This is a genomic window from Streptomyces sp. NBC_01717, from assembly GCF_036248255.1.
Classification (GTDB): domain Bacteria; phylum Actinomycetota; class Actinomycetes; order Streptomycetales; family Streptomycetaceae; genus Streptomyces.
On sequence record NZ_CP109178.1, the window covers coordinates 170,740 to 228,410 of the forward strand.

38 protein-coding genes and 8 pseudogenes (2 of these 46 only partly in view) are annotated in these 57,671 nt (G+C 68.4%); 19 read left to right on the forward strand and 27 right to left on the reverse strand.

What is annotated here, in order from left to right; all coding sequences use genetic code 11:
* Positions 1-304, forward strand: partial view of a SpoIIE family protein phosphatase gene (locus OHB49_RS00815; protein WP_329157043.1) — the 3' portion only. Its footprint begins 1,772 nt before the window's first position; only the last 304 of its 2,076 coding nucleotides appear in the window; the start codon falls outside the window, past its left edge; it ends in the stop codon at positions 302-304.
* Between the two features lie 918 nt (positions 305-1,222).
* On the opposite strand, the pseudogene OHB49_RS00820 reads toward OHB49_RS00815, so the two are convergent.
* From OHB49_RS00820 to OHB49_RS00835, 5 genes and pseudogenes are all read right to left on the reverse strand, one after another.
* Positions 1,223-1,661 (reverse strand): annotated as a pseudogene (locus tag OHB49_RS00820) (arsenic resistance protein); the annotation flags it as partial.
* A 267-nt stretch (positions 1,662-1,928) separates the two neighbouring features.
* Positions 1,929-2,354, reverse strand: coding sequence for a hypothetical protein (locus OHB49_RS00825; RefSeq protein WP_329157045.1), 426 nt, complete (start codon positions 2,352-2,354; stop codon positions 1,929-1,931).
* Between the two features lie 557 nt (positions 2,355-2,911).
* A pseudogene (locus tag OHB49_RS45680) lies at positions 2,912-3,183 on the reverse strand (IS1380 family transposase); the annotation flags it as partial.
* 71 nt (positions 3,184-3,254) lie between these two features.
* On the reverse strand, positions 3,255-3,689 hold the full coding sequence (locus OHB49_RS00830; protein ID WP_329157047.1) for an ATP-binding protein: 435 nt from the start codon (positions 3,687-3,689) through the stop codon (positions 3,255-3,257).
* A 562-nt stretch (positions 3,690-4,251) separates the two neighbouring features.
* Positions 4,252-4,722, reverse strand: coding sequence for a MarR family winged helix-turn-helix transcriptional regulator (locus OHB49_RS00835; RefSeq protein ID WP_329157050.1), 471 nt, complete (start codon positions 4,720-4,722; stop codon positions 4,252-4,254).
* A 982-nt stretch (positions 4,723-5,704) separates the two neighbouring features.
* Here OHB49_RS00835 and OHB49_RS00840 point away from each other — a divergent pair.
* The 3 genes from OHB49_RS00840 to OHB49_RS00850 all read left to right on the forward strand — a co-directional run bounded on the left by OHB49_RS00840 (position 5,705) and on the right by OHB49_RS00850 (position 10,860).
* On the forward strand, positions 5,705-6,175 hold the full coding sequence (locus OHB49_RS00840) for a VOC family protein (RefSeq protein ID WP_329157052.1): 471 nt from the start codon (positions 5,705-5,707) through the stop codon (positions 6,173-6,175).
* 288 nt (positions 6,176-6,463) lie between these two features.
* Positions 6,464-7,894, forward strand: a complete 1,431-nt coding sequence (locus OHB49_RS00845; RefSeq protein WP_329157055.1) for a dihydrolipoyl dehydrogenase family protein — start codon at positions 6,464-6,466, stop codon at positions 7,892-7,894.
* A 638-nt stretch (positions 7,895-8,532) separates the two neighbouring features.
* On the forward strand, positions 8,533-10,860 hold the full coding sequence (locus OHB49_RS00850; RefSeq protein WP_329157056.1) for an ATP-binding SpoIIE family protein phosphatase: 2,328 nt from the start codon (positions 8,533-8,535) through the stop codon (positions 10,858-10,860).
* Positions 10,861-11,219: 359 nt separating this feature from the next.
* Here the strand turns inward: OHB49_RS00850 and OHB49_RS00855 are convergent, their stop codons facing one another.
* From OHB49_RS00855 to OHB49_RS00880, 6 genes are all read right to left on the reverse strand, one after another.
* On the reverse strand, positions 11,220-15,368 hold the full coding sequence (locus OHB49_RS00855; RefSeq protein WP_329157058.1) for a carboxypeptidase regulatory-like domain-containing protein: 4,149 nt from the start codon (positions 15,366-15,368) through the stop codon (positions 11,220-11,222).
* A 306-nt stretch (positions 15,369-15,674) separates the two neighbouring features.
* Positions 15,675-18,569 carry a helix-turn-helix transcriptional regulator gene (locus OHB49_RS00860; protein WP_329157060.1) on the reverse strand — a complete coding sequence of 965 codons (2,895 nt, stop codon included), beginning with the start codon at positions 18,567-18,569 and terminating at the stop codon, positions 15,675-15,677.
* Positions 18,570-18,733: 164 nt separating this feature from the next.
* Positions 18,734-19,723: a hypothetical protein gene (locus OHB49_RS00865; protein WP_329157062.1), complete on the reverse strand. Its 990-nt coding sequence runs from the start codon at positions 19,721-19,723 to the stop codon at positions 18,734-18,736.
* Positions 19,724-20,400: 677 nt separating this feature from the next.
* Positions 20,401-21,153, reverse strand: coding sequence for a type 1 glutamine amidotransferase (locus OHB49_RS00870; protein ID WP_329157064.1), 753 nt, complete (start codon positions 21,151-21,153; stop codon positions 20,401-20,403).
* Positions 21,154-21,541: 388 nt separating this feature from the next.
* Positions 21,542-22,273: a hypothetical protein gene (locus tag OHB49_RS00875; RefSeq protein WP_329157066.1), complete on the reverse strand. Its 732-nt coding sequence runs from the start codon at positions 22,271-22,273 to the stop codon at positions 21,542-21,544.
* A gap of 145 nt (positions 22,274-22,418) precedes the next feature.
* Positions 22,419-23,417, reverse strand: coding sequence for a winged helix-turn-helix domain-containing protein (locus tag OHB49_RS00880; protein ID WP_329157067.1), 999 nt, complete (start codon positions 23,415-23,417; stop codon positions 22,419-22,421).
* Between the two features lie 153 nt (positions 23,418-23,570).
* On the opposite strand from OHB49_RS00880, the gene OHB49_RS00885 reads away from it, so the two are divergent.
* Entirely contained in the window at positions 23,571-23,888 is a 318-nt protein-coding gene (locus tag OHB49_RS00885; RefSeq protein WP_329157068.1) for a hypothetical protein, read from the forward strand.
* 44 nt (positions 23,889-23,932) lie between these two features.
* Here the strand turns inward: OHB49_RS00885 and msrB are convergent, their stop codons facing one another.
* From msrB to OHB49_RS00915, 6 genes and pseudogenes are all read right to left on the reverse strand, one after another.
* Positions 23,933-24,340, reverse strand: coding sequence for a peptide-methionine (R)-S-oxide reductase MsrB (gene msrB / locus OHB49_RS00890; protein ID WP_329157069.1), 408 nt, complete (start codon positions 24,338-24,340; stop codon positions 23,933-23,935).
* A 97-nt stretch (positions 24,341-24,437) separates the two neighbouring features.
* On the reverse strand, positions 24,438-25,415 hold the full coding sequence (locus tag OHB49_RS00895; protein WP_329157071.1) for an alpha/beta hydrolase: 978 nt from the start codon (positions 25,413-25,415) through the stop codon (positions 24,438-24,440).
* A gap of 284 nt (positions 25,416-25,699) precedes the next feature.
* Positions 25,700-25,828, reverse strand: a pseudogene (locus tag OHB49_RS00900) (Bax inhibitor-1/YccA family membrane protein); the annotation flags it as partial.
* Positions 25,829-25,859: 31 nt separating this feature from the next.
* Positions 25,860-25,913: pseudogene (locus OHB49_RS00905) on the reverse strand (hypothetical protein); the annotation flags it as partial.
* A gap of 847 nt (positions 25,914-26,760) precedes the next feature.
* Positions 26,761-27,270, reverse strand: a complete 510-nt coding sequence (gene msrA, locus OHB49_RS00910) for a peptide-methionine (S)-S-oxide reductase MsrA (protein WP_443079628.1) — start codon at positions 27,268-27,270, stop codon at positions 26,761-26,763.
* Between the two features lie 677 nt (positions 27,271-27,947).
* Positions 27,948-29,144 (reverse strand): epoxide hydrolase family protein, encoded by a 1,197-nt coding sequence (locus tag OHB49_RS00915; protein WP_329157072.1) that lies wholly within the window; start codon positions 29,142-29,144, stop codon positions 27,948-27,950.
* Positions 29,145-30,192: 1,048 nt separating this feature from the next.
* On the opposite strand from OHB49_RS00915, the gene OHB49_RS00920 reads away from it, so the two are divergent.
* On the forward strand, positions 30,193-30,660 hold the full coding sequence (locus OHB49_RS00920) for an SsgA family sporulation/cell division regulator (RefSeq protein ID WP_329157074.1): 468 nt from the start codon (positions 30,193-30,195) through the stop codon (positions 30,658-30,660).
* 590 nt (positions 30,661-31,250) lie between these two features.
* On the opposite strand, the gene OHB49_RS00925 is transcribed toward OHB49_RS00920, so the two are convergent.
* Positions 31,251-32,582 (reverse strand): aminotransferase class I/II-fold pyridoxal phosphate-dependent enzyme, encoded by a 1,332-nt coding sequence (locus tag OHB49_RS00925; RefSeq protein WP_329157076.1) that lies wholly within the window; start codon positions 32,580-32,582, stop codon positions 31,251-31,253.
* Between the two features lie 37 nt (positions 32,583-32,619).
* On the opposite strand from OHB49_RS00925, the gene OHB49_RS00930 reads away from it, so the two are divergent.
* Together OHB49_RS00930 and OHB49_RS00935 are read left to right on the forward strand one after the other, a co-directional pair.
* Positions 32,620-33,291, forward strand: a complete 672-nt coding sequence (locus tag OHB49_RS00930; RefSeq protein WP_329166295.1) for a pyridoxamine 5'-phosphate oxidase family protein — start codon at positions 32,620-32,622, stop codon at positions 33,289-33,291.
* Positions 33,292-33,484: 193 nt separating this feature from the next.
* Complete coding sequence (locus tag OHB49_RS00935; RefSeq protein ID WP_329157077.1) at positions 33,485-36,286, forward strand: helix-turn-helix transcriptional regulator; 2,802 nt, start codon at positions 33,485-33,487, stop codon at positions 36,284-36,286.
* A gap of 559 nt (positions 36,287-36,845) precedes the next feature.
* Here the strand turns inward: OHB49_RS00935 and OHB49_RS00940 are convergent.
* From OHB49_RS00940 to OHB49_RS00960, 5 genes and pseudogenes are all read right to left on the reverse strand, one after another.
* Positions 36,846-37,038 (reverse strand): annotated as a pseudogene (locus OHB49_RS00940) (IS5/IS1182 family transposase); the annotation flags it as partial.
* A 68-nt stretch (positions 37,039-37,106) separates the two neighbouring features.
* Positions 37,107-37,757 (reverse strand): FMN-dependent NADH-azoreductase, encoded by a 651-nt coding sequence (locus tag OHB49_RS00945; RefSeq protein ID WP_329157078.1) that lies wholly within the window; start codon positions 37,755-37,757, stop codon positions 37,107-37,109.
* Between the two features lie 88 nt (positions 37,758-37,845).
* Entirely contained in the window at positions 37,846-38,208 is a 363-nt protein-coding gene (locus OHB49_RS00950; RefSeq protein ID WP_329157079.1) for a hypothetical protein, read from the reverse strand.
* Positions 38,159-39,157: an FAD-binding oxidoreductase gene (locus OHB49_RS00955; RefSeq protein ID WP_329157081.1), complete on the reverse strand. Its 999-nt coding sequence runs from the start codon at positions 39,155-39,157 to the stop codon at positions 38,159-38,161. Before OHB49_RS00955 ends, OHB49_RS00950 begins: the two co-directional genes overlap by 50 nt.
* Positions 39,154-40,053 (reverse strand): LLM class flavin-dependent oxidoreductase, encoded by a 900-nt coding sequence (locus tag OHB49_RS00960; RefSeq protein WP_329157083.1) that lies wholly within the window; start codon positions 40,051-40,053, stop codon positions 39,154-39,156. The genes OHB49_RS00955 and OHB49_RS00960 overlap by 4 nt, the downstream gene beginning before the upstream one ends.
* Before the next feature lie 64 nt (positions 40,054-40,117).
* Here OHB49_RS00960 and OHB49_RS00965 point away from each other — a divergent pair, with 64 nt between their 5' ends.
* The 3 genes and pseudogenes from OHB49_RS00965 (at position 40,118) to OHB49_RS00975 (ending at position 41,946) form a co-directional block, all read left to right on the forward strand.
* The gene (locus OHB49_RS00965; protein ID WP_329157085.1) at positions 40,118-40,468 is read left to right on the forward strand and encodes a winged helix-turn-helix transcriptional regulator; all 351 of its coding nucleotides are present in this window, start codon (positions 40,118-40,120) and stop codon (positions 40,466-40,468) included.
* 214 nt (positions 40,469-40,682) lie between these two features.
* Positions 40,683-41,303, forward strand: a pseudogene (locus tag OHB49_RS00970) (transposase); the annotation flags it as partial.
* A gap of 49 nt (positions 41,304-41,352) precedes the next feature.
* Positions 41,353-41,946, forward strand: coding sequence for a YybH family protein (locus tag OHB49_RS00975; protein ID WP_329157087.1), 594 nt, complete (start codon positions 41,353-41,355; stop codon positions 41,944-41,946).
* A 244-nt stretch (positions 41,947-42,190) separates the two neighbouring features.
* Here OHB49_RS00975 and OHB49_RS00980 read toward each other — a convergent pair whose 3' ends face one another.
* From OHB49_RS00980 to OHB49_RS00990, 3 genes and pseudogenes are all read right to left on the reverse strand, one after another.
* Positions 42,191-42,520: a hypothetical protein gene (locus tag OHB49_RS00980; protein WP_329157089.1), complete on the reverse strand. Its 330-nt coding sequence runs from the start codon at positions 42,518-42,520 to the stop codon at positions 42,191-42,193.
* Between the two features lie 38 nt (positions 42,521-42,558).
* Positions 42,559-42,772, reverse strand: a pseudogene (locus OHB49_RS00985) (IS701 family transposase); the annotation flags it as partial.
* 72 nt (positions 42,773-42,844) lie between these two features.
* Positions 42,845-43,776 (reverse strand): IS5 family transposase gene (locus OHB49_RS00990; RefSeq protein ID WP_443079468.1). Its coding sequence is split into 2 segments (ribosomal slippage): positions 42,845-43,371 and positions 43,371-43,776, totalling 933 coding nucleotides; the frame shifts between segments, so codons are not numbered across the junction.
* 181 nt (positions 43,777-43,957) lie between these two features.
* Here OHB49_RS00990 and OHB49_RS00995 point away from each other — a divergent pair.
* From OHB49_RS00995 to OHB49_RS01010, 5 genes and pseudogenes are all read left to right on the forward strand, one after another.
* Positions 43,958-44,833 (forward strand): annotated as a pseudogene (locus OHB49_RS00995) (IS701 family transposase); the annotation flags it as partial.
* Positions 44,834-44,957: 124 nt separating this feature from the next.
* On the forward strand, positions 44,958-45,167 hold the full coding sequence (locus tag OHB49_RS45685; RefSeq protein WP_443079629.1) for a transposase: 210 nt from the start codon (positions 44,958-44,960) through the stop codon (positions 45,165-45,167).
* A 283-nt stretch (positions 45,168-45,450) separates the two neighbouring features.
* On the forward strand, positions 45,451-45,960 hold the full coding sequence (locus OHB49_RS01000; RefSeq protein ID WP_329166297.1) for a helix-turn-helix domain-containing protein: 510 nt from the start codon (positions 45,451-45,453) through the stop codon (positions 45,958-45,960).
* A complete protein-coding gene (locus OHB49_RS01005) occupies positions 45,846-46,484 on the forward strand; it encodes an IS630 family transposase (RefSeq protein ID WP_329166298.1) in 639 nt (212 codons plus the stop codon). The genes OHB49_RS01000 and OHB49_RS01005 overlap by 115 nt, the downstream gene beginning before the upstream one ends.
* Positions 46,485-47,082: 598 nt before the next feature.
* Entirely contained in the window at positions 47,083-53,958 is a 6,876-nt protein-coding gene (locus OHB49_RS01010; protein ID WP_329157091.1) for a glycoside hydrolase domain-containing protein, read from the forward strand.
* 539 nt (positions 53,959-54,497) lie between these two features.
* On the opposite strand, the gene OHB49_RS01015 is transcribed toward OHB49_RS01010, so the two are convergent.
* A complete protein-coding gene (locus OHB49_RS01015) occupies positions 54,498-55,403 on the reverse strand; it encodes an AraC family transcriptional regulator (RefSeq protein ID WP_329157093.1) in 906 nt (301 codons plus the stop codon).
* 143 nt (positions 55,404-55,546) lie between these two features.
* On the opposite strand from OHB49_RS01015, the gene OHB49_RS01020 reads away from it, so the two are divergent.
* From OHB49_RS01020 to OHB49_RS01030, 3 genes are all read left to right on the forward strand, one after another.
* A complete protein-coding gene (locus tag OHB49_RS01020) occupies positions 55,547-55,864 on the forward strand; it encodes a putative quinol monooxygenase (protein WP_329157094.1) in 318 nt (105 codons plus the stop codon).
* Positions 55,865-55,967: 103 nt separating this feature from the next.
* Positions 55,968-56,936 (forward strand): alpha/beta hydrolase, encoded by a 969-nt coding sequence (locus OHB49_RS01025; RefSeq protein ID WP_329157095.1) that lies wholly within the window; start codon positions 55,968-55,970, stop codon positions 56,934-56,936.
* 51 nt (positions 56,937-56,987) lie between these two features.
* Positions 56,988-57,671: the 5' portion of an SDR family NAD(P)-dependent oxidoreductase gene (locus tag OHB49_RS01030; protein WP_329157096.1), read on the forward strand. It continues 78 nt past the right edge of the window; 684 of the gene's 762 nt are visible here — the first part of the coding sequence; it begins with the start codon at positions 56,988-56,990; its stop codon lies beyond the right edge, outside the window.

The window sequence follows — 57,671 nt, forward strand, 5'->3', positions numbered from 1 at the left end:
TGCAGGCGGGCCCCCCGAACTGCTCGACCTGCCATCTGGTGCACCCCTCGGGGTCGGCGGCGTTTCCTTCGAAACGACCACCGTGCCCTTGCACCCCGGCGATCAACTGGTCCTCTACACCGACGGCTTGGTCGAAACACGTCGCGACACCATCGACGAACGCCTCGACCTCCTCCTCCGCGTACTCGACGGCCACGACCTCTCCCTGGAAGAAACCTGCGACCGGCTCCTGGAAACACTGTGTGATCCGGACGACCACGACGACGTGTCCGTACTCATCGCCCGACCCAGACCGCGGCCCTGACGCACTGCGGGCGTCGGCCAGCCGGGGACAGCACTTGGCGTGCTCCAGCGCTCACTTGACGGCGCGTACCGAACCGTTGCTCGGGTCGGCACTGTCGCCTCCCAGATCAACTTCCTTTCCCGCCATGACTGTTCCGCCGGTTCTCCTGCCCCCACCGTGCAAGCTGAACGGCCGTACCGGTATCGCAATCCGTCGTAGAACCGCGAGAAGAACACACTTCTGGCACGGGGGCGGTCTCACGGATGATGGTCGTATGCCGTCTTGGCCGCGCAGGACTGCAAGAAGAACCTTCCCCCACTTCGCGATATGTCGCGCCGCCTACCAGTGCCTGACCCAGCGCGACGTCAAGCGGACAACAGATGGTCGTCCTGGCTCGCGCGCTGGGCCATGCCTACTTCTGCGATGAGGGACGGTGCGCCCATGTGTTGAGGGTGGAGTTCATGGGTGTCGAGTTCGCCGACTTCTCCATCGGCTGACGGTCCGCCGCCAGGAAACCACCGCCACGAGTCTCTGCGCGGGCTCCAGCCTGACCAGGATGCCGGTCTGCGGGGTGGTGCAGTCAGTAGAGGCTCGTAGCGTTCGGCTTCTTTGCGTTCTTTCCAGTCCCACACGACGCGGCCTGGCTCGGTCTGTTGAGGAGCCGGGGGCTGAGGTGGGCGGAGGTTCGGCGCTCTCGGCGAGGCGTGGCAGCTGAGGCCGGTCGCCTTGGCAGGCCAGGAGTTGCCGGTCAGCGACATCAGTGAGAGTGACGAAGCATGCTGCGGCGCGGAGGAAGTGTGTGCCCATGCCGGTATGGGGTGAGTGGCGCAGCCGTCGGCGTAGCGGGCGGGGTCGTGGAAAGCGACGGTTGCGGCGTCCTCGTCGAAGTCCTCGGTGCGAACGGTGGTGAGCTGATGGAACAAGCCACCTGTGAGCAAGGCGGCGGCGAGACAGACGGGGGACGTAGACGAGGCCGATGAGGACCGGGAGCTCGATGAGCGGCCTACGAGGCCGGAGAGGGCTTGGCCGGAGGTGACGCCGAAGGCGGGTGGCGACTACGGCGGCGAGTTCGAACTTGTTGCCGGCCGCAGTGAAGGCCAGAGTCGCGGTGCGGTCGTAGGCGAGTCCGATGGCCTTGCCCAGAGCGAAGGTTCCAGCCCACATGAGGGCGAAATAAACGCGCAGGGGCAGCGCGATCCGTGCAACATCCCGCAGGTGATGATCTTGCACTGCGGTGCAAAGAGGGTGACGATCGTGAACAGCAGCCCGTACAGGGTCCCGGGCCGATTTCAGGAAGGAACTTCTCCTCGTACATGGTGCGGTTCATCTTGTGCTCGCCAGTGCGTCGGGGGAGGAACCCAGCCAGCAGTGGCATGCCGTCCAGCTCATCGGCGCCTCACCGTGCAGCACCTGTGGATGCCCAGCACATGTTGATGGCGGAAATCTGCTCGATACGCTCTGGCATGAGTGTCGTGGCGCGTGAGCGTTGGTTGCCGATCCAGGCCCGAAGGAGCGCGGTCACCTGGGCCGGGTCGGGTCGAGCCGCGTGGCGAAAACGCCGAGGCGGTGCGCTGGACCTCGTTCACCCGATGCAGCTGGCTCATCTCCCGCCGCAGCTGGGCCGGCTCGTCCAGCTCGTCGGTGGTCAGCCGGGGGTCATGCCGCTCGCCCGCATCGACCTCGGCCTGCCGGATCCAACCCCGAGCAGTCGGGATGCGGCCCCAGCTCGACGGCCAGTTGCTTGCTCACGGGCTTCGGTTCGGTCGTGCGGTATATACGCACTCATGGTCGGCGTTGCTGTGCAGCAGCCCCGCAGCGGGTCGGCGGGCGCGATGACCGCAATGCCCGAGCGCTTCAGATCCTTGACGACGCCGTTCCAGCTGGAGGAGTCCGCGAAGGAGCCGTGCACCAGCACCACCGGCGGCTTGGCGCCCGGGCGGTGAGACTCGATCTCGGTCGCCTCGGTGGCGCCGGCGGGCGTGGTGACCATCAGGGCCAGCGCTGCCGCACCTGCGGCGATCCCGAGGGCGGCGTATGTCCGGAAAGAGCGGCTCTTGAGCTTGCGGTTCATCGGTGATCTCCCTGTCGGATACATCAGTGACGGCTCCGGGATGCGGACTGTCCGGCGCCACATCAAAACCCTAGAGCGAAATTACCTCGTGCACAAGTTACACGTGAGTGATTCACTCGTGGGATAGGCGATGAATCATGGATGCGATGCGCCTGACCAGCACTGCAACGAGAGCGGGAGCACTTCCTGTTACCTGCCCCACTAAATCAACAGAAAAGGGACATCGGAGCTGTCTTGCTCGCGGACGAACAGCTGCGCTTCACCCTCTACGCCGCCTCCCGCGCAGTGACCAGCATGTACCGGCCACCGCGGCCAATGGCCTCATCACACGCCGTCGTCGACCAACGACGAGCAGGTTGTCGAGGTGCCCCTCCCCGAGGAGGGCGCCGCGAGGCGCGAACGCATCCTCGGGATGCCCCGCCATCGGCGAGGCCGTAGAGCTCACAACCGAGGAGCTCGCCACCGCCCGCGGCCTCCTGCGCCGACTCACCATCGCCGCCCGGGCCAAGGCCACCACCCGCGCCCGGGACGAGACCCAACGAGGGTATCGATCGGGCGGAGACCGTCGGATCGGACCACCACCCCGAACACAGCCAGCTCAGCCCGCAGCATCGCGATATCAGCCAGGCAGTCCCCCGCCCAGGGCCACGGCGAGCGCGAGGCAGGATCTCCCCCCGGAGCGTGCAGCTCCCGGCGGTTGCGCCACGATGTGTGGGCCTGCGAAAACGCCGTGTCCAACCCAGTTCTGTCGGGCCATCTCCACAGCACCGGCCTGCGAGACCACCCTGCGACCATCACCCTCGACGCGGACATATGGGTACGACCCGATACTCCGTTACACCTGCAGAGTGCAGCTTTCTGACGACGAACGGGACCATGGATAAGCCCCACCGCCCCAGGTCAGAGATAATCCCCGGTGTTCAACTGGTCCGCGAGGCTTGCGATGATGAACAGTCCTCGGCCTGTCTCGTCGATGGTGCGGGCATGTTTCACCTGCGGAGCGCTGGTCGCGTTGTCGCTGACCTCGCAGGTCAGCATTTGCTCGAAGATCAGGCGTAGTTGCAGGGGCGGAGTGCCGTAGCGGACCGCGTTGCCGACGAGCTCGCTGACGATGAGCTCGGTGGTGAACGCCGTCTCCTCGTCCACCCCCCAGGCCTCCAGCTGGTGACGGGCCGCCGCGCGGGCGATCGGTGCGGCCTCGGGGCCCGCAGGCAGCGAGAGGGTCAGTACCCGGTCTTGAGGCAGCACCTTCGTGCGGGCGAGCAGCATCAGTGCCTCGCCGGTCCGGTTGCCGTCCGGGGGCGCGTGTGCGATGTCGTCGCACAGGTCCGGCAAAGGCGCTGTGCCGGCTCGGTCCAGGAGCGGGCGCAGTCCCCCTGTGCGGGACGGTTCGCGCGATAATCCACTCGCGCATGTACTGATGGGCGTTGTCGCAGAGCGCAGCGCGTGGACACGCGGCAGATGCCACCGCGACGTCATCCTCTTCAACCACACCGAGCTCGAGAGCAGGATGTACCTGGCCGAACCTCAGAGCATCCACCTGTAGTACCCATCGCGCCAGAGCACAGGCCGGGCGGGGTGCAGGAGGCGGAGGCATGGGAAAGCTGAGACTGAGTGATGCGGTTTGCTATCACGGCGGGGTTCGGGGCAGCGTCACCACGGTCTTGGAAACTGCCCTTGAGCTGAGCAAACGTGCCCAGCGCCCAGTGAGACACATAGCCCGGCTACTCCAGTGGCAGCTACGCCGAACCTCACGATCCCGGCTGATGCCGGAGCGCGAAGCGCAGGTGGCGGATGCGGCGGATGCGGCGGATGCGGCGGATGCTCGAGCATGCACGGGGCGGCGATCTGTCCGGGAAACCGTTCCCAGCGGATCAGCGACGGAGCAGCAGCCGAGTCAGGCTTCGGAGAGGTTGGCTGTCAGACGCTCGAGGAAAGACTTGGCATCCGCGATCTCCTGAGGGCTCATGCAGACAGCCTCCCCCATGGCGGCGGGGACGGCGCGAGCGCGCTCGCGGAGCTCAGTCCCCTGCTCGGTGAGGGTGATCTGCACCGAGCGCTCGTCGCTCGCCTGGCGCTCGCGCCGGATGAACCCGTGAGCCTGCAGGCGCTTGAGCAGCGGGGTCAACGTGCCGTAGTCGAGCTGCAAAAGCGTGCCCAGGGTCTTGATAGGGAGGGCGCCGTGCTCCCACAGCACCAGCATCACCAGGTACTGGGGATAGGTCAGGTTGAGCTCCTCCAGCAGCGGGCGGTAGCGACTGGTCACCGCGCGCTGAGCTGCGTAGAGGGCGAAGCACATCTGGTCCTCGAGGAGCAGGCTGACCTCGGCGGCGTCACCCTGTCCGGCACCCGTCTCGATCTTGCTCATCACAACTCCTCCTCCGCGCAAACCTTTCACGCGTAGTTACTATACCCCAAAACTTACATGCTCAACATTAGATTGCGCACACTTAATAGGACCGCCCGGCGGCGACACCCCGGACACACCACACCGCCATCACATACACCCGACAGCCACCCGCGCGACGCCGCCGCTGGCACATCAGGTCCGCACCCGCATACTCGATCGCCGGAGCAATCCAACCGGGGCTTTGCGCGCAGAGGAAAGCCGCGCCCATCCGCCGCTCCGCGGCGACCCTCAGGGTGCCCATCGCCCCTCGGGGCCACCCCCAGCACCCCATCGGCCCCACGGTCGGCCGACCCCAAGGAGCAGCCAGGGATCACCGAGAGTGACAGTGAGCAGTCCTTGGCCCCCACCGTATGGACCAGCTCGACCGAAGACGCCGTCGCCACAACAGGCGGGCTCGACACACCGATCAGCAATGCGGGCGAGACAGTACGCCCCCCGTCGAAACCGTGGACCGCGCAAGAAGCGGGCTCCCTGGAGCGCTACCGCGAGCCCGGCCCGGGCCGTCCAAAGCGTCACCCGTGCGCTGCTCCGCGACACGTTCCGGCCACCCGTGAAGCCCCGGACGCCGCGTCAGCGTCGCCGGGCTCAAGCCACAAGGATGACGGCCTCGCAGAAGCTTCCGCATAGGCCCCACACGCACCGGCTCCGTGCGGCGACTGCCCGTGGCGCACCGGGCCTGCGCAGCAAGAGCCTCACCCAAGCCCCGGGATCGGTCCGGGGCCGCCACACGGCCCCGGAGGCCGGGGCCCAGCCCCGTCACTTGTTCCCTTTGCCACACTTTCAGTGCCCAAGTTTTACTTGCGCACGAGTTAAGTGCCGGATAGGTTTCTTGGCAGGTTGAGTCGCAGGATGAGCCACCCCATCGCCATCCCACCACCTGTTGAACCGGTGACGCACAGATGCGTGAAATTCACCGACGCCAAGAAGCAAGGACATCCCCATGGAACTGAAACTCGAAATGATCGTGCTGCCCGTCTCCGACGTCGATCGGGCCAAGGCCTTCTATGAGGCGGTGGGATTCCGCCTGGACGTCGACTACACGCCCAGTGACGACTTCCGGGTGGTCCACTTCACGCCGCCCGGCTCCGAGAGCTCGATCATCTTCGGAGAGGGAATGACCCCCAGTGCCCCCGGCTCGCTCCAGGGCCTGTACCTCATCGTCACCGACATCGAAGAGGCCCACGCCGAGCTCACCGGCCGCGGTATCGAGGTGACGGAGGTGTTCCACGACGCCGGAGGGCTGTTCCACGGCCACGGCGCCGGAGGTGTCGTCCACCAGCGCGCAGGCCAGGAGCGCCTGGCCGGCGCGCACCCCGATCGCGCCTCTTACGGCTCCTACCTCACCTTCAGCGACCCGGACGGCAACGGCTGGGTGCTCCAGGAAGTGACGCAGCGCGCTCCCGGCCGCTGACACCACATCAACCACCCAACGGTGCAACGGTCATGGCCAACCCAGACCGCGGCTACCCCCTTCAGCCCCTGGCCACAGCACCCGCAGAGCCAGACATCCGGCCCCCGGCACCGACCCGCCAGGCGCAAAGGCGCGCCCGGCACCAGCGGTCCGGATACCACGCAACCGCATCAACCGAGCACCGCCCTGCGGATCTCCCCGGTGAAAGCAGGGGAACAGCGTGCGGCCAGGTACCGGGCCGCCGGAATATCCGACCGAGTTGCAGAAGCAGTGATGAACGGAGCAGCAATGAACGAGACCACCCGCACCTACGATGTGATCGTCATCGGCGCAGGCCCGGTCGGTGAGAACGTGGCCGAACGCGCCCGCGCCGCCGGCCTGAGCACCGTGATCGTAGAGCGTGAACTGATCGGCGGGGAGTGCTCGTTCTGGGCCTGCGACCCCAGCAAGGCGCTGCTGCGCCCGGTGGTGGCGCGCGCCGACGCGCGCCGAGTGCCCGGGCTGAGTCAGGCGGTCGCCGGGCCGCTGGACGTCGAGGCGGTCCTCGCGCACCGCGACAAGATGTCCTCGTACTGGAAGGACGAGGACCAGGTCGACTGGCTGAACTCGGTCTCCGTCGATCTGATCCGCGGCCACGGCCGCCTCACCGGCCCCCGCAGGGTGAGTGTGCAGACTCCCGACGGTGAGACCGTCGCCCTCACGGCTCGGCACGCCGTTGCCGTCTCCACCGGAACCAGCGCGGCCCTGCCCCCCATCCCCGGCCTGGACACCGTCCGCCCCTGGACCAGCCGTGAGGCGACCAGTGCCTACAAGGTCCCCGGACGTCTGGCCGTGGTCGGCGGCGGTGTGGTGGCCGTCGAGATGGCCACCGCCTGGCAGGCGCTCGGCTCTCAGGTGACCATGCTGGTTCTCGAGGACGCGTTGCTGCAGCGGATGGAGCCGTTCGCCGGAGAGCTGGTGACCGACGGCCTGCGGGAAGCCGGCGTCGACATCCGGTTCGGGACCTCCGTGACCTCCCTGGCGCGCGAGGACGGCGATGTCCAGATCACCCTGGCCGACGGCGGGCATCTGGCGGCGGACGAGATCCTGCTTGCCACCGGCCGCGCTCCGAACACCTGGGACCTGGGGCTGGAGACGATAGGTCTCACGCCGGGCGACTGGCTGAAGGTGGACGACACCTTCCAAGTGACCGACGTCGCCGACGGCTGGTTCTACGCCGTCGGCGACGTCAACCACCGCGCCCTGATGACCCACCAGGGCAAGTACCAGGCCCGGATCGCGGGCGCGGTCATCGGCGCCCGCGCCAAGGGCGAGCCCATCGACGACGCCCCCTGGGGCGCGCATGTCGCCACTGCCGACCACGCGGCCGTCCCCCAGGTCGTCTTCACCACCCCCGAGGTCGCCTCCGTCGGCCTGACCAGCCGCGAGGCCGAGCAGAGCGGGCGCCGCATCGAGGTCGTCGACTACGACCTCGCCCACGTCGCCGGCGCCCACCAGTACGGCGAGGACTACCGCGGCCGGGCCCGCATGCTCATCGACACCGACCGCAACACCGTCGTGGGCGTCACCTTCGCCGGCCCCGGCGTCGGGGAACTGGTGCACTCGGCCACCATCGCGGTCGCCGGCGAGGTACCCCTCGACCGGCTCTGGCACGCCGTCCCCGCCTTCCCCACCCTCGGCGAAATCTGGCTGCGGCTGCTGGAGACCCACCGACGCTGAAGGCAGCCACTGCGGGACACCCGGGCCTGACCGTTGGCGTAGCTTTCCGGCGGTTCGCCGCACGGCCGTTGTTTCCCCCAACGCCGGCGAGCCCAGCCGGAAAGCCCTCCGGCAGATATCGCCCGCCTGCGCTTGAGCGCGGGTGCGCCACAACTGGCCCGGGTTGAGGACCACTTGATCACGATCGAAGATCACAAAACTATTGCCACTCCATGGCACCGGCGCACAGGACAGGTAGGTGTGGCAGTTCAGCGACGCAGGCGCCCGCCGGGCAGTGGGCCTGGAGGAGTGGCGGGTGTTCGTCAATCTGCGTCGCAGCCAGCGGCTCGCGCCGATGCGCCCGAGACCGTCTACGCGTGGTTCAGCGTCGGAAGCGCGACGGTCTACCGCTACGTGCGGAAGGCGATGGAGATCTGGCCGCGCTCGCACCGAGCCCGGCAGAGGCACTGCGCCCCCTCTCCCCCAAGCCAGCACGGCTGCTGTCCCCGCCACGACCGCACGATGGTGGGGACCAGCCGTGACGAAGAGCTGTGGACGGCTCTGGTGGGAAGGGGGCTGAGCCAATCGGTGTAGCTGCCGGATGAGCGGGCCTGTCGTCGGCACGGGGTGGGCAGGGATGGCGGCGGAGGTGTTTCCGAATGCCCAGCGGTGACGTGCTCGTACTCATCGATGACGGTGGCCGGGTGGTCGAGTGGGGACGTCCGGCTGAGGAGCTGTTCGGGTGGTCCGCCGAGGAGGCCGTCGGCAGGTCCGTGGCCACGCTCATGAGTGAGGCCGCCGCTGACGGTGAACGGCAGCGGGAAGGGTTCTCGGAGACGGCCTCGGTGCTGGTCAAGCCGGTGCTGCGAGGTACTTCCGTGATGTGGCATGTGCTCTCGGCAGGGGACGCCATGTCGGGGCAGGATGTGGCGATCTTGAAGGCCGTGTTCACCCATTCCCCGGTGGTACTGCACGTCCTCGACAATCAGCTGTGTGTGGTCCGCACGAGCACCGCTACCGGCGGGCTGCATGACGCACCGGTGGGACACCTGCTGGGCAAGCATTTCACCGAGGCGTATGAACTCGAAGACCCCGAGGCAGAAGCGGCCGTGGCGCAGGGAGTCCTGGAGAGCGGAGAACCGGTGATGAACCGGCTCGCCCGGCGCATCAAGGCACCGGACCGACCGACGCGCCGTATTCACTCCCTCTCCTACTTCCGCCTGGAGGACTCCCACGACGATGTGGTCGGACTGGTGACATCCGCGGTTGACGTCACCGAGCGGGAGAACACACAGAATCGCCTGGCGCTCCTGGACACAGTCCGCACACGAGTGGGGCACCGACTGAACGTGGGCAGTGTCTGTCAGGAGCTGGTGGAGGCGGTGGTGCCTGCCTTCGCCGGCATCGCCGACGTCGAAGTGATCGAAGACGTCATCCGCGGAGACGAGCCCCCGCCGGTGCCCGTCGACCGGGACGTTCCACTGCGCCGAGCTGCCTTCGAAGGCCGAATCGCGGGTCACCCGGTCGGAGTCGTGCGCCGTCTGCCGGTCGGCACCCCCTTCTCGGACGTCCTGTCCGACCTTCGGCCGCGCCTGGTATCGATCGATGAGGACAGCTCGTGGCCGGCCGCCGACCCGGCCCGAGCCGAAGTCATCAGGCGATCCGGTGCACACTCCCTGATCGTGGCGCCGCTGGCGTTGCGCGGCCATGCTCTGGGCGTGGTCAGCTTCTACCGCCACCAGCAACAAGACCCCTTTGAAGAGGGAGACGTCGCGGTGGCGTCCGCAGTGTGTGCCCATGCTTCGCTCTGCATCGACAACGCCCGTCAGTTCATGCGTGAATGGATTATCGCGCGAACCGTTCAGCGTCGGCTTCTTCCTCAACCACCGGCCGCACATGCCACCGTGGAGATCTCCCACCTCCACCTTCCCGCTGCGGAGGGCGGCGGCGCATGGTTCGACGCGATCGCGCTCCCCGGCGCACGGACCGCGCTGATCGTCGGCGACGTGGCAGGGCGAGGCATCGCCGCGGCCATCACGATGGGACTCCTGCGGACGGCCGTCCGTACACTCGCCGCCCTGGACATGCAGCCCGACGAACTGCTGGCCCGCCTCAGCGACACCGCAGCCAGTCTCGCTGCCGCGCGCGCAATGCTGCCTCCCACGGATCCCCTGAGCCGAGAGCCCCTCGCCGCCGGCTGCGTCATCGCGATCTACGACCCGGTCGAACTCACCTGCACCATCGCCCGCGCCGGCCTCCCGGAGCCGGTCGTGGTATTCCCCGACGGCACCTCGGCCGGTCTGTCCGTCCCTCCAGGTCCCCCACTCGCCGAAACAGGCAACGCCCCATTCCCCGCGACGACCGTCAGCCTCCGCGAAGGAAGCACTCTGGCGATGGGCACGGCCGCGCTCGCGGACCAGGTCCTGGCGCCGTCCGGTCCACTGCGCCCGCTCCTGGACGCCGTCGGCACAAGGCCCCTGCCGGACCTGTGCGACGACATCGCACACACACTCGCAGACGGCAACCGGACCGGCGAGGCACTGATGCTGCTCGCCCGCACGAAGGCGCTGCCCAAAGACCGGGTACTGACCCTCTCGCTGCCTGCGGGCCCCGAGGCCGCACCGATCGCCCGCGCGGCGGCCCGCCACCAGCTGGAGGCCTGGGGGGTGGACGAGGAGACGGCGTACACCACCGAACTCATCGTCAGCGAACTCGTCGGCAACGCGGTCCGCTACGGCACTCCGCCCCTGCAACTACGCCTGATCTTCGAGCAAATGCTGACCTGCGAGGTCAGCGACACCGCGACCAGCGCTCCGCAGGTGAAACATGCCCGCACCATCGACGAGACCGGCCGAGGACTGTTCATCATCGCAAGCCTCGCGGACCAGTGGGGCACCCACTACCGATCCCAGGGAAAGACCGTCTGGGCCGAGCAACCGACAGGCGTGTCAACGGAGCGCCGAAACGGTGCCGGACGTCCACGGTGAAGACGTCAGGCGGGGCCTGCCGCGCGACAAGTTGTATCGAGAACCCGTATCTCAACCGATCTTGGAACAACGGATCCCAACGAGGGTTCTGGTCGGGTGATCTTCCAGCTGTACGCGCCTGAAAGCAGGGCCTCTCGGTAACTCGGGTGATGGTCACACGGATGAGCCGGCTCTGGCAGGGCGACGGGCCGCCGACCAGCACTGAATGCCCCGGCACCACCCGGAAGCCGGCGGCGCGCTCGCCAAGGTTCGATGCGCGTGCCGGATGCCCCCGCCGGAGGTCTCCAGCGGGGGCATCCCGTGTGTGCGTCGGCGTTTCGGTACGCAGTGGTCGGCGTATCGCAACGCCGGGACGTCGGTCAGCTCCTCGGCAGGGCGAAGTCTGCCTTCGTCAGGCTGCCGCGCTTCACACTCACCTTCTTACTGCGCTTGCCGTAACCGTCATCAGTGACGGTGACGGTGATCTTGCGCGAGGTGAGCTTCAGCCACACGTCGTACACGCCACGGCTGTCGGCCGTGACCGTGATGAGATGCTTGCCCGCATGTGACAGGGCAACCGTCGCTCCTGGGAGGATCTTGCCGGTTGCCGCGTCGGTGACCTTGCCGGAGATCTCCCCCCAGGAGGCAGGGGCGGTCGCCTTCAGAGTGACCGGGACGGGTTGGTACACGTACGGCGTGTCGGTGATCATGGACAGGGTGGCCGCGTAGTCGCCCGGTGCCGTGAGGGCCTTGGCGTCAGCAAAGACCCGGACCCGAGTGGAGTGACCGGGCTTCAGTGTCACGGTCGTCTTGTTCTGCGACAGCCAGCTGACGTCGTCGCCGCCGCACTGGTCGAACCCGGTCAGCATCGCTGCGCCGGTGGTGGTGGATATCCCGAACGCATCAGCCGTCCCGCCGATCTGGGAAAGCCCGCAGCCGGTACCACGCCCGGCATCGGCGACCGCTTCGGGCGCGCTGGGCAGGTCGGTCCAGACATTGGCCACCGGGTCGTACTGCATGGCGCGGTGGGTCGTCGCCGCCACGCCGAACGGAGGGTAGTCCACGCCCCCGACGACCTGGAGCTGACCGTTGGCGGAGCTGTACGTCCCGTAGAGCTGGGTGTGCGGCATGTCGGTGGTTCGCGCCCAGGTGTCGCTCTTCGGGCGGTAGATGTACGTGTTCGCCATGGGAGTGGCGAGCCCGTTGGACTCGTTCAGGCCGCCCGCGCACACGATGCCGCCGTCGATCCCGCCGCATCCGCCGGCGTTCACGGCGACCGGATAGTCGGCGATCCGGCTCCAGGCGTTACGAGCCGGGTCGTAGCGGTAAACGGTCGAACTCGAGGACCCGTCGGCCGCGACTCCTCCTATCACGTACAGCTTGCCGTCAAGTACCGCGACGGCGGCACCAGCCAGTACCTGCGGGAGATCCGCCACCCGTGACCAGCTGTCGCTGTTCGGGTGGTACGCGTAGGTGGTGGAGGTCCACCCGATGGTCCCGCTCGCGTCGTAGCCGAAACCGCCGGCCACGTACAGTGTGCCGTTCACGAACGCGCCGGTGGCGGAGTTCCGCGGCTGCGGCAAGTCAGCGATCCGCGACCAGGACTGGGCAGCCGGATCGTATGCGTAACCGTGCCCGAGTGCGTGTCCTCCCAACATCTTGTCCATTCCGCCGACTGAGTACGTCCTGCCCTGGTACGTACCGACGATGCTGCCCCTGACCGGCTCGGGGTGGTCGGGCAGCGTTTGCCACGACCCGTCTGCCGCGGCCGGCTTCGTGGCGGCTTCAGACGTGGTGGCGTTCTGCTCGGCCACCGTGAGCTTGAGCGGCGCGTTGCCGGTGTTGGTGAGCGTGATGTCCTGGCTCACCTTGCCGCCCAGCGCGGTGTTCAGCGACATCTTTCCGGGCGCGACCTTCAACCGTCCGGCCTGCAGCGCGGGGTGGTAGGTGTGCACCGTGTCGGAGGCGGTGACGGTCGCCTTGGCCGTCACGTACCGCGGAGCGGTCGTGGTGAGCGTGTTCTGCCCAGCCTTCGAGCTGTACAGCCAGTAGAAGCCGTCAGGCAGGGTGGGGTCGTTCGGGGTGGCGGTGCTGACCGCGGTGGCATACATGTCCACGGCGCGGGCGGAAGTGTCCTTGACGGTGGCGCCGTTGAACGGCTGATGGGTGTTGGCGTCGCTGATGCTGCCCTGGATCAGCCCGCCGCCGAGTGTCCGGCACTGGCCGACCGACACACCGGACATCTCGAACATCGACTGGCCGTCGCCGCTGAAGTGGAAGCGGACCTGGACATTGCGGTGGCCCAGGGCCTTGGTGAGCGGGACCTCGACGTGTCCGAAGAAATTGTCCTCGCCCTGGTATACCCGCATCCAGGTTGCGCCGCCGTCGGTGGTGACGGACACGTCCGCCTCGGACCCCGCCGGCAGCAAGGACAGTGCATTGAACCGCAGGTCGGCATTCTTCTGCCCGGTCAGGTCGAACGGCGGCGAGATCAGAGCCGTGTCCTGCGCCTTGCCGCCGGTGCCGTAGGGGTTGGCGACGGCGAAGCCCGCGTCGCCGATGAGGTTCCACGACCCGTCGAACTGCCAGCCGAGTGCGGAGGGGTCCTTGTTGGTGACGGTCCAACCGTACTTCGGCTCCGTGGTCCAGCCCTCGAAGTCGGCTTGTGCGGGGTACGCGAATCCGGGCGCGGTGCACTGCTCGAGGTCCGCGGCTACGGAGATGTTGTGCTGTACTTCGCCCGTACCGATCTTGATCGTGGAGTCGGACGACCTGTATCCGGGATAGACCGGCGTGAGGTGCATCGTGTAGTCGGCCTGTTCGGGCAGGTCCACCGAGTAGGCGCCCGTCTTCGGGTCGGTGTACACCGCCCCGTGCGGGTAGCCGTCAATGGTGATCTTGGCGTAGAGCGGCCAGCCGTGCCCGGACCCGTCGGTCACCTTGCCTGTCACCTTGTGGTTCGGTGTCTTCGTCAGCGCCATGTCCGCGGTGGCGGTGTGGTCGGCGGTCACGGCGATGCCGCTACGGGTGCCGGTCCCGTAACCGAAGAGCGACGCCGACACGTCGTAGGTGCCGGCTGGGACGGTGACACGGTAGGCGCCTGTGCTGTCCGTCTTGGCGTGAGACAGGAACTGGTCGGCCTTGTCCGTCAGCGTGACGGTCGCCCCTGCGAGCGGCGTACCGGTCGTCCGGTCCGTCACCCGGCCGTGTACGACCCCGGACGGAGCCGGGACGAGGGCGGAGACGCCGTCCGGTGCGCCGAGTCCGGTGGGCCCGTCCCAGCCGGGACCGGCCTCGCACAGCACGTCGCCGCAGGCGCCGTTGACGCCCTCGGTGATGTCGAAGAGACCCTTGCTCTGGTGAGCGTAGGGGTAGGTCACCGGGTACGTGTCCGCGGCCGGGGTTCCCGCCAGTGCGTACATCGCGGCGATCAGCGGCGAGGACAGGCTCGTACCGCCCACCTGGAGCCAGCCGTCGTTGAGCGAGTTGTACACCGCCAGACCGCTTTGCGGGTCGGCGACCGCAGAGATGTCTGCGGTGGCTCTGCGCGGACAGTTCGTCGCAGATCCGCTCTGGTAGTCCGGCTGCGGCTCGAACGTGGAGCAGCCACTGCCGGCGCCGGACCAGGCGCTTTCCGTCCAGCCGCGCGTGGTGCCGGGGGCACGGGTCAGCAGCGTACCGCCGGTGGCGACGACGTTCGGGTTGGAGGACGGCCAGATGACCTCGTTGCCGGTGTCGCCGGAAGATGCGGTGACCACCACACCGGGATGGTCGTAGTCGGCCCCGCTCAGGTCGGACGCCTTGGCGTCCGCCAGACCGTAGGAGTTGGACACGAACTTGGCGCCGAGCTTCACCGCGGTTTTGACAGCGGCACCCAGGTCGGCCACGCTCGCGCTGTCCGCCTGGACCAGCAGGATGTGGCAGGCGGGGCAGGCCGATGAGACCGCGTCGACGTCGAGAGCGGTCTCCAGCGACCAACCAATGTTGTCCGGCGGGTAGTTGACGCCGCCTCGCTGGTCGGCCTTGCGGAAACACCCGTTCTCCGTGGTGCAGGCGGGCAGTCCGAACTGTTCGCGGTACTTGCTGAGATCGGCCTCCGCGTCGGCGTAGCCATAGGCGTCCACGATCGCGACGGTCTGGCCCTGGCCGGTGGCCGGCAGGTGGTAGGCGGACTGGATGTCCGTGGGAGTCAGGGCGGTGGACGGCGGCCCGGCCGCTCTGACCACGACGCGCTGGTCGGATGTCGTGCGCACCAGCGCCTGGCAGCTCGCGGTGTGCTTCTTCGGCGTCGGGGTGTTGCAGTCTGCGGGCGCGTAGTGGTGAACCAGGCCGGCGATTTTCGCCGGCGAGGGCTTATTGTCCTGCCGCGCCGCAGCAGCGTCCTTTTCTGCCTGCCGTGCCACCTGTGCCGGGACGGCGGCGGTGGGTTTCTTGGCCCCAGCTGCCGGATCGGCTGCGATGGCGGGAGCCTGCGCCGCGGCGAACAGGCTTAGGCAGGCGGCTATGAGGAATGAAACAGGAGCGCGCAAGCGCCCACGTCTTATCATGAACAGACAATCCTTCAGTCGGGGTGGGGCGGAGTCAGAGCGGTTCGTAGCCGGAGGGCTCATCGAGGTCGGCACCCTCTGCGTCTGCGCCCTCCGGTTCGTCGCGATCGTCGTGAAGCTCGCGCTCACACGAACTCATGTCTTTGCCGTCACTCATGAACAACCCTCAGTTGCTGTGTCCCGGACAAATGCAAGTCCGGCTGCGAGTATGAGTTCGGCAAGCGGGTGTGAGCGATTGGCCAAATGGGCTAAAGAATGCGTGGGCGTGCAGGAACAAGTCCGCGCCGATCAGACGCTCCCCGCCTGCGTCACGTGCACGGCCAGCGCTGTTCTGGACGTCACCCCGTATTTGCGCATGGCCGACTTCAACTGCGCCGTGACGGTGCTGGGTGACCTCGACAGCTCGGCGGCTATCTGTCGGTTCGTCAGGCCCTGCAGCATGAGCCGTACCACTTCCAGCTCCCGTGGCGACAGCTGGTTCCCGTATCCGCGCCGTCCGCCGCGTCTGCCGCCCCGCGCGGCAAGCGTGCAGCGCTCGACGCCCTCCTGCGCCCGTGCCGCTGCGTACGGCCTCGGCAGCTGCGACCACGCCTGGGCCGCGTTGCCCCAGGCCCGCGCTGCTGCGTCGAACTCTCCCCGGCCCTCGGCGAGCGCCGCCCGGCACTCCTGGAGTCCCGCATGTGCAGCGGGTGTGCACCGCCCACTCAGCCCGTCGTCGAACGCGATCACGAGGCGCTCGGCCTCCGCATGCCGCCCGGCCGCCGTCAGCGCAGCCACTCGCACGGGTGCGACGTCTGTCGCCCAGAACCAGATGCTCTTGCGCATGACCAGACGGATGGGGTCCTCGGTCAGGGCGAGTGCCTCCTCGGTGTCACCCGCGGCAAGCCTGAGCCGTGCCTGCGCCGCGGCGGGCTCCAGCCACAGGCCGATGGCACCGCGACGTTGGCCCTCCTCCCGCACCGTCCGCAGAAGACCTTCGACCTCCTCATCCGCGCCCGCCGTCGCCAGTTTCACCTGAGCCACCACCAGCAGGGCCTGCAGCCGGCACAAAGGCTCTTCGGCCACGTCCGACCACTGTCCGGCCCGCTCGGCAAGTCCCTGCCACGTGCCGGTCAGGTAGTCGAGGTGGAGGAGCGTCACCCCTGCCAGGTCCGCGAGCAACTGGTACGCGTGCCGCCCCGCGACGTCGACGGCGCTCGTCAGCCGCCGCCGGGCCTCCGAGTACCGTCCCCACCGGATCGCCGCATCGCCGATGTTCAGTTCGGCGCGGCCGCGCTGAAGCGCCAGCTGCGGTGTCGACTCGTCGTCGCCCAGTTCGTCGGCGAGCACCCAGCCCGACTCCTCACCGAGTTCGAGCAGTGCGGTCGTCCGGTTGACCAGCAAGGACAGCCGCTCATGCGGGGAGAGCGCCGCACCGGCAGTGAACTGCCGAGCCCGCTCCAACCAGCCCAGATGGGTCTTGACCGGCCATGTTCCGCTCAGCACCGGATATCCGAGCGCGGTCATCGCCCAGGCGCCGGCGTACGTCCCGTCGACGAGGTCGGGTATCGCCGGCTCCAACTCGGCTGCCGCAGCCGCGTACTCACCGAGTTGGATGAGGATCTGAGCGAGCTGACCGCGCACTTCGGCGCGGTCGCGCGCGCTGAGCCGGTCCGTTTCGAGGACGGCGCGCAACGTGGCCAGGACGTCCGCACGCCGGGTGTAGCCGGTGAACGCCTGGAACGGCATCTTCCGCACCAATGGGGCGACCGCTTCCGCGGGCAGCCCCGGTTCGTCGATCAATTCGTGCAGAAAAGCGAGGGCGGTGACGTGGTCACCGGACGCGAGGGCGATGTCCGCTGCCTGCTCGGCATACTCGCACCACCGCGCGATCTCGCCGGCCTGCCGGAAGTGATGGGCGAGCCGGCCGACGGGCCGGGGCCTGGCGGTCTCCAGCAGCGCGGCGGCGCGGCTGTGGGCGGCGCGCCGTTCGGACGCCGCAGCCCGGTCGTACACCGTCCGGGCGGCGAGCGTATGCCGGAAAGCGATACGGCCCGAACCGGATCCGTCCTCGACCAGCAGGCCACTGCGTACCGCCGCGGAGACAGCTGATTCGACCACGGTGGCGGCGGACCCCCCGGCCGGCGCGATGGCGGAATCTGCCGGACGGCCCGTCCTGCCCTCGAGGTCCGCATCCTGGCCGCTCCCCACCCCGGTCAGCCCACTGACCGTCCCCAGCGTTGTCTCGTCCGCCGGGTCGCTCAGGACCGCAGCCGCCAGCAGCACCCGCCGGGCGTCGGCCCCGAGCCGGGCCACCCGCTCGGTGACCGCGTCCCGGATCGTCGGCGGCACGGCGATCTCGTCGAGGGTGCGCCGCATCCATTCGCCGTCCCGCCGGACCAGGTCGGCCCGGTCCCGCAGCAGCCGGACGCACTCCTCCAGCGCGAGCGGCACGCCCTCGGTACGGTCGTGCAGGAATGTGGCGAACTCGGTGGAGACGTGTTCGTCGTCCAGCATCGACGACACGAGCTCCGCGGTGTCCGACACCGCGAGTCCGGTCAGGCCGACACGTGCGTGACTGATCCCCGCACCCGTCGGTACCCGGGAGGACAGCCGCAGCAGCAGGGAGTCGGCGGCCACCTCCTCGGGACGGCAAGTCATCACCAAAGTGAGCGGGAACGGCTGCCGGGAGGCCAGGAACAGCAGGAACTCCAGCGTCGCCTCGTCCGCCCAGTGCACGTCCTCGACGACCAGGACGTCGATTCCGAGACGGTCCAGGAGTTCGGTGAAGGCCCGGATCAGCCGGTGCCGGGCGGCGCCGGCATCGGCCAGTGGCTCTGGCGCGGAGGGCAGGCCGTCCGCCCATTCCGGGAACAGCGGCCGCAGCGTACCGGCCAGCGCCGACAGTCCGAGGTCCGCCACATCGGCGCCACTCGGTGCGGCCTGCCGGGCGGCGTCAACGATCGGGCCGAGGGTCAGTGCCTCGCGGAACGGCGGGCACACCGCCACCAGCGTGCGCGGACCTCCGGTGACGACCGCTGCCAAGGCCTCCTGCACCAAGCGGCTCTTACCGATGCCCGCCTCGCCCTCCACCAGCACAAGTGCGGGCAGTCGCCGCAACGCGTCCGTCACACGCCTCAGTTCCGCGTCGCGCCCGACAAAACGGGGGCGGCGGCATACGGGGGCTGTCGCCGGTGTGGTCACGGATCTCAAGTAACGCTTCCAAGGGGTCGGCAGGTGGCTGGTCAGCAGCTCGACGGGCTGTCCCGGTGTGCGGGGCTCCTGGCGTGCAGCTGGTCCACAGAAGTCGTTCCGGGCCGGGCCGCCGACTGCGGCCCCGCCCGGCAGGGTTGTTACGTCAGGTGACGTCAGCGCAGGCCGAAGGCCCGGGTGATTGTCTGCGAGACGCTGTTGCCGGCACTGGCCTTGGCGGTGACCCGGAGCGTGACGAAGCGCGCGGACTTCGGCGCGTGCAGGGCCGTCCGCCATCCGTCACCCCTGTGGCTCAGCTCGGCCCCCTGCCAGGTCGCCCCGCCGTCGTATGAGACCTCGAGCGAGGGCTTGCCGATGGCAGCTGTCGTGCCGGACAAGTGGGAGGCGGTCACCGTCAGCTGGGCCTGCCGGTCCGCCCGGCCGACCTTGTCGGTGTCCACGGCGTAGTCGAGCCCACCGGTGTCGAGCACTGCGACCTTGACGCCCTTGCCGGTGTTCCCCTGGGCCCAGACCTGCTGCGCGCCGATCTGGGCGGTCGAGTCGGCCAGGTCGGCCTTCACCTTGCCGTCGAGCCAGACCTTGGCGATACCACCCGCGAAGGCCGGGTTCGCCGATCGGGCCGCCGCCGCGCCGGAACAGTCGGTGAGCGCGGACCAGAACCTCGGCGCCTGCTCGCGGCTCTCCGCGACCGCCGCGCCCTGGATGCTGTCCAGCCGGCGGGCGACGGTCGAGCCGGCCACCTTCGGCCGGGTACGCAACGTGGCGGCGGCGTCGGTGTAGCGGACGATGAGCGGCAAAGCGGCGGTGTTCGCGTCGTCGTAGCCGTCAGCGATCAGCTGCGTCATGTTGAACAGCTGCTTGTCGAGCTTGCCCGCGCTGACGTAGGGCAGGGCGGCGTCGGGGTAGACATACGTCGAGCCGTCGATGACTGAGCGGTGGAAACCGATGGTGGTTCCATTCGGGCTTTCGAAGGACCGGACGGTGGTGCCGTCGGCGGCGGTGCCGATCGTGACCTTGTCACCGGTGATCAGGGTGACGCTATGCGTGCCGCCGCTTCCTGCCGGCTGGTCAACGGCGCCGACGAACGGCATGGGCCCGGTGTCCGCCGGTACCGCGGCGGTGGCCGGGATGACCCCTATCGTCACAGCGGCGACCACGGCAAACGCGATCGGCCCTGGCCGGGAAATGGGAACGCTGCGCAAGGAGACCCCTCGGGTGAGGTGAAACGCAAGAGCACATACGTTGCCCGGTGCCCTTTGCCACCACCTGGGGGTGCATGCGTCGATCACGCACCCGGGCCCAGGGTTGCATCGGTCATGTGACTGCATGGCCAACTCGTGGCCGCTCAGGTACCCGTGCGCCGTCGACTCCTGCTGACTGTGCGATCACCCTCACCTGCGAACGCTACGATCTCGACCTGATTCGGCCTGGACCGAAGGACGACCTTTTAGGAAGGATCACCCCAGACTGTCAGGGTCCGCTGAGGGCCTCGCGTATTCCGGACAGGCGCCTGACCGTCCATGTCACGCGGGGATTCGCAACTCCTTGTACCCAGCGTGGCCTTCACGCGAAGGACGGGAACCCACCGCCGAGTGGAGGCGTTTGCGCGAGTCTGCGAGCGGCACCGGCGCGGTCGGCGGACGACTCCCCGCAACCGCCGCCCCGACGAAGGACTCAGGCAGTCCTGGGGCGGCCGGGTACGGGCAGCACCCACCTGGAAGACACCTCCTCCTCGGATCCCACGATCTGATCTTCAAGAGATGCCCACAGGCGCGGGCCAACCCTGCAGCGAGCACTACGCCCAGGACCTCACAGCGACGGTCTAGAGGTTGGCGCGTTCCACGAAGAGGTTCCGCAGGTGGGTCAGGCTCCGCTCGGCCAGCGGGCGTAGGGCCGGGGCGGCAGCACGGGCGTCAGCTGACAGCCGGGCCACGGCGTCGGGGCCGAGGGTGTCCCTGGCCTCGGTGGCGAAGGACGTTTCGGTGAGCCAGTCGTCCAGAAGGCTGGGAGTGACCTCCAGGTGGAACTGGAGGCCCCAGGCAGCCGGCCCGGCCCGGAATGCCTGGCACCGGGTGGTGTCGGTGCGGGCCAGGACGCGAGTGCCGGGAGCGGGCACGATGCGGTCGCCGTGCCAGTGGAGCACAGCGGGGGCATCGGCCAGCGGGCCAACGACCGGATCGTCACGGTCCACCCCGTACAGCGGGGACCAGCCGATCTCACGCGGGTGGCCGAGCTCGGCACCTGTCCGCACAGCCAGGCCCTGGGCACGGGCGAGGAGCTGGGCTCCCAGGCACACGCCCAGTGTCGGGGTCCCGGACCGCAGCGCGTCGGCCAGGAGCCCCCGCTCCAACTTCAGGGCCGGATGACCTGCCAGGTCATCAGCGTTCATGGGACCACCCATCACGACCAGGCCCGCCAGGTCGGATACACGCGGCAGATCGCTCGCTGAGACGTCCCGCCTGTCGACCAGGTTCCGGATGTCGATGTCGAGACCGCTGCCGTCCAATGCGTCCAGGATCAGTCCGGGCTTTTCGACCTCGATGTGCTGCAGGACGAGGACAGTGCGCGCGGGCATGGTGGCGATCTCCTCGCAGGAACGGGGAATCGGGGATGAACCCATCCTAAATGTGGCAGGTCACCCGGACCGGAACAGACGCAGCCAGTGCACATCGCACGCCATGCCTCGACTCTCCACCGCCCATCTCAGGGACTCGGGACGGCGGCACCAGGGGCAGTCGAACTGGAGACCGCCTGGCGTAAAACCGTGCAGACGAGCAGGTCCGCCCCTGCTGCGGCGCGCACGACGAGGCCCTGGCATGGGCGCCAGGCATGCTCGCCGAACACCTGGAGGCGTCAGGTGAGTTCGCGCAAATCGAACACTTCGCGTGAGTGGCGCGGGGACCACGTACGTTCGCCGGGCCAGGTGAACGCCGGTCGATGTTCGCAGAGGTTGAATCTCGAGCTCAGTGCTTGAGGCTTGACATCAGGTCACGCATGTCGCTGATCATGGCCGGCTGGTACGGGGACAGGTCAGGGATGTCCGGCCCATCACCGACCACGTCCTTTTCGTCGTCGGCGCTCTGGTATTGCGTGGAGGCGGAGAGATTCAGCGAGAGGACTGCTCCGCCCTCCAGCACCCGCAACTCCAAATTGCCAGCATCCCGGGTCACCAGATACACCTTGTCGCCCAGGTCCGGAACCGTCTTCACCAATTCTTCAGGAACAACGCCAAGGTCAGTCACCCGTCGCTGCGCCTCGAATTCGTCGCCGGGGTCGGTCTTCTTGTGCAGTGCCACCGTGATTCCGACGGTGTAGTCGATGGACCAGCCGTTCCCGGGCCGTTCCGCCTTGGTCCGGGACCGAAGGGATATCAGGCACTGGGTCTGGTCGAGGGCGGCATGCCTCAACAGTCCTGAATCGACCATGGCGGTGGGCTCTCTCGGTGCGATCGCCGCGCCGATCGACTTCAGCTGCAGAGATGGGCAAGGGTCTTGGTCCAGCTGGTACCCGCGCATGTCCGGCTCCCGATCGCCCCATCCATACAGAGACAGGGCTGCCGCCCAGAGCGCCGACGCGATGACCGCCCCTCCCAGCGCCCACAGCCACGGCCTTCGCAGCCGACGTCCTCCAACGGGCTCCCGGTCGGGGTCGCCCATCACCTCACGGGTTTCAACCGCACCGAACTCCCCCGCCATCTCCAGCTCAGAAATCATCCTGCTCCCCCTCGGTCACGCCAGCCGCCTTCGGCATGATGATCGACCCACCCCTGCAGAGCCGGGAAGGCGAAGCGCGGACAGGGTGAACCCATGTGGTCACAGCACCAGCCACCGACGCGGCTCCTCAGCCTCCCTCCGAGGCGTTGAGGAGTACCAGGCCGAGCGGGGTGAGGCTGTGAAGCATGGAGTTTCGGTGGCGGAGGGAGCGGATCAGCCCGGCTTCGCGAAGAACGGTTGCGTGTTCGCTTGCGCTCGCCGGTGCGATACCTGCGCGAGCGGCCAGTTCCTTGGTGGAACAGCCCTGGTATTCCGCGATGGTGGCGAGCACCACAGTGCGCGTGCGGCCCAGAAGCATCGACGTACCGGAGGAGCCCACTTGGCCAGACGCGGAAGCAAGGGCGGTGAGCTCACGGGGGCGCTGGTCCGGACAGGCGGGGTAGCTCACGGAGACGGGCCGGCCGTCGGTGACGATGGCACGCGTGCAGAACATCGACGGGATGAGCAGGAAGCCTTCCCCGTCCAGGTAAAGGTCCCGGTCGGCTCCGCCAACCATGCGCACTTCCAGAACCGGCGAGTTCCACTGCATCCATTGCGGGTTGGCCTGGGTCAGCAGCTGCTCGACACCGCCGGTGAGCCATTGCTGCACGCGCAGAGTCCGGTCGACCGCCAGGAGTTCGGTGATCTGGGCCCAGTACGGAGCAAGCAGACATGTGTGGAGATCGCTGAGCCCCGTGCAGAGCTCGGCAAGCAAAGATGCATCATCCGCAAGACGGCGAGCCCACCCGGGCAGCGAGGGATGACGATCTGCTGTCTCCAGCAGACTCGTCCTTACACGTTCGCGAGGTGTGCTGCGTACCTGCTCCAAAAGATCTTCAATAGCGCCCACTTTGGCAGGGCTGAGGAAGCCAGGCGAATATCCCACAGCAGGCATGAGAGCCAGGGCCACACGAGCCTGGGCAGACAGCTGTGCGCGAGCACGGTGCCGCCAGACATCGAGACGAGCCGGCTGGCCGCGGCTCTGCAGGGCTCGCGCGGCAAGTTCCAGCTCGTGCAGTGGCATCGGCGCCTCGGCCACACGTGTCCGGGCCAGATCCTGAACCGTGAAATGTATGCGGTAGACCATGACAGCCTGGGGTGATCCTTCCGGAATGTCGTTCTTCAGATCAGGCCGAACCAGGTCGAGATCGTAGCGATCAAGGGCGACGCTGGGCCCACCAGCCAGCCGACATGCTAAATGGCGCAAACAGATGCATGCGGCGGCACGGTGTGACGAAGAATGGGCGCGATGGCCCTGGGCCCCGCGATCGCGGTGCTGAGCGACCGGAAGACCACCGGCGCACCGCCTCTGCCCGGCGGCATCCACGAGATCTGGCTGGACTGCAAGGTCAAGGCGGCCCTTGCGGACAGCACAGCCCAGATCGGCGCGCCGCATGTCTGGGACGAGGGCGCCATTGGTACCGGTGGCACCGGTGTCCAGGCAGCCGAACTCTGCCACGCGCGACAACTGTCGCTGCACAAAGATCTCGACCGTTACGACCTGCTCGTAGTCAGGCAGGAGCCGCAGCGTGTGCGGGCAAGGGGCTTACCGATGTGACCCACCCCATTCCGGGCTCGTCGGTCGGAAGGCGCCAGGCCATGTCAGCCCTCGTCGGGCCTCAGACGCAGTGAGATGCTGTTGATGCAGTAGCGCTGATCGGTCGGGGTGGGAAAGCCCTCACCCTCGAATACGTGCCCGAGATGCGATCCGCAGCGGGCGCAGCGGACCTCGGTTTGTACCTCGCCGTACGACCGGTCTTCGGCCAGTTCGACTGCGGCTGCGTCCTTCGGGTCGAAGAAGGAGGGCCAGCCACAGCCGGAGTCGAACTTTGCTTCTGAGGTGAAGAGTTCGGCACCACAGGCACGGCAGGAGTAGACGCCTCTCGTCTTGATGTCGGTGTACTCGCCTGTGAATGGCATCTCCGTGGCAGCGCGGCGCAGGACCTGGTATTCGGCAGGGAGCAGCTCGGCGCGCCACCGCTCGTCCGGCTTTTCAATTTCGTACGACATGAAGCTCAACCTCACAACAGATGTTAACGGGGAAGGGTGGGGGGAACGGTCCAGGCCCGGCCATCGGGACGGTCGCACATCGCTCCCGTGCCCGCGGTCAGACGTCCGTGCCAAAAGCTTGCCTGAGCGTGGCGATGACCTGGGCAGTTGCTGCGCGGGCTGCGTGCGCGGACGCCAGTGCGTTGAGCATGACGAAGTCGTGTGTGGTCCCGCCGTACCGGGTCGCGGTGACCGACACTCCCGCAGCGCGGAGCTTCGCCGCGTACGCCTCACCTTCGTCCCGCAGGACGTCGGCCTCCGCGGTGATGACGAGCGCCGGGGGCAGGCCGGAGAGCTGCTCCTCGGTTGCCCGCAGCGGACTGGCGGTGATCTCGGCGCGTTGCGTCTCGTCGGTCGTGTACTGGTCCCAGAACCGTTGCATGGCGTCGCGGCGCAGGGGGTGGGTCTCGACGGACTGGTGATGGGAGCGGGTATCGAAGCTCGCGTTGGTGATGGGGTAGAACAGCACCTGCTGGATGAATGAGACGTCCCCGCGTTCCTTGGCCAGCAGTGTCAGGGCCGCGGCTATGTTGCCGCCTGCTGAGTCGCCGACGACGGCCAGCCGTTCGGGGTCGATGCCGTGTTCGGCGCCCTGGCTCGTCAGCCATCGGGCCACCGCGTAGCACTCCTCCAGCGCGAAGGGGTAGCCCGCTACGGGGGCCGGTGTGTATTCGGGGAAGACCAGTGCGGTTCGCGCGCCCAGTGCTAGCTCACGCACCAGCCGCCCGTGTGTGTCGGCATTGCCGAAGGCCCAGCCAGGGCCGTGGATGTACAAGGTGGCGGGCAGTGTGCCGGTGACTCCCTTGGGGCGCAGGATGCGCACCGCGACGCTGCCCTTCGGTCCGCCGGAGAGCGCGACCCAGCGGTCGTCCATCTCCGGCTTGTCGTGCGCTGCGGACTGCGCTTTCTCCAGCGCGGTGCGGCCCTGCACGGGTGCTGGATCGAACGGGAACGGTGGTGGCGCGGTCGCCTCGGCGAGTTCGCGAGCGGCCGGCTCCAGAACCGGTTCCCTCTGGGGTGGGACGTAGTCAGGCATCATAATTCCTTGGCTGGTGAGGGTACCGCGCGCAGGGCACGGAGATCACCGCAGGTAAACGCCCGTTGATTGTCAAGGGCTGGCCGAAACCGTGTAGCGCGGGGCTGCGTGCAATTCAACTTTCCCAAGAGCGTCTGTGCATCGATCATGTGACTGTGGGCGCGTTCGCGCGTGTGTGACAGCCGACGTGGCGGAGAGCCTTCAGAACGCCCGCCGGCCAGGCGATCATCGCCCTGGAGTCCTGTCGGGATCGGCGCTCACCGTGAATGATCGACAACGGCCTCTCAGGTGCGCTCGTCGCCGCCGTTCAGGAGCAGGAGCAGTTGCAGCGCCTCGAGGTAGATCCACACCAGGGTCAATGTGAGGCCGAAGGCCGCCAGCCAGGACTCCTCGCGTGGCGCACTCATCGACAGGCAGCAACACCCACGCAAGGACGGCGGAGAACACGACCATGCCCAGTGTCATTGCTGTCCGGGCCACGACGTCGTCGATAGTCATCGCACTGCCGGATACCTGCTGCGCAGCAGCGAGCTGGGTGTCAGGCGGAGTGCCCGCGTTCTGTGCTGTCTGAGTGGGGCTGGGCGTGTCCTGCGCGTAGGGGTTGACGATCGCGGCGGAGTCATCGGTGTGCGGCTTCGGCTTCTGTTCGTTGAAGCCCTGTTGCTGCGGTTGAACACCCGTTGCGAGAAGACGGGATTGCTGCTCTGTAATTCACTCATTCCTCTGTGGTCGCATCCCTGGTTTCGACAGGGATCTGGGATCCGAGTACCGGCACTGCGGGATGCCCAGAACGGCTTTCATCCGTGCCCTATGACGTGGGTGCCGACAGCGTCAGTCGCCCGTCAACGAGGAGGGGCGTTGGGGGACCTGTCTTCTTCTGGGTAAGGCCATGGGGCATGCCTGGGACAGTGCGCGCTCCTGACCTTCGCCGCGGCACGAGACAACTTCGAACTCGACGCCGTCATCGCCGCCTTCCGCCCAACCTAGCGGCGGCTCGGGCAGGAACGGCGCCAGGAAGGTTCCGGTCCCCATGAAGGCGGAATCCGCGCCCGGATGTTGTCCGATCGTGCAACACCGGGAGGTGATGGTCTTGCACCGCGGTGCAAGAGGAGGACGGTCGTGAACAGCCCGCACAGCGCCCGAGGTCAGGCTGCGGTGGGGAACCAGCCCTCCAACCTGGTGGGACCGTCTTGTCCATGGATGCGCTCGCCCATGCGTCGGGGAGGAACAGCCACGTCGGCTGGACGCGGGCGGACCTGCCACCCAGGCAATCCCTTTGTGCGGACGCCCGCCTCGAACGCGCCGCGGTGCTGACATTTTGCCCCTGGCCGACGAAGCGGCAGGATCAGGCGTCGGCCCGTTTCGGCAGCTGCCAGTTCGGTCGCGGAAAGTGGCAGGTGTACCCGGCCGGATAGCGCGTCAGATAGTCCTGATGCTCCGGCTCGGCTTCCCAGAATGCGTCGGCCGGCACAACTTCAGTCACGACACTTCCCGGCCACAGGCCAGACGCCTCGACATCGGCGATGGTGTCCTGCGCGACGCGCCGCTGCTCGCCGTCGAGGTAGAAGATGACGGAGCGATAGCTGGCGCCGAAGTCGTTCCCCTGCCGGTTCTTCGTCGTTGGGTCGTGGATCTGGAAGAAGTACTCCAGGATGGTGCGGTAGTCGGTGACGGCAGGGTCGAAGGTGATCTCGATCGACTCTGCGTGGTTTCCGTGGTTGCCATAGGTCGGACGGGGCATGTCGCCGCCGCTGTATCCCACCCGGGTATCCACGACACCGGGGAGCGTCCGGAGCAGATCCTGCATGCCCCAGAAGCAGCCGCCCGCGAGCCATGCTCTCTCAAGTTCGCTCATAACTTTGTTCATCCTTCTTCCATGTTCAGGAACACACGCATACAGGTCGGTGCCCGTCCAGGGCGACGGGGCGGAAACGTCTGGGCTGAGGTACTTCCGGGCAACCCACGCGTCTGGCCGGTTCGTACTCCTGCGGTCTGCTGCCGGCAGTATTTCGGCGGCGGACAGCCCGGCACGAAGGCCCAGACTGCTGGCCCGTACCCCCACGTCACCGCCGTCTGCACCCATGACCACATCAAGGAGGGTTGCGGCCACCCGTCGCAGCGGACCGTGTCAAGCGTCCGAGGTGCTTCACAGAGCCTGCCGGATGTCGTTCGGGCGTCGCACGGACAACGGCGATCGGTTTGTTCAGGTGTATTTGTCGCAGGCGGCACGCCTTGCCAGCCTCTTCTTGGGTGTCTCATCTGTACGTACGAAAGGTGACGAGTGCATGGGAAAGCCGGTCCCGCGCTGCGGTCTCACGCCCTGAGACATGGGACCGCAGCCGGGGGTGTTGCGGGACCCGCCGTTTGAGGGGGCCGGATAGGGTCGGCCCAGTATCCGAGTGTTCATGTGTAGGCGGCTTGGGGCGCCCGTGGACGGGACGCTCTGTGCGGCCGCGTGCCCCGGGGCGGCGGGACGGCTCGGTGTCGAGCCGCCCCGCCTTGCTACGGCCTCGGGCATGCGGAGGGCGGCCGTCAGCGCATGGAGCGGAAGCCGGTGCGGACCTCGTTCACGAAGAGCTCCGGCTGCTCCCAGGCGGCAAAGTGACCGCCCTTGGGGAGCCGGTTGTAGTGCACGAGGTTCGGGTAGGCTTCCTTCGTCCAGCTCTTGGGGGCCTGGTACAGCTCATCCGGGAAGACGCTCACGGCGGTCGGCAGCTTGACGCCCTTGACGCCGAAGAACAGAGACGTGTTCTCCCCGTACAGGCGCGCCGCGGAGACCGCGGTGTTCGTCAGCCAGAACAGGGTGATGTTGTCCAGGACATCGTCGCGGGTCAAGCCCTCGCTCACGCCGTTGAAGGAGCGGGTGATCAGCTCCAGGCTGGCCTTGTCGTGGTCGAGCATGAAGGCCGCCAGGCCCACCGGGGAGTCCGCCAGGGCCGTCAGCGACTGCGGGCGCGAGCCCATCATGTACGCGTAGTAAGCGTGCCGGTACATGAAGTCCAGCTGCTCCACCGTCTGCTTCTCCTCGTCGCTGAGGACGACGCCGGACGGCAGCGGGTTGCCGGCGATGAGGGCGCGCTCGATGGCGGGCGGGGTGACACCGGCCATGTTGCTGTGGATGCCGACCAGGCCCACGGGCTCCTGCACGCCCATGAAGTCCGTGACGATCGCACCCCAGTCGCCGCCCTGCGCGACGTACTTGGTGTAACCCAGGCGCTTCATCAGCTCGCCCCACGCACGGGCGATCCGCTCGGGGTCCCAGCCCTTCGCGGTGGGCTTGCCGGAGAAGCCGTAGCCGGGCATCGACGGGATCACCACATGGAAGGCGTCCGAGGCGTCACCGCCGTGGGCCGTCGGGTTCGTGAGCGGCTCGATGATCTTCAGCTGCTCGACGACCGAGCCCGGCCAGCCGTGCGTGACGATCACCGGCAGCGCGTTCTCGTGCTTGGAACGGACGTGGATGAAGTGGATGTCCAGACCGTCGATCTCGGTGATGAACTGCGGGTAGGAGTTCAGCTTCGCCTCGACCTTGCGCCAGTCGTACTCCTTCGCCCAGTACCGCGCCAGCTTCTGCATCGTGGCGAGCTGGGTGCCCTGGGACTGGTCGCCGACGGTCTCCTTCTCGGGGAAACGCGTGGCCTCGATGCGCGCCCGCAGGTCCTTGAGGTCCGCCTCGGGGAACTCGAACGTGAACGGACGGATCGCATGCTGGTCAGAGGTAACAGACATGGTGGTCTCCTTGATGTCTAAATGAATTGCAGGTGAGGCAGGATCCGGCGCCGAGTTCGCAGAAGTATCCGCGACTCGTCTCCCCCGCCGGTGCAGGGTCGTGTGACCCGATCCCGCTTTCCGGCGCAGTTCCAATATTGGGCGTGGGATGCCGCCTCGGTAATCTGGAATGTGACCTAGATTCCGCAGGGGTGGTGCCGTTCTTCCTCGGTAACTTGACGCGGCATCTCACTGGTGTCGCGGCCAGTCATGCGACTTAGGTGATGTCGTTTGGGTCATCGGGCAGACCGGAGGAAGACGCCTGCAATGTGCGTCTGGCACGTAGATGATTGCGGCCTTCTCGTAGGGGTGGCGATGCCTCGTCACCCCGGTTCAGGCGGTCGATGCGCCGCTCGGCGCGGTTGCGCTGTTTCGCGTGCCGTCGGCCGGTGCCTCCTGTCTCGCCTGCCGTGACAGTCAATGGCCACGCCGGCCGGCCGGGGGGGTCACCGCGCGGGCCCTGCGCAGGTAGTGGTGGAACGCTCGAGAGGTGTATGCCTTGTGGGCCAGGACTCCATCCGGCCTGGTGCGGGGCGCGTCGTCTTGGGCGGGGAACGCGCACGCAGACCGTGACATCGGCGAAGGCCGGCCCGTCTTCGGGCCCACAGCGGCGACGCCATGAACGCTTGCAGTGCCTGCGCCACGCTGTCCCCTGGCCCGGTGTGCCCGTGCCGCATCCATACCATCCCGGGCGCCGGCCTTGGAGTTGGCACCCGTGCAACCGTGACCAGCGCCTTGGCCGCGCGGCCTGCCCGAGAGGGCCCGGGTCCTACGATCAGGCGGAGAAGCCGGGCAGATTGGCGGCCATCCCATGCCCTGAGCAAAAGGCGCCGGAGCGATCACTTCGGAATCAAGTCTGTGGTCAGGGCTCAGGCGTTCCTCTCGTGCCCAGCCGTCGCCCGTCTCAGTACATAGGACACGGTCTTCAGTCAGCTGACAGATGCCCAGGACGGGCCCTGACGGTCAAGGTGGACAGAACACTCCCGCATCCTGAAAGGGGCGCCGCCCCATGCCACTCGAGAAGCCAGACCTTTCGGCTCGCGACCGGTGCGACTACGGCATGCGCTCGCTGCGCCTGCGTATCAACAGGGTCCTTCGGTCATCGATCCGTCTCCCGCTCAAGGCAGAATTTCATTACACCGAGGCGGACCCTCTTGTCGTGCTGTTGGAACTGCGCCCGCCGGGGGGCGGTGTGGTCACGTGGACAGTCTCGCGTGACCTGCTCTTCGACGGCACCGAGGAACCAAGCGGCATGGGGGACTTGAGGTTGTGGCCGTCGGTCGTCCAAGGACGCCGTGTGGTGTACATGAGGCTGGAAGGACATGGCCGGTCATGCCTTCTCGAGATGGATCGAGGGCAGCTGGAGGAATGGCTGATGGAGACCTTCGATCTGGTTCATCCCGGCACGGAGTTCTGCCAGGTCGACTGGGACGCCAGTGCGGCTGCCCTCGTCGAAGGGAAGCGGAATCAGCCCTGAATGAGGAGCCACAGAGCGCAGAGGTCAAGGTACGCAGGGACAAATCCCGTATGAGATCGCCCTTGGTGGAGCCACGCTCGCCGGGGCAGGGACAACCGGGCAGTGTCCCCGGCCGCGGATGCATACGGTCAGCCAGGGCGGCCGGGTCAACGACACCGGCGTGCGATCGGCGGCAGTGGTTTCAGCGTTGGCCTGTCGAAAGTGCACCGAGGGTTCTCAGTCACATGACTGATGCACAGGCGCTGCCGCAGGAGTACGGACGCAAGCAGCGGTCTTGGTGATCACTGGGGCGTCGTCCACCTGCATTGAATTCATGTGCGTGTGCCACTGCCTTCGCTCCGTTCGCCCGGGGCTGTCCTGTGCGCCGCGACGCGACCATGCAGTGGTTCTGGGAGCAGTACAGCGAGGCACACGAGTGCACCGCGCGGAGCTCCGCACGTGCGCTGCGGCCGCTGAGGAGCAGCTCGCCGGTCTGTTCCGGGGCTTGTCATCGCCGCGGCGGCCGACGTCCTGCGGGACGGAGGTGAGGCGTACGGGATGAAGCTCCGCGCTGTGGCAGTGGCCAGGGTGAGTCCCCCTTGTGTCGCCCGTCAGCCGAAGCGTCCGGTGCGGTGTGGGCGGATCGCGGCGGTGACGGCGTCGGCCAGGGCCGGCACCTCGTCCACAGTGAGAGGCGAGATGGTGATGCGGATGCCGGGCGGCGAGGAGAGCCGGAAGCGCGCGCCGGGTGCGACCGCCCAGCCGGCCTGCAGCAGCCGGGTCACCGCCCCGGTCTCGTCGGGGACCGGCACCCAGACGTTCATGCTGCTGCGGCCGTAGGCCGTGACGCCGCGGTCGGCCAGTGCCTGCACGAGACCGTCGCGGCGCGCGGCGTAGGCGGCGGACACCGCCGCGATGTCCACGGCGCCGGCGCGCCACAGATGGGTCACCGTGTGCTGGATCAGGTGGCTGACCCAGCCGGGGCCGAGGCGGTAGCGGCCGCGGACCCGGTCGACGGTGAGGGGGTCGCCGGTGAGGACGGCCAGGCGCAGGTCGGGGCCGTAGGCCTTGGCTGTCGAGCGGACGAGCATCCAGTGTTGTGTGCTGCCGGCGAGCGGGTGTAGCGGCAGTTCGGTGAGTCCGTGCACGTGGTCGTCGTCGATGACGAGGACCTGCGGGTGGCCAGTAAGGATGGCGCGCAGGTCCTGGGCGCGGGCGGCCGAGATCGTGGCGCCGGTGGGGTTCTGGCCGCGGTCGGTGACGATCAGCGCCCGCGCGCCCTGCCCAAGCGCCCGCTCCACGTCGTGCGGCAGGGGGCCGTCGTCGTCGACGCCGACCGGGATCGGCCGCAGTCCGAGGGCGGGGACGAGATCGAAGAGGCTGCCCCAGCCCGGGTCCTCCACCGCCACCGCGTCGCCGGGTCGCAGGTGGGCAAGGAGCGCGCGCTCCATGGCGTCGAGCGATCCGGAGGTCAGCCCGACCGGCCCGTCCGGGACGCGGTCGGCGTCGAACGCGGCGCGGGCCAGGCGGCCGAGCTCGTCATCGACCGGGGCGTGGCCGTACAGCATGGGCTGCCGGGCGTGCCGGGCGGCGGCCTCGGCCAGTGCTTCGCCGAGTGGGGGCAGCAGCGCGGTGTCCGGGTTGCCGGCGGAGAGGTCCCGTGTTCCGGGCGGCACCTCCAGGCGGATCTCGTCGTGCGCGGTGGTGGCGGGGCGCGGCCGCACCCGGCTGCCGCGCCGGCCCGCGGTCTCGATGACGCCGCGGTCGCGCAGCAGGCGGTAGGCGGCGGCGACGGTGTTGGGGTTGACGCCGAGTTCGGTGGCGAGTTCCCGCAGCGGTGGCAGCGCGGTGCCCGGCGCAAGCGTGCCCTGTCCGATGGCCTGCTCGACGCTCGCCGCGATCTCCGCCGCACCCCGGCCCGTGAACGTGTATTCTCCTATCACAAACAGTCATTATGCACTAGTTCAAAAGGATTGCGCTATATCTTCCCCGCCCTCCGCCAGCGATGCGTACGCCGCTACGGACCGCACTGTCCCGACCCGCATCCGCAGGCACGCCTCGTACGACCGCGAGACGGTGCACGCGATCCTCGACGCGGACTACCTCTGCCACCTCGGCTTCGTCCGTGACGGCGCCCCGGTCGTGCTGCCGACCCTGTACGCCCGCGTCGGGGAACGGCTCTACGTGCACGGCTCCACAGGCTCCCGGCCGCTGCGCGGCGCCGGCGAGGACACCGGGCTCGCCGTGTGCCTGACCGTCACGCACGTGGACGGGCTCGTACTGGCCCGGTCCGCCATCCATCACTCGATCAACTACCGCTGCGTGGTCGTGCACGGCGTCGCCCGCCAGGTCACCGACCCCGCCGAACGCTCGGCCGCCCTGGACGCCCTGATCGACCACATCGTGCCCGGCCGCGCGGCGGACTCCCGGCCCGCGAACGCCAAGGAACTGGCCGCCACCGCCGTCGTCGCCCTCGACCTCCACGAGGTCTCCGCCAAGGTGCGCACCGGTGGCCCCAACGACGACCCCGAAGACCTCGCCCTCCCCCACTGGGCGGGCGTGCTGCCCGTGACGCGTACCTACTGGGAGCCTGTGCCCGCCGACGGCCTCGACCCGTCGATCACCGTCCCCGGCTACCTCACGGAACGCTGAAAGAAGTCCCGCGCACAATCATCCGGCCCCGGGACACCGCTGTCGAGCGCATGGCAGGAGCGGCTCACTGCGCACGGCTTCACCCGGCCGCCCTTCGCCCAGCTGCTGCACATCGTCCACGACGCGCAGCAACGCGAGGCCGTCACCCACCTCGCCCGGCCCCCTGGCCCGCGAACAGCAATGAGAGCGTGTAATGATCGGCAGTCACTCCCCCCCACGCGGCACGGCCGACCGCCTGATCGGCCGGGACCGCGACCTTCAGCGGATCCGTGACCTTCTCGGCATCGGAGCCGCAGGCGGCGCACTTCTGCTGTCGGGAGAAGCGGGCGTCGGCAAGACGGCGGTGCTGGACGCCCTCGCCGAGGCGGCCCGGGCGGACGGAACCCGGGTTCTGCGCGCCGGTGGTGTGGAGTTCGAGGCGAACTGTAGCTACTCGGGTCTCAACCAGATCCTCTTTCCCTTCCAGGACGCGCTCGGCGAACTGCAGGCGCCCTTCCGTGACGCCCTGCGCGTCGCGCTCGGTTTCGAAAGCGGCTCACCGCCGGAACGGCTCATGGTCTCCAACGCCGTCCTGCTCCTGCTGAGCACGGTCGCAGCCGGTGACCCCCTTCTGCTCGTCATCGACGACCTGCCCTGGCTCGACCGGGCGAGCGCGGCCGTACTGGGTTTCGTCGCACGCCGGGCAACCGGCATCCGTGTGAGCTTCCTCGCCACATCGCGTTCCGGTTCGCAGAGCCTGCACGACAGCGGCGTCCTGCCCGAATTCCGGCTGCAGCCCCTGGACGAAGCGTCGGCGGACCACCTGGTGAGTACAAGGTTCCCGGACCTGGTCGCCAGTGCCCGCCGCCGCCTGCTGACCGTGGCGCACGGCAACCCACTGGCCCTGCTGGAACTGCCGTCCGCACTGTCCGCGATGCGGGGCCCGGCCGGCGAAGTTCCCGCCGTGCTTCCGCTCAGCCAGCGCCTGGAGACAGTCTTCGGCTCCCGGATCACAAGTCTGCCGCATCCGTCGCAGCGCCTTCTGCTGCTGGCCGCGCTGGAAGGCGTAGGCGACCTCGGAGTCCTGCAGGCGGCCACGCGGCAGGCGAACGACGGATACCACCTGGACGACCTGGCACCTGCCGAGCGCGACCAACTGGTCCACATCGACGAAGAAGCGCGACGGCTGAGATTCCGTCACCCCCTCATCCGCTCGGCAGTGGTGGAGAACTCCACCAGCGGCGAACGACGTGCGGTGCACGCCGCGCTCGCCCACGTCCTGGTGGACCAGCCCGAACGACGGGCCTGGCACCTGGGCGAGGCAACCCTGGAACCGGACGAGAACGTGGCCGCCCTGCTGGAGCACGCCGCCCGGATCACCCTGCGCCGCGGTGACGCCGCGGGCACCATGCGCACACTGATCCGCTCTGCAGACCTCACCCCGCCCGGCCCCGACCGCGCCCGCCGGCTCGCCGAGGCAGCCTACGTCGGCGCCGAATCCACCGGAGCACTGCCCAGCGCCCAAAAACTCCTCGACGACGCCAGGCACACGGCCCCGGGTTCACAGAGCTGCCTGCACTCGGCAGCAGCAGCGGCCCTTCTCCTCCTCAACGGCGACGGTGACGTCGACACGGCCCACGGCCTGCTGGTAGCCGCCATCGACACCGGAACCCACGCCTACGACGCCAACGACAAAACACTCGTGGACGCGCTGCACACGCTTGCGCTGATCTGCTTCTTCGGCGCCCGGCACGACCTGTGGCAGCCCTACCACCGAGCGCTGGAGAAACTGACACCCACCGTGCCACCCGTCCTGTCCGCGCTGGGCAAGACGTTCTCCGACCCGGCACGCACAGGTGCCACGGCCTCAAAAGAACTCGACGAACTCATCGCGGAACTGGTCGGCGTGACCGACCCCGTCCAGATCACACGGGCCGGAACGGCAGCCCTCTACCTCGACCGGCTCGGAGACGTCCGCGAGGCGGCGAGGCAAGTGGTACGCATGGGACGCGACGGCGGCCCGGCCCGCCGGTACATGTCCGGCCTGATCCACCTCTGCCTGGACGGCTACCTCACCGGTAGATGGGACGAGGCGGCGCAACTGGCCGAGGAGGGAATCCAGCTGTGCGAAACACACGGCTACACCGCCTTCGTCTGGTACTTCCTGTACGTGCAGGCCATCCTCAACGCCGCACGCGGGCAAGCGGACCAGGCGGACGCGACAACCGAGCAAATCATCCACCGGGCCATGCGCCAGAGGGCCTACTGCGCCGCGCACTACGCCCATCACGCAGCGGCCGTGGCAGCTCTGGGACGCGGTGACTTCGCCGACGCATACGAGCACGCCACCGCCGTCAGCCCCGCGGGGAGCCTCGCCTCACACGCGCCGCACGCCCTGTGGGTGACGATGGACTTGGTCGAGGCCGCCGTCCGGACCGACCGGCGGACGGAGGCCGTCGCCCACGTACGCGCGATGCGCGAAGCCGACGTGGCCAGGATCTCCTCACGCCACGCCCTGCTGACGGAGGCCTCCGCCGCCCTGGCCACCACGGACGACGACGAGGCCCTCGCACTGTTCACGAAAGCCCTGGCGGTCACGGGTGCTGAGCGGTGGCCGTTCGACTTCGCCCGCGTCCAACTCGCCCACGGCGAGCGGCTACGACGCGTCAGAGCAACCACGGAATCCAGAGTGCCCCTCAGCGCCGCACTGTCCACATTCGAACACCTCGGGGCCCGACCATGGGCCGAACGCGCCGAGACGGAACTGCGAGCCGCCGGCTCCGGCAGGCGCCAAAACGGGATATCCAAAACGCATAGGCTCACCCCCCAGGAACTGGAGATAGCCCGGCTCGCCGCCTCCGGCCTGACCAACAAGCAGATAGCGGAGCGCCTGTTCCTCTCCCACCGGACCGTCGGCGCCCACCTCTACCAGATCTACCCGAAACTGGGCATCACCTCCCGCGCCATGCTGCGAGACGCCTTGGAATCCTGGTCTCCGTTGGAGAGCAAGCAGTAGGTGTGGCAGTTCTGCGACGCAGGCGCCCGCCGGGCAGTGGGCCTGGAGGAGTGGCGGGTGTTCGTCAATCTGCGTCGCAGCCAGCGGCTCGCGCCGATGCGCCCGAGACCGTCTACGCGTGGTTCAGCGTCGGAAGCGCGACGGTCTACCGCTACGTGCGGAAGGCGATGGAGATCTGGCCGCGCTCGCACCGAGCCCGGCAGAGGCACTGCGCCCCCTCTCCCCCAAGCCAGCACGGCTGCTGTCCCCGCCACGACCGCACGATGGTGGGGACCAGCCGTGACGAAGAGCTGTGGACGGCTCTGGTGGGAAGGGGGCTGAGCCAATCGGTGTAGCTGCCGGATGAGCGGGCCTGTCGTCGACACCGGGTGGGCAGGGATGGCGGCGGAGGTGTTTTCGAATGCCCGTGATACGCCTAAAACGGCATGGCGCCAGCGTGCTCAGATGCACTGATGACCAGCAAGGCCGGACTGAGGCGTCAGGGACCGGACATGTGGACGCCGATCGGACGCCCGGCGTGCCTGCGCCAGCAGCCCGCTGGCAGAGAGTTCGGCCTGACCCGCTCGCGACGGTGCGGGATGACCAGACCGGTGCTCCGGCAGCCGCCGTCCGCGCTGACCGTGGCCCGGCCGACGGCGTGCTTGGTGCCGGCCTGCTCCTACTTTTCAGTCGTTGTGGTTGCCCGCCGCCGCCCGAGCGGCGGCCACGATGAGCCGGGTGCCGGCGTCGAAGACGACCTTCACTCCCGTGGACGCTGTTGGGCGAATCGAGAACGCCGTGCGATGTCCTGGCGGCAGGAACGCACACGGCGCTCTCGTGTTTACGCAGCTAGGCGTTCGGCGAGGGCCTTGGCCTTGGTGGCCGCGTCCTGCAGGGCCCGGTCGCGGGAGGATTCGAAGAGCGGCACCAGTTCGGCCATGGCCGGGTTGTGCGGAGCCATGGTGAGTTCCGGGACGATGAAGTCGAGGTCGAGGGCGAGCATGTCGGCGAGGGTCGCGGTCAGGTAGTTCTGCACGTACTCGTAGGACTCCTTCGGGGTGCCGGGCGCGTAGGAGCCGCCTCGGCTGGCGACGACGGTGACCGGGGTGCCCTTGGCTGAGGGGTTCTCGCCCGAGGTGCGGCCGTGGAGGATCACGTTGTCCAGCCATGCCGTGAGGGTCGACGGGATCGAGTAGTTGTACATCGGCGCGCCGATCACCACCGCGTCTGCCTGCTCCAGTTCCTCGATCAGCTGGAGGCGTTCAGCGAAGGCGGCGACCTGCTCGGGTGTGTGGGCGTTCGGATCGGCGAAGCCCGCGGTGTGTGCGGCGGCGGTGATGTGCGGCACGGGGGCGACGGATAGGTCGCGGTAGATCACCGTGCTCTCCGGGTACTGCTCTTCCCAGGTCTTGCGGAAGGTCTCCGTGACGGCGCGGGAGGCGGAGGCGCCGCCCGGGAACACGGAGGAGTCGATGTGCAGCAACGTGGCCATGGATTATCTCCAGTAGGGGGGTGACAGGGCGGGCGCCTGCGGCGGGTGCCATGGGGCACCTGGTCGGTGCGGTCGATCGGGCCGGCAGTCAGGCCGGCGGCCGGGGGCGCAGGACGCCGTCGGGGTCGTAGCGCTTCCACAGGTCGGTGACGCGGGTGCCGGTCGGTCCGGGGTAAGCGCGTGTGAACGTCGTCTTGTCGGGATTGCTCTCGAAGTTCACGTAGGAGCCGTCGGTGTGTGGGACGAGGGGCGCCCAGGCGGCGGCCAGTGTGGCGCGGTCGTCCGGCGGGAATGCCGAGGCGATGACGAGGGTGCTCTGATGGCGGTGTGTGAACGCCATGGCAGAGGGGGCCGGGTCGTGGGCCGCGCCGCCGAGCGAACGCAGCTGGACCAGGACCGGGTCAGGGGCGGCCGACGCCGCGACCAGGGCGCGGGCGGCGTCCGGTGTCATGTCGGTGAGCAGTCCGTTGGTCGAGCTGGAGGGCATCTGCCCGGTGTTGGTGTGCAGGTGGAGCGGTGGGACCAGCTCTGTGTAGGAGACGACATGGGCCTGCTGGGCCCATTACGTCACCGATGCCGAGCAGCGGTTCGATGGCGTCGCGGATGACGGACGGGCTGTCCGAGGCCACGACAGCGGTGATGAACGCGGCGCTGGTGGCACCCTGCGAGGACAGCATCACGGCCGTCGACAGCTCGCGCGGCGCCCGCGCCATGACGGCCTCCCAGCGCCGCAGCGTCTCCCCGGCCGGGTCCACCGCCGCGACCAGCTGCGCGTAACCGACGTCACGAAGCTCCATGGCCTCGATCTCGAAGGCCACCGCGATCCCGGCACCCGCGCCGGCCCCGCGCATCACCCACAGCAGGTCGGGCTCGGCCTCGGCATCGGCGCGCACGGCCGATCCGTCGGGCAGGACGACCTCGACGGCGCGGATGTGGTCGACGGTGAGCCCGTACTGCCGTACGAGCCATCCGACGCCGCCCCCGGTCGCGATGCCTCCGACCCCGACGTTGCCGTGGTCGCCCGAACTGATGGCGAGCCTGTGCGGGGCGAGCGCCTGGGCGACCTGGGCCCAGCGGGCTCCCGCCTCGACGCGGACCAGACGGGAACCGCGGTCGAGGACATCGACTCGGTGCAGCGCGCTCAGGTCGATGACGAGGCCGCCGTTGTTGGTGCCGCTGCCGGACAGGCCGTGCCCGCCGCTGCGGACGGCCACCCGCAGCCCCGTCTCCCGCGCGAGCCGCAGGGCTGCCGCGACATCGCCCGCGGACTCGGGCAGGATGACGGCGGCTGGGTGGCCCACGGTGGTGTAGGTGGAGCGGAGCAGCGGGTAGCGGCGGTCGTCGGGCATGACCAGCTTGCCGACAAGCTCGGCCGGCACGGCGGAGAGGGTGCCGTTCATCGCCCGCTCCGGAGGGCGCCGACGCGCTCGCGCACCGCGGGCACGACCTCGGCGGCGAAGAGCGCGAGCTGCTGCTCGGGGTCAGTGGCGGGCCAGAAGACGAAGGTGTCGAAGCCGAGTTCCACGGCCCACTCGGCGAGGGTGTCTGCCCACCGCCGCACATCGCCGACGAGCCCCGGTCCGTCCCCGTGGTCGCCGATCACGCCGATCACGTTGTAGACGCGCCGGAACGTTCTCGGGTCGCGGCCTGCGTCGGCGACCGCCTCGTCGAGGATCCGCTGACGTGAGGGCACGTCCTGCGGCGGGACGTAGATGTTCAGCGGCGAGATCCAGCCGTCGGCCAACCGGCCGGCGACGGCGAGCATCCGCGGCTTCTGGGCGCCGAGCCAGAGCTCGACGGGCTTCGGGGACACCGGTCCGGCGCGGTAACCGCCGACGGCGTGGTACTGGCTGTGCAGTCGTACGACGCCCCCGGACAGGGCCGCGCGCAGGAGCCCCAGGGACTCCTCGGCGAACGCCACCATGTCCTGTCCGCTTCGCGCCGCTCCGCCCATCGAGGCGATGGCATCGGGTATGCCGCCCCCGCCGACACCGAGTTGGATCCGTCCGTCGGTGAGCACGCTCAGCGACGCAGCGGCCTTGGCGAGCATCACCGGCGGACGCAACTGCAGGTCGGCGACGTCAGTAAGGAAGGAGATGCGGTCGGTGACCGCGGACAGATGCGTGATCAGGGTCCAAGTGTCGAGGTGGCCGGGCTGGTAGGGGTGGTCCTGGACGGCGAGGTAGTCCAGGCCCGAGTCCTCCGCCGTCCGCGCGAGGCGCCGGGTCTGCGCCGAGGCCCCGGCGGACGGGTCGAGGCTCACTCCGAAGGAGAGTGGGCGTCCGTAGTCGGTCATGCGTCTACGGTGCGCCGGACCACCCCACCGGCAAAACGGTGGGTAAGGTGCTAATCTTTTGTAAGTGAACTCCATTCATGACGACACCTGCCCGAGCTTCGAGGGCACCCTCGAACTGATCGGACGCCGCTGGACGGGTTCAGTACTGCAGGCCGCCGACCGTGGAGCCCGGCGCTTCAGCGAGTACCGGGCGATGATCGACGGCATCTCCGACCGGCTGCTCTCCCAGCGCCTGAAGGAACTCGAGGCCGCGGGCCTCATCGAGCGCACCGTCATCCCCACCACGCCCGTGCAAGTCCGCTATCAGCTGTCCCCGGACGGCCAGGCGCTGGTGGACGCCCTGCTCCCGCTCGCGCAGTGGAGCATGCACCGCTCAGGGCCCAGAGGTGCGGGGCGGGTTCCGTCGTCGACATAGCCTCCGGCCATCCGCGTCCAGGAGGCGCGCGCACTCACTCTGTCCGCTCCGAGGCGCCCAGGCCGTCGGCGAGCACGGCTTTCAGTTCGGTGCGGGAGGCGATGCCGCGCTTGGCCGACGAGCATCAAGCCGACGCGCTGGTGCTCGGCGCGCACAGCACCGCTTGCACCGCCTGATCGGCTCGGTGCCCGCGCGAATGGCCCGGCCCGCCCACTCCCGGTCATCGTGGTCCCGTGATCCAGCGGCAGTCGCGCAGCAGGTCGGCCGGCGCGGCATGCGCGATCCCGAGCTGGTTGTCGGCGACGGCGCGATGGGCCTGTGGAAGGCGCTCGCGGAAGGGCTCCCGGCTGCCCGGCACCAGCGGTGCTGGGTCCACAAGGCCCGCAACGTCACGAACGCCCTGCCGAAGTCTGCGCAGCCAGGCGCGGCGAAGACGATGCAGGAGATCCACAACGCCGAGGACCGCGCGCACGCCGAGAAGGCGGTCGAGGCGTTCGCGAAGACCTACGGTGTCAAGTGGCCCAAGGCCGTCGCGAAGATCACCGACGACCGGGAGGAACTGCTGGCGTTCCACGACTGCCCGGCCGAGCACTGGATCCACCTGCGGACCACGAACCCGATCGAGTCGACGTTCTCCACCGTCAAGCTCCGCACCAGGGTCACCCGCGGCGCCGACGGCCCGGCCGCAGCCCTGGCGATGGTGTTCAAACTCGTCGAATCCGCCCAGGCTCGCTGGCGCGCGGTGACCGGAGCCCACCTCGTCGCCCTGGTCCGCGCCGGCGCAAAGTTCGAAAACGGCGTCCTCGTCGAGCGAGAGCAGGCCACGGCGGCCTGACAGCCCCTGTCACTTGTCGCGCCGCGAAAGGGAGAAAAGGGACCAGTCGATGCCCGAACCCACTGCCCCGCTCACCGAGTTCATCCGCGCCTACGAGCAAGCCACCAACAGCCACGACATCACCCAGCTCGTCCCGCTGATCGCTCCCGATGCCGTCTACTGGTTCTCCGACGGATCGTATCGCGGCCGCGAAGCCATCCTCTCCGCCATCGCCAAGACCTTCGCCACCATCCGCGACGAGATCTACCAGATCGACGACCTGGAGTGGATCGCCCACAGCGATGACCACGCGGTATGCCGCTACCGGTTCACCTGGACCGGAACCATCGACAGCCAGCCGCGATCAGGAAGCGGCCGCGGCACCAACGTGCTGGGCTACCCGACGGATCCCCCGCGGATCAGGGTCCTGTTCCCAGCCGACACGGCGTCAGCGGTGCGCACACTCGTCAACCCGTCCCGGCCGAGAGCGAAACGCCCGCGGCGGACACGGCGCAAGACGCCTCGGACCTGCCGGAGATCTTCAAACTGGTCGAGCTCGGCAGCATCGTCTGCTTCTTCCCGGCCTCGCTCACCCGGCGGTATTCGCGATCTGAGATCGCCTATCGGCCGGTCGAGGACCTGGCTCCGGCCACCCTGTCTGTGACATGGCCGCAGCATTCCCGCTCCACGGCCGTCGCCGCCTTCGTCCGCGCAGCCACCGAGGTCGCGGCGGATGCTCAGCCAGAGCCGGGAACACAGCAGGCGGCGGCCACCTGAGAGGACATCCGGCCCCGAAGGGTCCCGCTGCCTAAGGGCTGTCCCGTAACACCAGTGGCTGTCGAGGTCTCAGTTCTGGGCTATGGACTGCAGGTTGCCTTTCCGACTCCAAGATCGTTATGGGGCAAGCCTTAGTCGCCCTGGAAGTGGAGTTCCAGGCTCGCGGCTTCCGCGCAACGCTCGGCCAGCTCGCGGATCTTCTGCAGAATGGCCCGCTCCCGCTGCCCCTTCACCAGATCACAGGTGGCGTCGACCTCGGAGATGAACTGAGGTATGTCCACCGACGTAAGGATCTGGGTGCGATACGGGTCCACCCGGTTGAGCATCGGCAGACTGCTGTTCACGCACAGACCGGAGAACAGATCCGCCCCGTCCTGTACGAATTCCACCGTGGTCAGCCGACGCTTCTTGGGGCTCGTCCCCCGATGCGTCACCTGCATCAGCGCTACGTCAACACCCATTCCTCATGCTCCTACCAGGATCCGGGACACTCGCCCAACTCGATCCGGTTCAGTAACCGGTGAATGCGGTCAGGGCCTGTGTGCGCGGCGTCTTCCGCGAGCAGTTCTTCCGCTCCAGCGGAGCAATCAGTCCTCGCATGTACGCCAGCGCCGAATCCTGCGATTCCTGCCGGTTGAACCGGTGCAAGAATCGCTCGTGCACGGCACCCAGTTCCCGGCCCACAACCTGACATCAGCAAGGACCCCACCCATAACCAGACCAACGACGAAGCTGACCACCAGTCACGGCAAACACCGTTGCAGTACTAGGCACTGTTTCTCGGATCATGTTCGGAGCCAGATCATGATGGCTGCGAGGGTGACGGTTCCGAGGTAGATGTAGGCGCGTTTCTCGTAGCGGGTGGCGACGGCGCGGAAGCCTTTGAGTCGGTTGATGGCGCGTTCGACGGTGTTGCGTTTCTTGTAGCGCTCGCTGTCGAACCCGGTGGGCCGGCCGCCTCGAGAACCTCGGTTCTGCCGGTGTCTTTGCTGGTCGAGACGTTCGGGGATGGTGTGCCGGATTCCGCGTCGTCGTAGGTAACGGCGGTTCTTCCGGGACGTGTAGGCCTTGTCCGCCAAGACATGGTCGGGTCGCGTGCGGGGCCGTCCGACTCCGGTGCGGGGCACGGAGACCTGCTCCAACACACGCTCGAGCTGCGGGCCGTCACCGTAGTGTCCGGGCGTCAGGACGAAAGCGAGGGGGCGGCATCGTCCCTCGGCGACGAGGTGGATCTTGGTGGTGAAGCCGCCGCGGGAACGTCCCAGACACTCGCCGATCTGACCACCTCCTCCAGCCGGACGGCCAGTCTCCGCAGCACCGGATCGACCTGGTTCGTCCCCCGGCCGGCCCCCTTTTCAGGGACCGCGGCCGCCGACGCTTTCCTCGCGCCGGCGGCGTGCTGGTGGGCCCGCACCGCCGTCGAGTCCACCGACACATCCCAGTCGATCCCGCCCGCGGCGTCCTCGGCAGCCTGGATGCGAGACAGCAGCATCTTCCAGGTTCCATCAGCTGACCAGCGACGATGCCGCTTATAGACCGTTTCCCACGGCCCGAACCGCTCCGGCAGATCCCGCCACTGCACACCCGTCCGCACCCTGTAGAGAACCCCGTTGATCACCCGCCGATGATCGCTCCACCGACCTCCACGCGCACCACCAGGAGGTAAGAACGACTCCAGCCGATCCCACTCCGCATTCGTCAGATCCCCACGGCCCATGCAGCCAGCCTGACCCCAACACCCCACTCACGTCCGGAGATCCGAGAAACAGTGCCTAGTAGGGCTTGGTCAGCTTCACTCGTGGGTGGCGTGTCTGCTTGTTGGTGAGTGTCGTTGAGGTGGTGTGACACCTGAAGAGATGGCCGGGGTCCGGGAGGACCTGGAGGCATTCACGACGGAGATGTTCGACGGGTTCTTCCGTGCGGATCAGCGGCGGTGGGGGCAGGTGTATGTGCGTGGGCTGCTGCTGGAGGGTCGGCGCAAGTCGGTGGAGCCGATGGCGGCGCGTCTGGGCGAGGACGGCAACCGGCAGGCGCTGGCCCACTTCGTGACTACCAGCCCGTGGGATCCAGCGCATGTGCGGGCCCGGCTGGCCTGGAAGATGCAGGATGTGATCGGCGCGGAGGCGCTGATCGTCGATGACACCGGCTTTTTGAAGGACGGGGACGCCTCGGCGTGTGTGTCCCGGCAGTACACCGGCACCGCGGGCAAGGTCACCAATTGTCAGGTCGGGGTGTCGTTGCACCTGGCCCGCGATCATGCCTCGGCCGCGGTGAACTGGCGGCTGTTCCTGCCCGCTTCCTGGGATCCGGGCTCGCCGGAGGCGGATGCGGACAAGGTCGCCCGCCGGGGCCGCTGCGGCATTCCCTCCCAGGCGGGGCATGTGGAGAAGTGGCAGCTGGCCCTGGACATGATCGATGAGACCCGCTCGTGGGGCATCGACCTCCCCTTGGTCGTCGCGGACGCCGGATACGGTGATGCCGCCGCCTTCCGTCTGGGCTTGGAGGAACGCAACCTGCCTTATGCGGTGGGCATTTCTTCCCGCCACACCGCCCATCGGGCCGGCGCCCGGCCTGTCCAGCCTGCCTATGCGGGCACCGGCCGGCCACCGAAGATGCAGTATCCCGAGCCTGCACAGACCATGAAAAATTTGGTCATCGCGGCCCGGCCGGGCTGCTGCGAGACCGGTGTCCTGGCGGGAAGGATCCCGGCCAGGCCAGGGCCAAAGCGGCTTCAAGCGCATGCACTCACGCTTCGTCGCTCTGCGCGTCCGACCGGCCGGACGCGGTGCCCGCACAGCCGGCGACGGTCCAGAACTACCAGAGCGCTGGCTGCTGGCCGAATGGCCCGCCACCGAGCCCGAGCCGGTGCAGTTCTGGCTCTCGAACCTGCCTTCCGGGATGCCGCTGGCCACACTGGTGCGGCTGGCCAAACTACGCTGGCGCATCGAGCACGACTACCGCGAGATGAAACAGGCCCTGGGACTTGCCCACTTCGAAGGCCGCACCTGGAACGGCTGGCATCACCACGTCACCCTCGTCTCCGCAGCTCATGCCTTCTGCACCCTGCAACGACTGGCACACCACCCAAAAGACTCAGCGCAGGTCTGAGCCTCTACCAGGTCCTCCGCGAACTCCAGACACTCCTCGCCCTCTGGGTCGGCGCCTGCCCCACCTGCCACCGCAACATACCCACCCCCATACGAACCTGACCAAGCCCTACTAGTGCTGGATTCCGCTTTCAGTGGGTATACATGCTGGTGGCGGGGTTGTTTGGGGTAATCGGGGTGGGTGGTTCGGGGTGGTGTTGCGGGCGCGACAGAGCCGTGATTCGGGTGAGGGATCGGTGGTGCGGCGGTTAGCTCGAGCGCGGAAGGCGCCGGCGGACTTGGTGATGCGGGCGCGGATGGTCGAGCTGAGCTGGGCCGGGTCTCGGGTGCCCGCGATCGCCTCTGAACTGGGTTGTAGCCAGAAGACGGTGCGGTGTTGGCTGCACCGTTTCAACCGGTACGGTCTCGAGGGTCTGGAGGATCTGGGCGGGCAGGGCCGCAAGCGGCGGATCACCGAACTCGAGCGGTCGAGGATCATCGCCCTGGTCAGGCAGCCCCCGCCGGGCAGACTGATGGTCCAGCCGGGCGGGGATCTCGAGGCCATGGACGAGGCCGGACCGCCGGAGTGGACCCTGGACGCGTTGGCCGGTCGGGCAAGGGAACTGGGGATTGAGGTGGGTCGCTCGCAGGTCCGCAGAATCCTGCTGGCCGAGGGCGTCAGATGGCGCCGCACGCGTTCCTGGATCCGTTCCAAGGATCCGGATTTCGAGGGAAAAGGACGCGGGTCGTCGGCCTCTACACCTGCCCGCCCGAGGACGCGACGGTCGTCTGCGTCGACGAACTCGGGCCGGTGATCCCGCGTACTTTCCCGCCGGCGCCGGGCTGGTCGCCGGACGGACACCGCATCAAAGCTGAGCTGGAGTACAGCCGCGGACCGGAGAAGACCTGGGTCTACGGCGGCTTGCGTGTCACGGACGGGCAGCAGGTCACCATGACCGCGTCCTCCCGCAACAGTGCCTTCTACCAGCGGTTCTTGCGGAAGCTGGAGGAAGCTAACCCGGCGGGCGACATCTACGTGGTCACCGACAACCTGTCCTCCCACAACAGCCTGTCGACCCGGACCTGGCTCGAGGACCACCCGCGTATCCGACACGTCTTCATACCCGTCGGCGCGTGCTGGCTCAACCTCCAGGAAGGCTGGTGGCGCATCTTCCGCAAGGCCGCCCTCGCCGGACAGACCTTCGCCGGCCCGGACGAAATCACCCAGGCCACCGAACTCGCGACAGCCCAGCTCAACGCCCGTGCCAGGCCATGGATCTGGGGCAGACCAGCACCACCCACCCGCCGCTTACGTCGCCGATATGTGTACTGCCTTTGAGGAACTCAGCACTAGGGTGGAGGCTTGAAGGGCGGGGACTCGGTGGCTGACTGGCCAAGCGCGATCGTGGCTGCGCTGTCAACGGCAATCGCTGTGTACGCGGCGTACTGGGCCCGGCTGCGGGCACTCGGGCGACGCGCCGGGAGGGGACCCTGTCATGACGTTTCGCCGCAACGCTCATCAGCTCGCGCCACACATCGCCTTGGGCCGGGCGCCGGCGATCCGGCACCCTTCTTCTTACCGTTCGCCAACCCCAACGCGGAGTCGGGGTGATTGAGGAGCTCCGCGGGCGCGCGGCGGCCACGCGGGGGGCCGGGTCCGCGCACCTTCTATACGAAGTCTGTTCGCCCCCTGTACGCCTTCTCCGTGTCTCATGGCGGACGGCTGTGAACGTGGCGTGTGCGGTCGGTCCCGTGTGCCCACTGCTGTTTGCATGCTCCGGTACTTCAAGTTGACAACGTTGTCTTTCGCCGGACGGTGCGTGCTTATCACGATGCTGGAGACCTTTGTGCCCATCAGATCCCATGTCCTAACGCCCCGCGTGATCCTTCCGAGACCCGCCCGCCGGCATCGTCGGCAACTGCGCACTGCAGTCGCCATGCTGCTCACCGGCGCGCTCGGCTTCGCCGCACTGGCAGGTGGCGTCGCAGCCGCAGCACTGCCCGTCACGACCACATCCGCGGGGTCCTCAGGGACATCCGGCGGCACGGACTACACGAAGCTCGTCGACCCGTTCGTATCGACCGCCGGCGACGACGGCAACGACCTGCCGGGCGCGCAGGCACCCCACAGTCTGGCCAAGGTCAACCCGCTGACCACTCCGAACCGCAACCACACCGGGTACGACTACAACGAGGACCACATCGCCGGGTTCACCGCGACGAACCTCGACGGCGTCGGTGGCTCGGGAGGCGGTGGCGACCTATTGGTCGTCCCGACCTCCGTGCAGTACGACAAGCGCCCTGCCTCCAGCACGTACGCGCACGCGTACAGCCACGACGACGAGACCGCAACGCCCGGCTACTACGGGGTGGGGCTCGGCGCCGTCTCCGGAACTGGCTCGTCGGTGACGCAGGACTCCGGGACCATCGACGCGGAGATGACCGCGACAACGCGCACGGCGCTGCAGCGCTACAGCTTCCCCTCCGGGTCGGACCCCGAGCTCGTCCTCGACCTGGCGAACAACTTCACCAGCCGCACTCGCGCGACCATGAAGGCGACGACGCTCCCGGACGGGACCACCTCGATCGCCGGCCTGATCGCGGGGTCGTTCAACGGCGCCTCATACCAGCTGTACTACAACGCCACCACGAACGTCCCCGTGACCTCCCTGAAGAGCTGGGGTAACGACGGCAAGCTGAGCGACGCGACTATGCAGGACGGGTCCGACACCGGCGCCGTCCTCGGGTTCGACAAGTCCGCCGGGGACGACATCGAACTGCGAATCACGCTGTCGCCGATCAGCGCGGAACAGGCCGCGACCGACCAGCGCAACGAGGTCGGCGACCTCACCTTCGACCAGGCGCGCGCGCAGACGAAGGCGGCCTGGAACAGCGCACTCGGCGCCGTCGCTGTGCGCTCCTCGGCGAAGTCCGACCCCGGGTCGACGCTCACCAAGGAGTTCTACACGCACCTGTACCGCATGTACGCCCTGCCCGTGAACGCCACCAGCACCAGCGGTACGTACCGCGGCGTCGACGGAGCGGTGCACAAGGCGAACGGCTTCACGTACTACGACGGCTGGTCCACCTGGGACGACTTCCGCAAGTACTCCGTCGAGGCGTACATCGACCCGGCCACCTACCGGGACATGGTGCAGTCGCTGATCGAGCTGTTCGCCGACGCGCGCACCTCGGGCAAGAGCCTCGGCAGCCTCACCCACTCGGTCCCGACCGTGCGCTGGGAGCGCTCCGCGGTGCTGGTCGCCGACGCGCTGTCAAAGGGCTTCAAAAACTTCGACCGGCTCGACGAGGCGTACCCGGCGCTGCTGTCCTACTCCGGTTACTACACGGGGGCGCAGCTGCGGCAGGGATACGTCACCGGGGATCCCGGTACGACCGTTCAGCGCGGCTACGACCAGTGGGCGCTGTCCATCATCGCCGACGCACTCGGCAAGGAGGCGGACGCGAAGAAGCTCCGCACCCAGTCGACGATGGCGATCGACAACCTCGTGAAGTCCGGCGCCTGGACCGCGGCCGACGGCACCAAGGTCGGTCTGCTCACCCCGCGCGCCGCGAGCGGCGACTGGCAGAGCGCCGACTACGAGAAGTTCGAGGCGGCCGGCCTCTACCAGGGCACGCTCTGGCAGTACCACTGGTACGACGCGTACGACATGGGCGGCCTCATCGAGGCCATGGGCGGCGAGAAGGCCGGCAGGGCCGCGGTCAGGCACATGTTCGGCGAGGACTCCGCTGCCGACGACGGCTCGACCATGCTGCACTCCAACGCGAACGAGATCGACCTGCAGGCCCCGTACCTCTTCAACTACGTCGGTGAGCCGAGCCTGACGCAGAAGTGGGTGCGTGCCATCTACACCGGCACGACCTGGAACCGCTACATCGCGACGGGCTCCACGAACGAGGCCCCCAGCTCAGGCGGCCAGTTCACCCCGCCGGTCAAGACTCAGGTCTACAAGCTCTCCCCGAACGGCTTCCTGCCGACCATGGACAACGACGCCGGCACCATGTCGACCATGTTCGTCGGCGCCGCCCTGGGCTTGTTCCCGGTGACCGCCGGTTCCAGCCAGTTCCAGATCGGCAGCCCGTTCTTCGACTCCACGACGATCACCTACGCCAACGGCAGCCGGTTCACGGTGAAGGCCGACGGCGTGTCGCCGAGCAACTACTACGTGCAGAGCGCGACCCTCAACGGCAAGCGGTTCAACAACACGTGGCTCGACTACTCCCAGATCATCTCCGGCGGAACCCTGGACTTCACCATGGGTTCCAAGCCCTCCCAGTGGGGCGCCCACACGGAGCCCGCGTACTCGCTGAACACCGGTTCGGGCGAGGCGGGAACGGGCAAGGGCGACACCGTCGTCTCCGCCCACCCGGGCACCGTCGACACCGCCGCGGACGGCACCCTCGACGACAGCGTGAAGCTCACCCTGGACGGACCGGCGTCATTCGCCGCCCGCAAGGGAACCAGCCTGACCAGGACCGGGGCGGCGACCGTGACCGGTCTGCCGGGCGGTGCCACGGCGGACCTCCGCGTCAGCGGCTCACGCACGGCGACGCTGTCGCTCACCGGCACCGCGAAGGTCGACGCACACTTCGGCATCACGTTCCACGACGCGGCCTTCGCCCACGGCGTGCGGGCCGCGACGGTGAGCGGCACCGGGATATCCCCGACCGACCCGCTCGTCATCTCCGCCGCCGCGGTGCACCGCAAGACCCTCGGGGCACTCGTCGACCAGGCGTCCCTGGTGCGCAGCGGCAACTACTCCGACGGCTCCTGGAGCCTGTTCCGTTCGGCGCTCGAACGCGCGCGGACCATCCTCGCGGACACCACCTCCGCGACGGGCACGATCATGGCCGCGGACGACGCGCTGCACTCCGCCGTTGACGCGCTCACCATCGACGAGGGCGGCTACGCCGTCCTGCAGGCCGAGGACCCCGACCAGAAGGAGGGCCCCAGCCTCGTCAGCGAGCGGAACAACTCGGACGGCAACCTCGGCGGCGTCACCGAGGGATCGTGGGAGCGGTTCACCAAGCTGGACTTCGGCGGGGTCGCCCCGCGGAGCATCTCGGTCCGCTACGCGAACTCTCAGGCGGCGAACGCGAAGCAGAGCAGCGTCGACATCCACGCCGGCGCCGCCGACGGCCCCGTCGTCGCCACCGTCCAGCTCCCCGGAACCGGCGGCTGGCAGTACTACACCACGGTGCAGGCGGCCGTCACCGACCCGGCCGCCCTGCTGGACGCGAAGAGCGCGACGTTCGTGTTCCACGCCCCGGCCGGCCAGCAGTGGGTGTCGAACTTCGACTGGCACCAGTTCTCGCCGTACGAGGTCTCCTCGTCCCCCTCGACCACGCTCGCCACGCTGACCGCGGTGAACGCCACCACGACCGGCGACGGCTCGCTCCCGCTCAAACTCTCGAACGGCATCTTCGAGAACGTGACGAACGGCGCGTGGGCGCAGTGGAAGGACACCAACCTCCGCAACGGCGCCGACACCGTGACCGTCAGCTACGACAAGCCCCAGTCGCGCGCGGCGTCGGACTCGCACATCGAACTGCACCTCGGCTCGAAGGACGGCGCGAAGAAGGTCGACATCCCCCTCGACTACACCGGTTCGAGTTGGGGAACCATCGCCACCACGACCGTGCAGCTCGACCCGAACGTCTTCAGCGGCGTCCAGGACGTGTACGCCGCCTTCGTCTCCAGCACGCAAACCGCCTCCCAGCCCTACGTGGGCAATGTCTACTCGCTGACCGTGTCGCAGGACGCCGACGCCCCCGTGGGGTTCGACGCCACTGCGTTCCGATCCAACAGCGGCGGCGGGCTCAAGATCGAGCCGGTCGGCTGGACCGGCGCGGGTTCCACCACCGACCTCGGCGGCACCTACAACGGAGCCTGGGTCAACTACGGGGACATCGACTTCGGTGACTCCCCGAAGAGCACCGTCACAATCACCTACGTCAACAACTCCGCACGCTGCGGAACCGGCTCCGCCGTCCAGCTCTACCTGGACTCCTTCGACGCGGCCAACCCCGGCACGCCGTACGCGACCGTGCCGCTGCCGGTCACGGGTAGCGCATGGTCATCAGGAGGGACGACGAGCCTGACGCTGCCGAAGGCGATCACCGGCACGCACACCGTCCACCTGCGGCTGACGACGAACCCGGACTCCTCGCACCCGTACGTCGCGAACCTGGGCCGGATCACCTTCAAGCACGTCGAGACGCCCGCCGTCACGGACAAGTCCGCCCTGCGGAAGGCGATCGACCAGTTCGAGGGGCTCTCCGGCGACGCGGAGCGTTACGACGCGATCGACTTCGGTGTGTACCGGCGCGAACTCGCCGCCGCGCGCACCCTCGTCGACGCAGAGGATGCGACGCAGCTCGAAGTCGACACACGGACGCGCAGCCTCACCCTGGCCGCCAACCAGCTGATCCCCCTGCCGAGGCTGAAGCTGGAGGACCTGGTCGCGACCGCGACCGCCCTCGCCGACGACCGCTACACGGACGCGTCGTGGAAGGCGTTCACCACGGCACTCGCCGCGGCGAAGACCGCGGTCGAGGATGGCACTTCGACGGACGCGACCCTCACGGCACGGTACGACACCCTGCGCCATGCCCTGTCCGCACTCACCACGAAGCCCAAGACGGTGCCGGCCGCGCCTGACGCAGTGTCGGCGACCTCGTCCGGCACGAGCCTGACTGTCGCCTGGTCCGCCCCCAAGGACACCGGCGGCTCGCCGGTCACCGGCTACAAGATCACCCTTAGCGACGGTCACCAGATCAAGATCAACGATCCGGACAGCCGGAGCACGACGTTCACCTGGCTGCGGGCCAGCAGGTCGTACACGGCACGCGTCCAGGCAGTGAACGCCGTCGGCACCTCCCACCAGAGCGCCGCCACGGCACCCGTGGTGATCGGCGGCGGCAAGCCGCAGAAGCCGGCCGTGACGGGTGTGATCACCGACGGCAAGCAAGTCCGCGTGACCTGGCGGACGGCCGGCGATGGCGGTTTCCCAGTCATCGGCTACACCGTGGCCCTCGGCGACGGAACCACCGCGCACGTTCCCGCCACGACGGACACGGCGCTGCTCACGACCGCGGGCAAGGCCAAGGCGCACACGGCCACCGTCACCGCGGTCACCCTGGCTGGAACCTCGGACGACTCCACCGCGACCGCTTCGGCGGCCGCCTCCGACCCGGCGTACGAGCCGTCGCCCTTCCCGGACGACACCCTGAACGCGGCCTACGCGTCGGACAAGTGGCCGGGGACCGGTGACGGGACCGACTACTTCTACGACCTGCTCAACGGTGTCGACGACCTCGACTCCGACATCCTCGGCGCCAACACCAAGGTGCCCAACGGCACCGCGCTCACCGCCGAGAACGACCGGATCGCCATGCGCATCAACAACACGGCGACGCAGAAGGAGGTGGACCGGGCCGAGGTCGACGCGACGAACAGCTCCACCGTCACGATGGCCGACGGCCTCGGATCCCGGCTCGGCCAGATCTACCACGACGCCCTCGACGGCGGCCGGCTGCCGAAGACCAGCGCGCTGTTCTCCCGCGTCACAAAGAACCTCGACAAGGTCGACGCGGCGAAGAACCACTACGGCTACCTGCGCCCGTACGTACGGCTTGGGTTCGTCGGCGACGGCGGCGACATCTACGAGTCGCAGGACGGCTCCTACGGCAGCCTCACCACCAGCGGCTCGTACCCCAGCGGCCACGCCTACGGCGGCTACGAAGCCGGAACCATCCTCGCCACGCTCCTGCCGGAGCTGGCACCGTCCATCCTCGCCCGCACCTCGGAGTACGGGAACAACCGCATCGTCCTCGGGTTCCACTACCCGCTCGACGTCATGGGCGGCCGCATCAGCGCACAGGCCACCGTGGCACACCGGTGGGCCGACCCCGATTTCGAGAAGCTGCTGACGCAGGCCCACACCGAAATAGAGAACGTGCTGCTCGCGCAGTGCGAGAAGGAGGGATACGGCGACACGCTCGCGGCCTGCGAGGGCGACTCCTACGCCGGCCTGAGCACCGCGCAGCACGTCGACCTGTACACGCGCCGCCTGACCTACGGGTTCTCCCAGGTCGGAAAGTCCGGGCAGACTCTCAAGACGCCGTCCGACGCGGCAGCCCTGCTGATCACGGCCTTCCCGGGCCTCACCACCGAGCAGCGAACCCAGATCCTCGAGCAGACCGCGACGGACTCCGGGTACCCGCTCGACCTCACCGCGGGCGGCGGAGCGAGCTGGGAGCGCATCAACCTGGCGGCCGCGATGGCGGCGAAGGTCGTCGTCAACGCCGACGGGTCGGTCACGGTGAAGAACTTCTCGGACGCCACCAAGGCCAGCGTCGCCGACGCCAGGGCGATCACCGTCGGAGGTGTCTCGATCGACGGGTTCGATCCGGACGTGTCCACGTACGTCGTCGACTGGCCGAAGAACACGAGGATCCCGACCGTCTCCGCCACGCCGGCCCAGTCCGGCGCGCGGGTGAAGGTCACCGAGGGCGGTTCGGTCCTCTCGTCGACCGGGTCCCGGTTCACCACCCGCACCATCAAGGTGACGTCGGCCAACGGTTCGGTCACCCGGACCTACACGGTCGGGTTCCAGCCCACGGACCGCGATGCCCGGCCGGTCGCGGCCGGCGGCAACGGCGGTGACCGCACCAGCGGAGCATCCGACCTGTGGGACCGCGTAGGCAACGGAGCAGGGTTCGCCGGCGGCGCCGGATTCTGGGCGCCGGCGACGGAGTGGGAGCAGCCCATGTGGATCCCTCGCGGCTAGCACACGCGTGACCGCCGGACCAGCCGTACCCCGTGCGACCGCGGCAGGATCCCGCTGACTGTTGGGAGATGCACCGCCATCGGCGGCCGGCCCCTCCGGGTGAACCACTGCTGTTCACCTGGAGGGGCCGTCGGCATGACGGCGTGGCCGTTCACGGCGGTGGTGGCACGGCGGTCCATTACCGGGTGCCGGCGCGCGCGGTGGGGAGCCCGGCCTCCAAGGCCCCCACCACCTGACTGGCTTGCGACGCATTCCGAACCCGGCGCCCCTGGCTAGTGCTGGCACTCATCCACTCACGCGCGCTGACGCTCGGCCGGCTCGAGAGCTTCGACCTTGCGGGTGCCGATTAAGCATCCGGCCAGGTCAGGAGCACGATCGTCGATGATAGGGCCCTCGGCTACTGCGCCGCTCGCACCCGTGTGGTTCACGTGGGCGGCGGTGGGGCGGCATCATGATCTGCCGTGCTGCTGCCCACCTGCGGAAACCGTAGACTGCTTCTCGCTCGCCCTGGCACGATCCTCCTGCGTGGCGCGGCCTGCTCAAGGCAGGACACCTGCCGGGGTGCGCACGGCCTGACGCAGGCGGGCGGCGTCCTGGCTGGGCGGCGCGCCGAACTGGCGGCGATACTCGCGACTGAACTGTGACGGGTTGTCATAGCCGACGCGGTGGCCGACCCCGGTGACGTCGCCCGGGTGTGTGGCGAGCAGCAGCCGGGCCTCCTGCAGCCGGATCTGTTTCTGGAACTGGATGGGGCTCATCGCGGTCACCGCCTGGAAGTTGCGGTAGAAGGCGGAGACGCTCATGCCGGCCATGCGTGCCACCTCGTCGACCCGGAAGGGCTCGGCGTAGTGCTCGCGGATCCAGCGCACTGCCCGGGAGACGTGGCTGAGGCTGCTGTCGGCCAGGCCGAGCTGACGAACCGTCGCACCTTGCTCGCCGGTGATCACACGCCACAGGATCTCGCGCTTGACCAGCGGGGCCAAAACGGCGCGGCCGCGGGGCTCGTCGAGCAGGCGCAGCAGCCGCACCACCGCGTCGAGCAGCGCGGCCGGAGCGTCGCTGACGGCGATCCCCGACGGAACGCCTCCGCCGGCGCGGGGGATGTCCCCGGGACCGGCCTGCAACAGCAGTTCGGCAACGGCGGACGGTTCCAGTGTGAGACCGAAACCGAGGGCCGGCTGTTCGAAGTCGGCCCGGGCGAACTGCCCCGTGACAGGCAGGTCGACGGATGCGACCAGGTACTGCCCGGGGCCGTACTCGTAGACCCGGTCGCCCAGCGCGAGGCGCTTGGCCCCCTGGGCGATGACCGCGAGCACCGTGCCGGACATGGAGGGCGCCGGTGGATCCGGCCGGTCGACCTTCGAGATGAGGACGCCGTCGATGGTGGTGGTCCAGTCGGGCCGGGCATGCCGGGCCAGCAGGGTGCGGAGCTCTTCGAGGTACATGTGTCCATTGCAGCACTCTTCCGCGCTATGACTCTTGCGGACGCGAGGATCGTGCAAGTACGAGCGAGCATCGGTCTAACGTTTCCGCAGGTCAACTCGGTTGAATGGAATCACCTCACTCCATCACCGAAAAGAGGGCATCCATGATCGCCAACTACGGATTCAACGCCACCCTGACCGCCAAGCCCGGAATGGGCGACCAGCTGGTCGACCTGCTACTGACCGGCCTGAACGAGGGCAGCCCCGGCGCGAGCGAACACTGCGTCGTCTACCTCGTCTCCCGTTCCGCGTCCGACCCCGACATCGTCCACGTCACCGAGGGCTGGACCAGCCAGGAGGACCACCACCGGATCTTCGCCGGCGAGGCCGCCCGGGCCATCGTCGCGCAGATCGACGGACTGCTGGCCAAGGAGTCCGAGTACACCGACTACGTCCCGGTCCGCGGCAAGGCCGCCATCTGACCCGCCGATCACCCCATACCCCGGCCCCTGCCGCCTCGGCGCCTGCCGAGCCGGCCCTCCCCTCGCTCGACCGTCCGCCACCACCCCACGAAAGGCCGCCACCATGACCACGGCACGACCCGCCTTGGACCCCGAACTGCGTGAGCTGCTCGCCGACATGCCCCTCATGTCCCAACTCAGCCCGGAAGTACTCGCGCAACTGCGCCAGCTCCCCTCGACGCCCGTCGAGCCCCTTCTCGCCCACCGGCAGGTCGACCGGCGCGAAGTCACCGTGCCCGCCAAGGATGGTGCCCCGATACCCCTGTCGGTCTTCAGCCCCGCGAACACCGATCGCACCATCGCCGCACCCTGCGTCTACTGGATGCACGGCGGCGGGATGGTCATGGGTGACCGCTTCTCGCAGATCGACGTCCCCCTGGAGTGGCTCGACGAGTTCGGCGCGGTCGTGGTCTCCGTCGACTACCGGCTCGCACCCGAGGCCACCGGTACCGCCCTGGTCGACGACTGCTACCAGGGACTGATGTGGGTCGCCGAACACTCCGCTGAACTGGGCATCGATCCCGCCCGGATCGTCGTCGCGGGCGCCAGCGCGGGCGGCGGCCTCGCGGCCGGTGTCACCCTGCTGGCCCGCGACCTCGGCACGCCTGCGATCGCCGCGCAGATGCTGATCTGCCCCATGCTCGACCACCGCAACACCAGCGCCTCCAGCCGCCAGTACTCCGGTGGGCCCGGCGTGTGGACCCGCGAGATGAACGCGTTCGGATGGCGCTGTGTCCTCGGTGACTTCACCGACCAGGAGGTACCCGAGTACGTCTCACCCGCGCTGGCCAACGATCTCTCCGGCCTGCCGACCACCTACATCGACACCGGCTCCGCCGAAGTCTTCCGCGACGAGGACACCGACTACGCCACCCGTATCTGGGCGGACGGCGGCCAGGCCGAACTCCACGTCTGGGCGGGTGGCTTCCACGGCTTCGACGCCCTGTACCCGCAGGCGCGCATCTCGGCGGCAGCCCGCCAGACCCGCACCGCCTGGCTCGCCCGGCTCCTGCTGCCGGACTCCGCCGCATAGCGCCACCGGCGCACTCACGCAACACACCGACCGCACACCAGGAGGAACACCATGAAGGTCGCCATCGTCACGGGCGCCAGCTCCGGCATCGGACGAAGCGCCGCGATCGAGATCGCGAAAAGCGGAAACGGAGTCATCCTCACCTACGGCACCAACCCACAAGGAGGGCTGGAGACGGCCGCCACCATCGAGAAGGAGGGCGGGACGGCCGTCGCACTCCCGCTGGACGTCAGCGAAGCGGGCACCTTTGTGGCCTTCCGCGACAGGGTGGCTGACGTGCTGCGCGACACCTGGCAGCGCGACACCTTCGACTATCTGGTCAACAACGCCGGTTTCGCGCAGACGTCGTTGATCGAGGACACGACCGAGGAGACGTTCGACAGGCTCATGCGGGTACTGCTCAAGGGTCCGTACTTCCTGACGCAGAAGTTGCTGCCCCTGATGGCAGACGGCGGGGCCATCGTCAATACGAGCAGCAACTCGGCGACGGCGGCGACCGGCCTGGAGCCTGGCTACTCTGCCTACGCCTCGATGAAGGGCGGACTGAACGTGCTGACCCGGTACATGGCCAAGGAATTCAGCACGCGTGGCATCCGCGTCAACGCCGTCTCGCCGGGGTCGACCCGCACTCGGATCGCCGACGACGCCTTCACCCGGTTCCCCGAGGTCGTCCCGGCCCTCGCTGCGAAGACCGCGCTCGGCCGGGTCGGCGAACCCGACGACATCGGCGCGATG

Excerpts from the sequence above, each read along its gene's own strand:
- OHB49_RS01025 (WP_329157095.1), top strand. The coding sequence starts at position 55,968 with ATGACCACGGCACGACCCGCCTTGGACCCCGAACTGCGTGAGCTGCTC.
- OHB49_RS00935 (WP_329157077.1), top strand. The coding sequence starts at position 33,485 with ATGATCGGCAGTCACTCCCCCCCACGCGGCACGGCCGACCGCCTGATC.
- OHB49_RS00950 (WP_329157079.1), bottom strand. The coding sequence starts at position 38,208 with ATGACACCGGACGCCGCCCGCGCCCTGGTCGCGGCGTCGGCCGCCCCT.
- msrB (WP_329157069.1), bottom strand. The coding sequence starts at position 24,340 with ATGTCGTACGAAATTGAAAAGCCGGACGAGCGGTGGCGCGCCGAGCTG.
- OHB49_RS00945 (WP_329157078.1), bottom strand. The coding sequence starts at position 37,757 with ATGGCCACGTTGCTGCACATCGACTCCTCCGTGTTCCCGGGCGGCGCC.
- OHB49_RS45685 (WP_443079629.1), top strand. The coding sequence starts at position 44,958 with ATGCCGCTGGCCACACTGGTGCGGCTGGCCAAACTACGCTGGCGCATC.
- OHB49_RS00825 (WP_329157045.1), bottom strand. The coding sequence starts at position 2,354 with ATGAACCGCAAGCTCAAGAGCCGCTCTTTCCGGACATACGCCGCCCTC.
- OHB49_RS00920 (WP_329157074.1), top strand. The coding sequence starts at position 30,193 with ATGCCACTCGAGAAGCCAGACCTTTCGGCTCGCGACCGGTGCGACTAC.
- OHB49_RS00955 (WP_329157081.1), bottom strand. The coding sequence starts at position 39,157 with ATGAACGGCACCCTCTCCGCCGTGCCGGCCGAGCTTGTCGGCAAGCTG.
- OHB49_RS01020 (WP_329157094.1), top strand. The coding sequence starts at position 55,547 with ATGATCGCCAACTACGGATTCAACGCCACCCTGACCGCCAAGCCCGGA.
- OHB49_RS01000 (WP_329166297.1), top strand. The coding sequence starts at position 45,451 with ATGCGGGCGCGGATGGTCGAGCTGAGCTGGGCCGGGTCTCGGGTGCCC.
- OHB49_RS01015 (WP_329157093.1), bottom strand. The coding sequence starts at position 55,403 with ATGTACCTCGAAGAGCTCCGCACCCTGCTGGCCCGGCATGCCCGGCCC.
- OHB49_RS00870 (WP_329157064.1), bottom strand. The coding sequence starts at position 21,153 with ATGCCCGCGCGCACTGTCCTCGTCCTGCAGCACATCGAGGTCGAAAAG.
- OHB49_RS01010 (WP_329157091.1), top strand. The coding sequence starts at position 47,083 with ATGCTGCTCACCGGCGCGCTCGGCTTCGCCGCACTGGCAGGTGGCGTC.
- OHB49_RS00845 (WP_329157055.1), top strand. The coding sequence starts at position 6,464 with ATGAACGAGACCACCCGCACCTACGATGTGATCGTCATCGGCGCAGGC.
- OHB49_RS00895 (WP_329157071.1), bottom strand. The coding sequence starts at position 25,415 with ATGCCTGACTACGTCCCACCCCAGAGGGAACCGGTTCTGGAGCCGGCC.
- OHB49_RS00885 (WP_329157068.1), top strand. The coding sequence starts at position 23,571 with ATGGGCGCGATGGCCCTGGGCCCCGCGATCGCGGTGCTGAGCGACCGG.
- OHB49_RS00850 (WP_329157056.1), top strand. The coding sequence starts at position 8,533 with ATGCCCAGCGGTGACGTGCTCGTACTCATCGATGACGGTGGCCGGGTG.
- OHB49_RS00840 (WP_329157052.1), top strand. The coding sequence starts at position 5,705 with ATGGAACTGAAACTCGAAATGATCGTGCTGCCCGTCTCCGACGTCGAT.
- OHB49_RS00980 (WP_329157089.1), bottom strand. The coding sequence starts at position 42,520 with ATGGGTGTTGACGTAGCGCTGATGCAGGTGACGCATCGGGGGACGAGC.
- OHB49_RS00975 (WP_329157087.1), top strand. The coding sequence starts at position 41,353 with ATGCCCGAACCCACTGCCCCGCTCACCGAGTTCATCCGCGCCTACGAG.
- OHB49_RS00880 (WP_329157067.1), bottom strand. The coding sequence starts at position 23,417 with ATGGTCTACCGCATACATTTCACGGTTCAGGATCTGGCCCGGACACGT.
- OHB49_RS00915 (WP_329157072.1), bottom strand. The coding sequence starts at position 29,144 with ATGTCTGTTACCTCTGACCAGCATGCGATCCGTCCGTTCACGTTCGAG.
- OHB49_RS00835 (WP_329157050.1), bottom strand. The coding sequence starts at position 4,722 with ATGAGCAAGATCGAGACGGGTGCCGGACAGGGTGACGCCGCCGAGGTC.
- OHB49_RS00875 (WP_329157066.1), bottom strand. The coding sequence starts at position 22,273 with ATGGCGGGGGAGTTCGGTGCGGTTGAAACCCGTGAGGTGATGGGCGAC.
- OHB49_RS00960 (WP_329157083.1), bottom strand. The coding sequence starts at position 40,053 with ATGACCGACTACGGACGCCCACTCTCCTTCGGAGTGAGCCTCGACCCG.
- msrA (WP_443079628.1), bottom strand. The coding sequence starts at position 27,270 with ATGAGCGAACTTGAGAGAGCATGGCTCGCGGGCGGCTGCTTCTGGGGC.